Source organism: Pseudomonas weihenstephanensis (assembly GCF_001043055.1).
Taxonomy (GTDB): Bacteria; Pseudomonadota; Gammaproteobacteria; order Pseudomonadales; family Pseudomonadaceae; genus Aquipseudomonas; species Aquipseudomonas weihenstephanensis.
Map to the genome: position 1 here is coordinate 112,998 of NZ_JYLF01000006.1, position 57,671 is coordinate 170,668.

Here is a 57,671-nt window from a genome sequence, read left to right on the forward strand (position 1 = left end):
GGACTTGCACCTCGGCGTCCAGCGCCTTGCCAATCAGTGCGCGGGCCAGAGGTGAGTCGATGCTGATCAGACCTTGTTTGAGGTCCAGCTCATCAGGGCCAACGATGCGGTAACGCGCTTGCTTGCCTTCTTCATCCTCAATCGTTACCCAAGCCCCGAAATAGACCTTGTTGGGGTCGCTGGGTTTTTCGCTGACCACCTTGAGGCTTTCAAGGCGCTTGGTCAGGAATCGCACGCGGCTGTCTATTTCACGCAGCATTTTTTTGCCGTAAGTGTATTCGGCGTTTTCGGAGCGATCACCTTGAGCCGCCGCTTCGCTGACGGACTGTGTCACTTGCGGCCTGCGCACATGCCACAACTCGTGAAGTTCAGCACGCATCCGCGCTTCACCTTGCGGTGTGATCAGCGCGGTGCCAGCAGGGCGAGGAGGGCGATAGCGGCTCATGGGCAATCCATTGGCAGAGAAGGGTGCGAGTCTATCAGCCCTCGCGCAGCACTGTCAGTGGGCTGGTATTGAGCGCCCTTCGGGTGCCGAAAACACCTGCAGCGCCCACCATCAGTGCGCCCACCACGGGCAGCAGCAATAGCCACGGGTGGGGGTGCCACGGCAGGTCGAAGGCAAACCGGTACAGCACCAGGCTGACCAATTCGGTGCCCAAGGCTGCGAGCAGGCCACTGGTGGCGCCGAGCAAGCCGAATTCGATGCGCCGTGCCTTGATCAGCAAGGCGCGTTCGGCACCCAGTGCGCGCAGCAGGGCACCCTGGCGAATACGCTCGTCGAGGGTGGACTGCAAGCCGGAAAACAACACCGCCATGCCTGCCGCCAGTACAAACAGCAGCACGTACTCGACGGCGATGGTCACTTGCGCAAGGATGCTGCGCAGTTGGGCCAACAAGGCTTCGATTGGCAAGATGGTGACCGCCGGGAAGCTGCGCGACAGTTCGATGATCTCCTTGTCGTGCCCCGGTGCCAGGTAAAAGCTGGTGAGGTAGGTGGCAGGCAAATCTTGCAGGGTGCCGGGTTGGAAGATCATGAAGAAGTTGGGCTGGAAGTTGTCCCAGTTGATGCTGCGCAGGCTGGTGACGGTTGCCTCACGGTTGACCCCGGCGACGCTGAAGGTCAGGTGATCGCCCAGTTTCAGCTTCAGGCTTTCGGCCACTTTGGCTTCGACCGACACACCGGGGATGCCGTCGCCGGGCTGTTGAACCCACCAAGTACCTGCGGTCAGTTCATTGCCCGCGGGCAGGTCGGCGGCCCAGGTCAGGCTCAGGTCGCGCTGGATGGCTTTGTCACCGCTGGAGTCTTTGCTGACCAGACCTTGCACGGCTTCACCGTTGATGCTGATCAAGCGCCCCGGAACCACCGGGTAGAGCGGCGCGGCTGTGGCTTGCAGGTCCATCAACCGGGCGCCGAAGGTGTCTTTGTCGGCGGGCAGGATGTTCAGCGCAAAATAGTTGGGTGCGTCTTTGGGGAGCTGGTTTTGCCAGGTGTCGAGCAACTCTCCGCGCAACAGTGCAATCAAGGCCATTGATAACAGGATCAAGCCAAAGGCCAGGGCCTGACCGGCCGCCGCCAGTGGGTGACGCAGCAACTGACCCAGACCCAGCCGCCACGCCAGTGACGCCCCGGCCAGCAGGCGACGCAGGCTTTGCAGGCCCAGCAACAGCAGCCCGCCCAACACCAACGCCGCCAACACGCCGCCGCCGAGCAAGGCGAAGGTCAATACCAGGTCCAGGCTCATGCGCCACATGATCAGCCCGAGTGCGAGCAATGCTGCGCCGTAGACACTCCAGGTGCTGGCGGGAATCGGCAGCATGTCGCGACGCAATACACGCAGCGGCGGCACGCGCCCCAGCGCAGCCAGCGGCGGCAAAGCAAACCCGGCAAGCGCCACCAAGCCGGTGCCCATGCCGGCGATGGCGGGCATCAAACCGCCCGGCGGTACGTCCGAGGGCAGCAAATTGTGTAGCAAGGCAAACAGGCCCAGTTGCGCGAACCAGCCGAGCAGGGCGCCTGCCAGGCTGGCCAGTAGCCCGAGCACAGTCAGTTGCAGGGCAAACAGCCACAAGGTTTCGCGGCGCGACAAGCCCAGGCAGCGCAGCAGTGCGCTGGCATCAAAACGGCGATTGGCGAAGCGGGTGGCCGACAGTGCAACGGCGACACCTGCCAACAACACGGCAACCAGACTGGCCATGTTCAGATAGCGCTCGGCCTTGCCCAGCGCGCCACCTATTTGCGGGTTACCGTCACGGGCGTCCAGCAGGCGCTGATTCGCCTCAAGGCCGGGCTCGATCACTTGGCGGTAGGATTGCAGCGCAGGCCCTTCGCCGCTCCACAGTTCGCGGAAATTGACCCGGCTGCCGGGTTGAATAATGCCGGTGGCCGCCAGATCGTTCAGGTTGATCAATACGCGGGGTGTGAGGCTGTAAAGGTTGCCAGCCCGGTCGGGTTCGTAGGTCAACACGCGGGTGATGCGTACGGTTTTGGAACCCACGTCGATGGTGTCGCCGACGTGCAAGTCCAGCGCGGTGAGCAATCGCGATTCTGCCCACGCTTCGCCGGGCAGGGGGCCGCCGCCTGCTTGTTCATCGGCATAGGGTTGGGCCGCACTTTTCAGTTCGCCCCGCAAAGGGTAGGCGTCATCTGCCGCTTTGATGCTGGACAACTGAATGCCGTTGTCCGTGGCGATCACGCTGGAAAACTCCACCACGCGTGCATGTTTAAGCCCCAGCTCTCTGCCCAGGCGCACTTGCTCGTCACGGGCAGGCGAGGTGCCATCCAGCACCAGGTCGGCCCCCAGAAACTCGGTGGCACGCAGTAACATGGCGCCATTGAGGCGCGCCCCGAAGTAACCAATCGCGGTACTCGCCGCGACGGCCACCAACAGGGCAAAGAACAACACGCGCAACTCGCCTGCGCGTGCATCACGCAGGAGTTGGCGCAGGGCAAGGCTGAACAGGCGCAACAGCGGCAGGCGTGCCATCAAGGCTCCAGAGGGCCGACCATGCGGCCAGCTTCAAGGCGGATCAGACGTCGGCAACGATGTGCCAGGCGTTCGTCATGGGTCACCAGTACCAGCGTGGTGCCGCGCTCTTTGTTTAATTCAAAGAGCAGGTCGGTGATGCGCTCCCCCGTGTGGCTGTCGAGGTTGCCCGTTGGCTCATCGGCAAACAGCACATCCGGGTTGGCGGCGAAGGCGCGAGCGATGGCGACGCGTTGCTGCTCACCGCCGGACAGTTGGCGCGGGGAGTGGCTCAAGCGTTGTCCCAAGCCGACACGCTCCAGCAGATGGCGGGCCTGCTCGCGGGCGTCTTTGCGGCCCTCAAGCTCCATCGGCAACATGACGTTTTCCAGCGCGTTGAGGCTGTCGAGCAGCTGAAAGGACTGAAACACAAAGCCGACATGTTCGGCGCGCACCCTGGCGCGCTGGTCTTCGTCCAGCGTACTCAAGGCACGCCCGGCGAGGGTGACTTCGCCGCTGCTGGGCAAGTCCAGTCCCGCCAGCAGGCCCAGCAAGGTTGACTTGCCAGAGCCGGAAGCCCCGACAATGGCCAGGCTGTCGCCTTTGTTCAATTCAAGGTTCAGCGGGTGAAGGATGATTAACTCGCCTTCCGCGCTGGGAACCACTTTGCTAAGGTTCTGCGCGGTGAGAATACTTTCGCCCATGGAGAATCCAATGCGTGTGTGGTTTTTAAGTGCTGCTCTGGCCCTGATGTGTATGGCGCAGAACGCAGCGGCGGGAACAATCTTGATCGTTGGCGATAGTATCAGCGCGGGTTTCGGCCTGGATACCCGTCTGGGCTGGGTCTCTTTGCTTGAGCAGCGACTGAGCAAGGAAGGTCATGACGATAAAGTGATCAATGCCTCCATCAGTGGCGATACCAGTGCCGGCGGGCTGGCGCGTTTACCGGCGCTGCTTGCAGAGCATAAACCGGATGTGGTGATTGTCGAACTGGGTGGCAATGACGGGTTGCGCGGGCAACTGCCTGCTCAATTGAAACAGAATCTTGCAAGCATGATCGAAGCCTCGCAACAGGCGGGGGCCAAAGTGTTGCTGTTAGGTATGCAGTTACCGCCCAATTATGGTGCGCGTTATACCCAGGCATTTGCGGCGGTTTATGGTGAGTTGGCCAACGAGAAAAAGGTCGCGCTGGTGCCGTTTTTCCTGGAGGGCGTGGGGGGTAAACCCGAGCTGATGCAGGCTGATCGCATTCACCCGGCGGCCGGGGCGCAGGGGCTTTTGCTGGATAATGTGTGGCCAGTGCTAAAACCGCTGCTTTGATGCTTTTCTAGTGGCAGCGTTTCGGCTAAGGTGGCGCCCCCCCGATTTGGAGCCCCTGATGTCGCGTCCTGCCTGGTCTTTATATGCCTATCAACTGATCGAGCCCGATGAACAGCTCGATTTGTTCGCCTGCCAGGAGGTACGGGTGCATTTGGTGACGCGTCAATTGGAGCTGGGAGGCACGATTGACCGCACATTATGTGGCTCGTTACTGCCTGCGCAGCCTCGTTGGTCCGATGTCACGCGCAAGGTTTTTCAAGACCAGCGGCTGTGCCCGCTGTGCCGCGCAATCATTGAATCGCAACGCCGTGGCACCGAGCCGATCTGGCCTGAGTTGCGCTTTGAACTATGATCTACCTCGTCTGAGTGTTTCGGCGTGGTACGCCGCCTCCTGATCCCGGCAGGCTGCGTGTACACTCCCATTTTTGTCCCCCGTTGATTATGCGAAGGATGTTCCGGATGTTGTCGCGCCTACCTGCCGTCACCCGCTATCTGTCAGTTGCCGCCCTCTGTGTTGCGGGCCCTGTGAGTGCACTCGAATTCCCGCTGCCACCGCCTGGCGACGATGTGGTGGGTGAGGTGCAGATCATCCAAGGCAGGTATGAAGACTCCTTTGCAGACCTGGGCAATGAGTACGAACTGGGCTATTCGGAAATGATTGCAGCCAACCCTGGCGTGGATGCCTGGTTGCCGGTCAAAAAGAACCTCGATGGGACAATTGTCGACACCAATATCGTGTTGCCAACGCAGTTCATTCTGCCGCCAGGCAAGCGTGAGGGGATCGTGATCAACCTGGCCGAGTACCGGTTGTACTACTTCCCCAAAGACCAAAACAAGGTCTATACCTTTCCGCTGGGCATTGGCCGTGAAGGCTGGGGATCGCCTTTGGGGCAGACCAAAATCACCGCCAAGACGCCTAATCCGACGTGGACACCGCCGGCCTCGATCAAGGCTGAGCATGCCAAAAATGGCGATCCGCTGCCCAATGTCGTGCCTGCTGGCCCGGACAATCCCCTGGGGCCCTTCAAGTTCACCCTCGGCATGCCCGGTTATTTGATTCATGGCTCCAATGCCAAGTTTGGTATTGGCACGGGCACCAGTCATGGCTGCTTTCGCATGTTGAATAAAAACGTGCTTGAAATGTCGCAGATGGTGCCGGTCGGCACACCGGTGCGCATCATTAACGAGCCTTACAAAATCGGTTTCAACAACGGCAGGGTTTACCTGGAAGTGCATGAACCGCTGAATGTCAAAGATGGCTCTCTCGTCGCCAAGAGCGACAAGTCTCATCTGACACCAGAAGATTTGCAGAACAAATACGCAGGCTTTATCAATTTCCTGCTCAAGCACAAAGAACTGGAAAACAGCATTCAAATCGACAAAGACAAAGCGTTCGCGGTGGTGGGTGCTGAAACCGGAATACCGCAAGAAATTGGCGTTACTACGACCGTTATGCCTTCGGCCGATGAAGGACAGTCGCTCGACTACGTGCAGTAAGCGTTCAACTAATAGCCGCCGCAGTTAACACTTCGGCGGCTTTTTAGTGCCTGTTGATAAAGCATCAGGCAAAAAAAAGCCGACCCATAAAATGGATCGGCTTGGTAACAGCCCCGAAGGACTATTACTTGCGGCTTGCTTTTTCAAGCATGCGCAGAGCACGTTCGTTTGCTTCATCAGCAGTCTGTTGTGCTTTTTGAGCAGCAGCCAGTGCTTCGTCAGCTTTACGGTAGGCTTCGTCAGCACGAGCCTGGGAACGTGCTGCTGCATCTTCAGTTGCAGTCAGACGGGCTTCAGTTTCTTTAGATACGCTGCTGCAACCGGTAGCCAGAACTGCGGCCAATGCCAGAGCAGAGAATTTCAGAACGTTGTTCATCGTGTTCCCCTTCAAGGACTTTCTAATTGAAGCTGCTCCTTCAACATGAGGAAACAGCCGGCGTACATACTACCCATTACTTGTAGTAAGTAAACTGACCTAGCGCAAGAACCAAAAAAAATAATTGGTAATGGCTGGCCATGGGCTAGCTTTAACAGATTGTGCTTGAAAAACAGTCAGTTTGACGCACTAAGCACAGCGCCCTATATGAGGTGGAACCCTAAGGTTTCAAGTGACTTTAGTCCAGGGTTCACGTCATAGCCTCAACGTTCCGTAAAAAGGTTCAGTTGTGCTGCGCCTTAACGAGCGATTCAAGCGTGCGTTTGGTCGTAGCGCATGAGCATTTATTTCGAGGTTGGCTACTCTTTATGCAGGCTTGGCACCTTGGTTTTTGCAGGCGCTATCAGGCTGGGTGCCGGGTGGTTCCCTCGACGGAAAAACATCAGTAAGGTAGGGGTCACGGTTCAAGACCCGCGAGGAATAATGATGAGCGAGGCGCTGTCTATCCACCATGACCAGGCAGGTCACCAGTTTGAGACCACTGTCGACGGTCATCGTGCCTACCTGACCTACATGGATCTGGGTAAGCAGACGCTGGATATCTACCGCACATTTGTACCCAATGCCTTGCGTGGACGCGGGATTGCGGCTGCTTTGACCGAGCAGGCCCTTGAGTATGCAGAACGCATGGGTTACGAAGTCATTCCTTCCTGCTCATATGTTGAGCGCTACATGGAACGCCATAAGCGCGCTCAAGCCAAAACCTGATGTCGCCTGAGCCGTGCCCTCCCATGGCGGTGTTGACCTGTATCAAAGCTGTGTCCTGACCCCTCGCTTAGGCTGTTAGCAAGCGGGGGAGGTTGTCGACAGGCCACTGAACTCGGGTTAATCACTGTAAGGAGAGGCATCGCATATGATCCGTGAAGTCGAAGGTGACATTTTACTGAGTGACGCGAAGGTGATTGCTCACGGTATTGCGCCTCAGGACCCGTTCGATACCGGTTTGGCCCTGGCCTTGCGTGAGCGCTGGCCGTCTTTGGTTGCCGATTATCGACACGCCGCTCATAGCAAAGCACCGCAACCGGGTGAAATCTGGTGCTGGTCCGGTGTAGACGAACAGGGTTCGGTGCGCAGCATTGTTAACCTGATCACCCAGGATTCCCTGCACGCAGGCCATGCGGCCAAACCGGGCAAGGCGACCTTGAAGAACGTGGGTCACGCGTTGCGCGAGCTGGCTAAATACATCACCAGTGAAAACATCCCCAGCGTAGCGCTGCCGCGCTTGGCCACGGGTGTCGGTGGCCTTGAGTGGAGTGATGTCAAACCGTTGGTAGAGAAGTACCTCGGTGAACTCGACAGTCAGGTGCTCGTGTACGAGGTTTTTCGCAAGGGCCTCAAAGCCGATGAGCGCTTGGGCTAGCCCCTTTTTTGATTGGATAAGTGGCTGCATTACCCCCGCGAGAGCCTCTCTCTCGCGGGGTTTTTGTGTGCGCAAAGGTTTGATCAGCCATTTTTTGATCTGTGTCTAAGGTGTGCCTGAGGTGATGCTGTATTTATTTGAACCATCCGCAGTTCATTTAAGGAAATCTCATGACCGATAGGGTCACGCGCACTGACACGGTAAAACCCGCTGCAAAAACTGCCAGACGTACACCGCGCACGCGCCGCGTTACAGCAGGGGATGTTGCTCCCACGCAAAAAGCCGCTCAACTTGAGCGCTATGTCGTTGATGACAGAGTCCAGTCGCGTCAGGCGGCCACCAGCGCTGCGGTAAAGGACATCTTGCAGCAGATCCCTCAAGGCGATACTCAAGCACTGATCAAGACCTTGGGCACGTTGATGACGGGGCTGTCCCCCGACGATGCGGTTGTGCTGCGCAATGCGTTACTCAGCCAGGAAAGCGAATCGGTGTTTCATCAGCGCCCCCTGCACCCTGACGATCAATTGGCGCCGGATTGGCGCAAAGGTAATTACCCGTACAAAAATCTGATGTCGCGCCGCAACTACGAGCGCGAAAAATACCGCCTGCAAGTGGAGTTGCTTAAGTTACAGGCGTGGGTGAAAGAGACAGGCCAGAAGGTGGTCATTCTGTTTGAGGGTCGCGACGCGGCAGGCAAGGGCGGCTCGATCAAGCGTTTCATGGAACACCTCAACCCACGGGGCGCACGGATTGTGGCCCTGGAGAAACCCAGCGAAGTCGAACGCGGACAATGGTATTTCCAGCGTTATGTGCAGCACCTGCCCACGGCCGGTGAAATCGTCATGTTTGACCGCAGTTGGTACAACCGTGCCGGGGTCGAGCGGGTGATGGGGTTTTGCACGGATGATGAATACCTGGAGTTCATGCGTCAGGCGCCTGACTTCGAACGCATGTTGGCGCGTAGCAACGTTCATCTGATCAAGTTCTGGTTCTCGGTCAGCCGTGAAGAGCAACGCCGACGCTTTAAAGAGCGCGAGAAGCACCCGCTCAAACACTGGAAACTCAGCCCGATCGATCTGGCGTCACTGGACAAGTGGGACGATTACACCAAGGCCAAAGAGGGGATGTTCTCGTACACCGACACTGCCGATGCGCCGTGGACGGTGATCAAGTCCAACTGCAAGAAACGCGCGCGCCTGAGCGCCATGCGCTATGTGCTGCACAAGTTGCCGTATGCCGACAAGGATTTAAAAGGCATTGGCGCGCTTGATCCGTTGATCGTTGGCCGCGCTAACGTGGTGTATGAGCGGGGCGAGCGCAGGGCAACCATCCCGTTGTAGGCGCGAGCGTGCTCGCGTCTACAACGGCCCGGAGGAGGGGTTGATCAGGCGCGAGCGCGCTTTGGCAGTACATCCTTGAGCTTGGCATGCATGCTGCGCAAGGTGCTTTCAGTGCTGGCCCAGTCGATACAGGCATCGGTGATCGACACGCCGTACTGCAAATCTTCAAGGTTTTTAGGAATCGCCTGGCAGCCCCAGTTCAGGTGGCTTTCAACCATCAAACCGATGATGGACTGATTGCCTTCGACGATCTGGTTTGCGACGTTTTCCATGACCAGCGGCTGCAGTGCCGGGTCTTTGTTGGAGTTGGCGTGGCTACAGTCGACCATGATGTTCGGGCGAATGTTGGCTTTGTTCAGCGCTTGTTCGCACACGGCGACGCTGACCGAGTCATAGTTGGGCTTGCCATTGCCGCCGCGCAGCACGACGTGGCCATAGGCGTTGCCTTTGGTGGTCACAATCGACACGCCGCCTTCCTGGTTAATGCCCAGGAAGCGATGCGGGCTGGAGACCGACTGCAAGGCGTTGATCGCAACGGTCAGGCCGCCATCGGTGCCGTTCTTGAAGCCAACCGCCGAAGACAGTCCTGAAGCCATCTCACGGTGCGTTTGCGACTCAGTGGTACGCGCGCCAATGGCGGACCAGCTAATCAGGTCTTGCAGGTATTGCGGGGAGATCGGGTCCAGTGCCTCAGTTGCCGTCGGCAGGCCCATTTCGGCCAGGTCCAGCAGCAGCTTGCGGCCAATGTGCAGGCCGTCTTCGATCTTGAACGAGTCATCCAGGTACGGGTCGTTGATCAGGCCTTTCCAGCCCACCGTGGTCCGTGGCTTTTCGAAATATACGCGCATCACCAGATACAGCGTGTCGCTGACTTCAGCGGCCAGTGCCTTGAGACGCTCGGCGTACTCATGGGCAGCCTTGATATCGTGGATCGAGCAAGGCCCGATGACAACGAACAGGCGATGGTCTGTGCCATCCAGGATGTTGCGAATCACCTCACGGCCTTTGGTCACGGTCTGCAACGCGGTTTCGCGCAGAGGCATCTCGCGCTTGAGCTGTTCAGGTGTGATCAGGGTTTCGTTGGAGGCAACGTTTAGGTCGTCGATCGGTAAATCAGCCATCGTGTTACTCGTCAGGTCACGGGTGCCGGCCGCCAGCGATCCCCGTGCGGCGGAGCGCAGCATGATTGAGCGCAACGGGGAGCCGAACCTTAACGCGTTAAGCGGTTATCCGACAATGGGCACACGCAGGTTTAATCCAGCGCGGACTGCGCCAGCGCTCTGTCCAGCGTGGCTTGAGAGAACTCCACCGCGTTCAGGCTGATCCATTCCAGGGCCAGGGCTTCGATGTAGTCCAGCGGCGGGTTTTGTTGCTGTTGCAGCCGGTAATAGTGTTCGATCTGGCAGACCTGTTCGCCCATGCGCGCGCCAAACAACGTCTGGGGATCAGTGAAGGCAATACCGACGCGATAGCCTGGCGCCCGTTTTTCACACCAGGCGACATAGCCCGCGTAGTGAACGTCGCTGCCCAGCGTAGGCATATGCATGTCGACCGCCGCGCCACGCTTCCAGCCTCGATCACTGTTGCATGCAACGCCGCCCAGGCTGATAGAGTGCAGCTTGCGGCGGGAAAGGGCAGGGTGTTTACGGGGCGTTATCTCAGCGGGAATATCATCTGGGTGAGGTAGAAAACGACCCATGAACGCACACTCCAAGTGCCAGCACTTTGATATTGTTTCCCTCAGTATAGTGATTGAAATGGAACTGACTGACTTTGATGCGGACCAGCACCTTTTGAATTTGCCGGGTACATCGCTGGTGGTGTTTACCAGCGCCGGGTGTTCGAGTTGCCGGGCCGCGCGGCGCCTGTTGCCGAGCATGACGTTGCCCCTCGATCGCCTGTGCTGGATCGATGCCGGTGAAAACGGCGGGTTGGTGGCCCGCTACGAAATTTTTCATCTGCCCACGCTGTTGGTGGTGCGCGACGGCGCATTTTATGGCGAGTTGAAGTCGCGCTTGAGTGAAGGCGAGCTGGCACACCACATTCGCCTTGCCTTGATGAGTAAACCTGATGAGCTGCCTTGAAGCGGTGGTTGATCAATCCTGAAAACTGGCGGAGGCGGCATGAGTAAAGGCTTGAAGGGCAAGTTGGTATTGGCCATTTCGTCGCGCGCACTGTTTGACCTGAGCGAAAGCCATCAGGTGTACCTGACCCAAGGCATTGAAGCCTATCGCCAATATCAGATCGAGCATGAAGATGAAGTGCTGGAGCCGGGGGAGGCATTCCCTCTGGTCAAAAAACTGTTGAGCTTCAATGCAAGCCTGGGCCGTGAGCGCGTCGAAGTGGTGCTGGTGTCGCGCAACAGTGCCGATACCGGTTTACGCGTATTCAATTCGATTCAGCACTACGAGCTGGCCATTTCGCGCGCCGCCTTTTCGGGTGGGCGTAACCCGCACCCTTATCTCAACGCCTTTGGCTGTGACCTGTTCCTGTCCACCCACGCGGAGGATGTCCGCAGTGCGCTGGATGCAGGGTTCGCCGCTGCAACGATTTTGTCCGGGGGCATGCGGCGTGCACAAAGCAATGAGCTGCGAATTGCGTTCGACGGTGACGCGGTGCTGTTTTCCGATGAGGCTGAGCGCGTTTATCAGGCGGGCGGCATTGAGGCGTTTCAGGTGCTGGAACGTGAGTCTGCGCGCAGCCCTTTAAGAGGCGGGCCGTTCAAAGGCTTTCTTGAGGCGCTCAACCTGTTGCAGCGTGAATTCCCTGACGATGCCTGCCCTATTCGTACAGCGCTGGTCACAGCGCGCTCAGCGCCCGCGCATGAGCGGGTGATTCGTACCTTGCGCGATTGGGATATCCGGCTGGATGAGTCATTGTTTTTGGGCGGGCTGGACAAGTCGGCGTTTCTGGAGGCCTTTGCCGCCGATGTCTTTTTCGATGATCAGGCGGGGCATTGCGAAAGGGCGCGCCAAGTCGTTGCCACCGGTCACGTGCCCCACGGCATCAGCAACCAATTGCGTGATTTGCCCGCCGACTGAGTGCAGCGATGTTAGCCATCGCACTTGCCATGGCGCTGCTAAGCTCAATCCATCTCGGCCATTCAGGCAGTCGGGGAGGTCGCATGATTCGCTCGATACTGTTTGCCACTGACCTCGGTATTTATGCGCCGGTGGTGATGCAGCACGCCTTGGGCATGGCACGCACATTCGGCGCTGACTTGTATGTCGTACACGCCGTTGAACCGATGGGGTTATTTGCAGAATCAGTGTTGCAAAGTTACCTCGATGAGCAGGCGTTCAATGACCTTCATCAATTGGGCATGAGCACCATGCTCTCGAACATCGAATCACGCGTACTGGACAGCCTTCGCGAAGAGTTGGGTGAAGGCGAGCAAGAGCTTGACCTGATTCGCTCGGTCAAGGTGGTACAAGGCGAGCCAGCGCAGGTGATTTTACAGCAGTCGCAGAGCTTGTCGGTTGACCTGCTGGTTCTGGGCAGTCATGGCCAGCCTGCCGGGGGCATTACGCATTTGGGGCGTACAGCCGCGCGGGTGATCGAGTTGGCTCAAATGCCGGTCTACCTGGTACCGCTTCTTCAGCGTCGACGTCGCACTGATGCATAAAGGGTGGGTGCCGCTAAAACGATAAAAAAGTTCTAGATTTATTCTTCTTACCTTCCATATAGTTATATACCGCCGCCGATACCCTTGGCGTCTATTTGCTTTGAGGGATGCATATGAAGCTTCAACAATTGCGCTACATCTGGGAAGTGGCGCACCACGACCTCAACGTTTCCGCCACTGCGCAGAGCCTTTACACCTCACAGCCGGGTATCAGCAAACAGATTCGCTTGCTTGAAGACGAGTTGGGCGTCGAGGTGTTTGCCCGTAGTGGCAAACACCTGACCCGCGTCACACCGGCCGGTGAACGCATCATCACCACGGCCGGCGAAATTTTGCGCAAGGTTGAAAGCATCAAGCAAATCGCCCAAGAGTTTTCTAACGAGAAAAAGGGCACCCTGTCGATTGCCACGACGCACACCCAGGCGCGTTACGCTTTGCCCCCTGTCATCAGCAATTTCATCAAGCAATACCCGGATGTTTCGCTGCACATGCACCAGGGTTCACCGATGCAAATTGCAGAGATGGCCGCTGATGGCACGGTTGATTTTGCAATTGCCACCGAGGCTCTGGAGTTATTCGGCGATCTGGTGATGATGCCGTGCTACCGCTGGAACCGCTGCGTGGTGGTGCCGCAAGGTCACCCGTTGACCAAATTGCCAAAGCTGACCCTCGAAGCGCTGGCTGAATACCCGATCGTGACCTACGTGTTCGGCTTCACCGGCCGCTCCAAACTGGATGAAGCATTCAGCCATCGCGGCCTCACGCCCAAAGTGGTATTCACTGCCGCCGACGCCGACGTGATCAAGACCTATGTGCGCCTGGGTCTGGGTGTGGGCATCGTGGCCAAGATGGCCGTTGATACCCAGCTTGATAAAGATTTGGTGGTACTGGACGCCAGCGAACTGTTTGAGTCCAGCATCACCAAAATTGGCTTCCGTCGCGGTACTTTCCTGCGCGGATTTATGTGCGACTTTATCGAAAAGTTTGCGCCACACCTGACCCGCGAAGTGATGGCCAAAGCCATCCAGTGTCACAACAAACAAGAGCTTGAAGATTTGTTTGAAGGGGTTGAATTGCCTGTGCACTGAGGTCTGAGCCAGTGCGCTGTACCCGCCCAGGTAATCCCCCGACAGGTGTTATCCCCGTAACGCCCCGGTTGCACAAAGAGCCTTGAAACTGTCGCGTGACTTTGCGTTGTAACCAACCGGTTCAGCGTCACGCGATTTCAGGGAGACGTTTTATGAGTGATTCAAACCTCGACACAACCCGCTTTTTTTCGACCCTTACCCCTACTCTGAGTCCTGCTTTTATCAGTGCAGACGATGCGGCTGTCTATGCCCACGATTTGATTGGTGCCCGCCGTGAGGAAGAATACGGTGGTTTTGTCTTAAGCAAAGACAACCACTACTTCGTCACAATCCCTCAAAGCAGCGCAGGGGCGTTATTTCGTCCGTCAGATGTTTTGTCGACAGGAGAAAATGGCGATATTTTGCCGCCCCAAGGCTATGCCATTGAAGGCATTTATCACTCGCATACGGTATTCCCGCGCACAGCATCACTGAGTGAAGACGAGAATGATTTGCTGGACAACTTCTTCTCGATGATGGATCTGCGTACGGCGGTTTTCTTTCGACACAATTACCCTCGGTTTTACTTGTCTAACCCTGATGGCAGCTTGTTGCGTTACATCTCAACCGATTCTGAGTGGGAACGTGCTTTGATCCCTTTATTCAGAGTGATACACCCGGGGCCTGTCGGGCATCTTGCACAACCAGCCCCGGATAACTCTCTGTTACCCAGTGATCTGCTCGCAATGATTCATCTGGCGGGAGATTTAAGGGTTATATGCCCCGGGGTATTTTGGCGGCGGCGTTCGTCAATTGGAGCGGATTGGCGAACTCGACAAGCGATTGACACAGAGGTTGAGAGCCAGGCTCCGCTTTGCGGCCCCATCCTGATGACAGCCAACGCGGCTGCCAAATGGGCGCAGGTGCAGATACGCAAAAAAGGGCTGGTACAGCAGGTGGGATTCATACTTAAACACGCGCAGAAATCAGAGTTTGCCTGTACCCGGCCTAAAGTCGCCGTGTTTGAATACATTGATCGGGCTTCGGCTTACGCCAGAAGCCCATCAGGCGCGGCGTTGTTGCCAGCGGATTATCACGTATTTGCGGCTTATCATTCTGTAGACAATGTTCAAGTGCCTGTTGCTGCCAGTCAGCGTTTGTTGATGAGTAATTGTTTTACGCCAGATAACTTGCGCATGGGGTTCTGGCTTATTCAAAACGGCATCGCGGGAAGCGTTTTTTTCTCGGCCCCTGAAGGGGCGCTATTGCACTATAGATGGGGTGAACAGGGTAGTGATCGCGAGCTGGTCGCGAGTGTGACCCGGCGTAACGGTCAGGTCAGCGATTTTGAGCACTTGCTAAGTGTGGGTATTCTGAGCGCCCTCGATTATGTCCGTCATGTCGCGCAAGCTTGCGTCTTAGAGGTGTTGGAGGTCGATCCGGTGTGGACGCGCAAAGGACGGGTTACCGAGAGTTGGCAGCCCTTTGCCGTGTTGCCCGACGAGCCCGCAAGCCCGTCTGCATGAGACGGGCTTGTACCTCGCTATTGCTCAGCGTTGCGTGTATGGCGGTATTCACTGACTGAGTCGTACACGGCCTTGCGCAGGCGATTAATGCCGCCAATTGGCCGGTGCGCCTCGATGCCGTGCCACGGGCTGAAGGACAGGTTGTCACATGCCAGGTTTTGACTCGGGGTATCGAAGTCTTGAACCGGCACGTTTACGCGCGCCACGGTTTCGAACGGTGCATCCGATTCACTCCACTCGATGCTGGTGTCCTCTATTGGCATAAAGCGATTGGCGTTTTGCCGCTGAATTTGCAAAACGAAACAGGCCGGTACGCGGTCTGTCGACAATTGTTGAGTGAGCGCACTGCGCAAAAAATTAGGCAAGGCCTGGTTTTGCTCGGGCAGGGCATAGGCCGGGCAACTGTCAGGATCGGGTGCCACGCGGTACTTGGCGTTCACGCTGCCAAATTTGTAAGGCGATACCGAAAAGTAGGTGGTTTGAGTCGGGCTGGCTGGAGCCGGTGCCAGGGTGGCCAAGGCAATGAACAGGTGGCGAACTTGCCATTCCTTCGGGTTCCATGAAGGAAAAAACGCCATGACTTTTTTGCCGTCGGCCTGTGCGCCAATGTTTTGCCGGTACTCGGCCACATCGCTGACAAAGAAGTTGGGGTGGTTGAACATCACAAAATCCTGTTCATTGCGACCTTGCTGGCTTGGCATCAGTTGAGTGCCGGGTACTGCTTGCAACTTGATCGCCATGCCCCGCGCATCGCGAATGCTGTCGAACTGTGGATACGCATTGCCATTGGACAGGCGCATCACTGCTTGCCAGGTTTTGCCTGGTTCGGCAAACACCCCTTGGCGCAACGCCGGATCAAGCTCTGTCAGCACCTGAACCTCGGCTTTGACGCAGCCGTGGGCCTTGGCATGGGCATCGCGCAGGTAGCGGGTGTTTTCACGGTGTTGATCCACGATTTTAATCGCGGTCTGGATCGTGTCTTGAGTCATCGCCGCTTCACCCGCCGGGATTTCCTCTTGGGTAGACACCGGTCCTCGGTGTTGCCACGCGTACCAGCCGGTGGCCATTGCCCAGCCGATCAGCCCTAGCGCGATCAACATCACAATCAACGTACCCAGCCACGTGCCGAGGCGAAGCCAAAGTTTAGTCAGCATGTAAATATCCTTTTAGCCAAAGAGGCGATGCGTGTAAGAGGGCACCTCATGGTGTCGGCAACTGTTGTTCGAGCGGGCTGCCCAATACTTTCAAATATTCCAGCAGCGCCCAACGTTCCTCAGGTTGCAGCAGACGCCCGATGACGCCCTTGCCGCGTGGCCCGGGGCGGAACTCGTGGCCGCTGTTGTGGTTGCCGCTGATACGGGTGTCGAGCACAAACCCACCCTCAAATGCGGTGGTGCGATACCCCAGGTGGCGCGGGTCGTATTCAAACGTACCGCGATAAAAGGTCGGGTCCCGTTCGGACTGAGGTGACAGCAGTTGATAGAGGGTTGGCACCGACCCGTTGTGCAAGTACGGCGCCGTGGCCCATATGCCATCCAGAGGCCGGGCTTTGTACGCGCGTACTTCCTGTACCGCAATCGGCAGGCCAAAACCATTGAGGCGGTCTTGCTCTTGCGCGCTGATACCCGCTACGCCGTACGCATGCTTTTCAACAAACGCGGTGATATAGGCCAGCCCTTTGGCCACGGACAGTGCGTGCAAGTCCAACGGTTCGTCGGTCTCGGGAAACAGTGTCACGTTCATTTTGGCCAATTCGGTCGGGTCCCATTGCAGGGCGCTGACGTCATAGCGGTTATCGGCGATGTTGTTGGCGGTATTGGGGTCTGTCCCGATGAACTCAAGCGGGATGACTTTGAGTTGTTGTACCCGGCGGCCATTCTCATCCTTGACCTGCGGGACGTGGCACCCCGCACAATTTTCAGCAAACAGGGCACGGCCTTTGGCCGCCAGAGGGCGATCTACCTGACCAAAAAGCGCTTCAGGCCATGCCGGTGGTTTGAGCTTTTGCAGGGTTTGTTCGATTACATGCAAGTCATGCACGCGCACGCTCGACGGATAGCGAGCGTCACCTTGCAGCGGCTGGCCGTGGCTGTCGAAGAAGTTCAGCGTTGCACCTACGCCTAGTGCTTCGCCGATGTTGCGCGCCATAGGCTGTTTGGCCGAGGCGTTCCATTGCACCCAGTCGAATGTCCACATATCCCACAGATGCGGGTAATCGACTGGCGCGTTCGCGATGCGGTAGTTGTCCGGGGAAATAGCGTCACCAAAGCTTGCGTTGGCAATGCGCCCGAAAGCATCCGTACGGCCGGGGCCTTCCTGTGTGGGGTACAGGCCGCGATGGGTGTCGTTCCAGGCCACCGCGAGGAAGTTGTCCAGTGAGGCTTTGAACTCGCTGCGCAGTTGAGTGTGCTGCGCCTCATAGTCGTCACCCAACACGGTGCGTGCGAAGCGCTCAAATTTCCACGGATTGTAGTAGGTGGCTGCCAGGCTGGCGACCAGTGCTTGCCCAAAACTGCCGCCGCGCAAGGTGGGTACGCTTGAAGGCAGGACGTGTTGCGCCGGAGCGCCATCAATGCGCAGCGCCTGGCCGTTGTAATGCAGTTCACCGGTGTGGCAGGCCGCGCAGGTGATGTCCAGATACTGGACGTCGCTGCCCGGGTTAGTGTGACGAGTAAAGCCTACGGGCAAATTGCCAGGGTTGGCGACGCTGGCTTTTTGTTGCGGCTCTACCAGAAACCCGAAGCGCGCCAAGTACTCAGGGGCTGCAAACGGTTGCTGGGAAAACGGCAGCTCCAGCGCGCTGAACCAGTTATAGCGCAAACCTTTCACTTGCGTGCCTTGGGGCGTGTAGTAGTAAGTCTGGCGGTCGGCCTGGCTCCATTGATCAAGGTAATGCAGTTGTTGTGGCGCTTGATAGGCCGGTAATTTTGGGTTGGCAGTGAAATACACAATCAGGCCAATCAACCCTCCCAGGGCCGACAGCAATACCAACAAAACACGGTAAAACAGACGCACAGTCATGCTCCTTATAAGATTTTTCACACTCTTATGCCTTAGCTCATGTCTGTCATCAAGTGGCCATAAGTTCCCTCTGAATAATCCGGGCCAGGCTTGACAGGTCCCCAGATGTGTTAGCAAAAGTTACGCTGAATATGAATTGTGTTTTAAGCGTGAACTTCTGTGCCATTTACCGCTCTCATGCCGGTAGCCATTGGTCGCGGCCGCCTGATAAGCTCGCGGCTTTATTCGATTGCCCATTTGGCGCATGAACAAGGAAATAGCATGAAACAGCATCGGTTGGCGGCAGCTGTGGCTCTGGTAAGCCTGGTACTGGCGGGTTGTGATTCGCAGACCAGCGTAGAGCTGAAAACTCCGGCGCAAAAAGCTTCTTATGGCATTGGCCTGAACATGGGCAAGAGCCTGGCTCAAGAGGGCATGGATGACCTGGACTCCAAAGCCGTAGCTTTGGGCATCGAAGATGCCGTGGGTAAAAAAGAGCAAAAACTTAAGGATGACGAGCTGATCGAAGCTTTCTCTGCCCTGCAAAAGCGTGCAGAAGAACGCCTGACCAAGATGAGCGAAGAAGCGTCATCTGCGGGTAAAAAATTCCTCGAAGAAAATGCCAAGAAAGCCGGTGTGACCACCACCGCTTCTGGCTTGCAGTATGAAGTGATCAAAAAAGCCGACGGCCCTCAGCCTAAAGCCACAGACGTGGTGACCGTTCACTACGAAGGCAAGCTGATTGACGGCAAGGTGTTCGACAGCTCCGTTGAACGCGGCAGCCCGATTGATTTGCCAGTGAGCGGCGTGATCCCGGGTTGGGTTGAAGGCTTGCAACTGATGCACGTCGGTGAGAAGTACAAGTTGTACATTCCTAGCGAACTGGCCTACGGCGCACAAAGCCCAAGCCCGGCCATCCCGGCGAACTCGGTGTTGGTATTCGATCTGGAACTGTTGGCCATCAAAGATCCGGCCAAAGCTGAGCAAGAAACTGCACCGGCAGCCCCTGCCAGCAAATAAGCGGTTCTGGCTTCACGTAACGCCCCGTCTCGACGGGGCGTTTTCGTTTCTGTAGTTCTATTCCTACGCACCTGATGAGCCAGATGCAGACCATTACGTCGCCCGTAATCCTCTGTCTCTAGTGGTTGCTGACTGCCAAGTCAATGAATTTATGGGTTTTTTTATGTGTGTAAAAAACGCCCGATCTGAGCGCAGCCCTTATGGCGCGGGGCTTTCAGCGATGAAAATCAGCTCTGTTCACAAGGTTATCCACAATTTGTGTGGATAACATTTGTCATTCTTCGGGCTGTTGATCCTCACTCAATGATTTTTTCCTACGCAAGATCAAAAACCCCAGAGACCTTATCGGCTGTTAGGATTAAGCTTCTAAGGAAAGTTCCGACTCGATTTACTTAAAAGTCTGACGGGGTTTAGTAATGGATCTTCAAATTATCAAGCGCAATGGTGAGCCCGAGTACGCGGTTTTGTCATGGGAAAGCTATCAGGCACTCCTCACAGCCGCAGGTCTTAATCAACCGTCGGCCCCTGTTGAGCCAATACCGGCGCCCGCCACCGACCAGGTGCTACCCGGGCTTGATCAATTGCGCACTCTGCGCGAAGCCAAGGGGCTGGCGCTTGAGGCGTTGGCCCGTACGGTAGGCATCAGCCCGTCTTACCTGAGCATGATTGAAAGCGGAGAGCGAAAGCCTGACAGCGCCATCAGTCGCAGCCTGGGTTGGGAGCTTGGCATTGCCGGGTGGAGGGACGCGTCATGAGCGTACGCATCAGTCGTCAACATTGGGAAGGTTTACTGACTGAGCTTGATCAGGCGCGTCGACAGCGCCACTTGCTGACCTACCGCGCGTTGCTGGAGCGTTTGCAACTGCCCAGTCCAGCCATGTTGACCCTGACCGCTGCGCTTGAGCATCTGGCAGCCCTGGACGCCAAATCTGAACAGCCGCTGCGCAGCTCGCTGGTGATCAGCCAAGGAGCCAGCCGCTTGCCGCGTACTGGTTTTTTTGAATGTGTTGAGCGGTTAGGACGTTTTAGCGGGCCGCCTGATGGTATTGCAGCGGCTTCCTGGCACGCCTCCGAGGTGGTCCGCGTTTTTGAGTACGCTTATGAACACGAGGAGGCTTGAGTGGTGTGGCGTCTTAAGGCGCGCTTAAGCTACTGGGTGGCGCGCAAGTTGTTCCACTGGCCGTGGTGTGTACGCCAGCCACGGCTGTGGCGCTGGATGGAGGGCCAATTCGCGCGCATGGCGAACCTGGGCGATACCGATGCTCAAAGCTTCTATGGGCACATTCTGGCCTTTCGCGGGCAAGGGCTGGCCGCCAAGCAGGAGGGCGTGCGTTTGTTGCGACTGGCAGGTCTGGCGGGCGATGGCAAAGCAGCGTATCAAGTAGGCGCTTTCAGTCTGGCGGGCAGCGTGAATAAAGCCCCGGATGCGGCTGAAGCGGTTCGCTGGTGGACGATGGCCGCCAAGGCGGGTCATCCGCTGGCGTCCATCAAGCTGGTGGAGTTATATCAGCAGGGCGGCCCAGGGTTGATGCCGGATCCCGATCTGGCACGGCGCTACCAACGCGACGCGAATTAAGTCAGCTCAGTGGCCAATAAAAAGGGCGGATCGCATAATGCGACCCGCCCTTTTTACATTGAGTGAACGCCGGTGTAGTCGCTAAGGCGCTTAGCGACGCGACGGGTTCTGTTTTAGCGTTTGGCCACCTGACCATTAAGCTTGAGGTAGTCCAACAGAATCCGCCCGGTTTCACTCAAGTAGGCGTCATCTTCCGGTTTAGTCTTTTCAGGTTCTACCGGCAGGGCGTCTTCGTCTTCTTTCTTCATTTCTTTGAGTGGCGCTTCACCTTTGGCCTTGCGACGGGCGTTTTCCATTGCCAGTTGCTTGGCTTCAATGTCTGCATGTTGCGCGCGGCGCTCAGCTTCATTGAGGCTGACGGTCTTCTCACTCATCAGCTTTTCGGCCAACGCCAGCTTGTCACGGATAAAGATGAACTCGGCATCTTTGGCCGTGCGCGCATCATGATCAGCCTTGAGCTGAGCAATGAATGGCTTGAACGGGTCAGAAGCAGGTTTGATGGCCGGGCGGATGGTGTCCCACGGCATGGCTTCAGGCAGTGCGCTTTCGCCGATTTCCTTGGTGTCGATGATCGACGGGAAGGCGACGTCAGGCAGGACGCCCTGGTGCTGGGTGCTCTGGCCGGAAACCCGGTAGAACTTGGCCAGGGTCAGTTTCAGTTCGCCATGATTGAGCGGCTGAATGGTTTGCACTGTTCCTTTGCCGAAAGTCTGACCGCCGATGATCAGTGCGCGGTGATAGTCCTGCATGGCACCGGCAAAAATTTCAGAAGCAGAGGCTGACAAACGGTTCACCAACAGTGCCATCGGGCCTTTGTAGAACGCGCCCGGGTTTTCATCTTCAAGGACGTCCACCTTGCCGTCTGCATTACGCACCAGCACGGTTGGGCCTTTGTCGATAAACAGGCTGGTCAGTTCTGTCGCTTCCTGCAACGAACCGCCACCGTTGTTGCGCAAGTCGATGATCACACCGTCGACTTTTTCTTTCTGCAATTCGGTCAGCAGTTTTTTAACGTCGCGGGTGGTGCTCTTGTAGTTCGGATCACCGGCACGGAATGCTTTGAAGTCCAGATAGAACGCCGGGATTTCAATCACGCCCAGCTTGTAGTCTTTGCCATCCTGTTTCAGGTTGAGAATCGACTTTTTCGCCGCTTGCTCTTCAAGCTTCACGGCTTCACGGGTGATGGACACGATTTTGCTGGTCTGGTCATTTGGCGCATTGCTGGCCGGAATCACTTCCAGACGCACCACAGAGCCTTTAGGGCCGCGAATCAGCTTGACGACTTCGTCCAGGCGCCAGCCGATCACGTCGACCATCTCTTTGTCGCCTTGGGCAACGCCGACGATTTTGTCCGCCGGGGCCACTTGTTTGGTCTTGTCGGCAGGGCCTGCTGGCACCAGACGCACGACCTTCACCTGATCGTTATCGCTTTGCAACACGGCGCCGATGCCTTCCAGCGACAGGCTCATGTTGATGTCGAAGTTTTCCGCGTTATCGGGTGACAGATAATTGGTGTGCGGGTCGTAAGACATGGCGAAGGTATTGATATACGCCTGGAAGATGTCTTCGCTGCGCGTTTGATCGAGGCGCGACAGTTGATTCTTGTAGCGCTTGGTCAGCAGCTCCTGAATTTTTGCAGGCTCTTTGCCGGCAATTTTCAGGCGCAGGACTTCGTCCTTGATGCGTTTGCGCCACAGGTCATTGAGTTCGGCTTCGGTTTTGAGCCACGGCGCGTCCTTGCGGTCGATCTCCAGCGCTTCTTTTGCGTTGAAGTCGAACGAATCAACGCCCTTGTTCAGTTCGGCAAGGGCAAAGTCCAGACGCGATTTAACGCGGTCCAGATAGCGCTTATAGATCGTGAAGCCAGGGTTGAGGTCGCCGCTTTTGAGGAAGTCGTCAAATTGGGTTTTCCATTTGTCGAATTCGGCAATATCGCTGGCCAGGAAATAACTGCGCGAAGGATCGAGCAGCTTCAGGTAGCTGTCATAAATGATCGCGGAACGCGCGTCATCCAGTGGCGGCTTGCTGTAATGATGGCGCTTGAGCAGCTCAACAACGTTAAGACTGGCAATTACCTCATCACGATCGGGCTGAAGGTTATCCCAACGGTTAGCGGCGAATGTATTGGCCGACAGCGGCAAAACGCCGAGACCAATGAATAGGGCGAGTGCGGTGCTAGGGAATAAATGCTTCATGCTGATTCGACGCGGGGGCAATTGATAACGCATATTAGGCCGTCTTTGAAGTCGCCGGTTCCATCAAGGACCGGTCGCATAATGCAAAAAGCCCGGTGCTTCAGCGCCGGGCTCAGTCCAGACTCACTATGGAGGCACTGTGAAAGCATTGCAAGGCGTTGAAGGTCAGGTGAAGTGGCTAGAAGAGCCAAGTCCTACCTGTGATGCAGGACAAATTCGGATTCGCGTGGCAGCAGCGGGGCTTAATCGCGCCGACCTTTTACAGCGTGCCGGGTTGTATCCGCCACCACCGGGAGCGAGCCAAGTGTTGGGGCTTGAGTGCTCTGGGGTCGTCAGCGAAGTAGGGCCAGGCTCGTCCTGGCAGGTAGGCGACCGTGTGTGCGCGTTGCTGGCCGGGGGCGGCATGGCTGAAGAAGTGGTGGTGGATGCGCGCCATGCGCTGGCGGTGCCAGAAGGTTTGTCTCTGGTTCAAGCGGCAGCTTTGCCAGAGGTGTACAGCACCGCCTGGCTGAATCTGTTCCAGCTCGCGGGCCTGCGCCCCGGTGAAAAAGTGCTGTTGCACGCTGGGGCAAGTGGTGTGGGTTCAGCCGCCATTCAGTTGTGCAAGGCGTTTGGCAGCCCGTGCTGGGTGAGTGTGGGGTCTGAGGAGCGATTGGCGTATTGCCAATCGTTGGGCGCACAAGGCGGTGTGGTGCGCACCGAGGGGATTGAAGCGCTGAGCGCATTTGGCCCCTTCGATGTCATTCTTGATCCGGTGGGCGGCAATTACGCTGCAAACAACCTCAAACTGCTGAATCTGGATGGTCGTTGGGTGCTGATTGGCCTGATGGGCGGGCGCAATGCACAACTGGATTTGGCCCAGGTGCTGGCCAAACGAGTGCAACTGCTGGGTTCGACGTTGCGCAGCCGCGATGATCAGTTCAAGGCGCAACTGTTAAGTGAGTTGAACCAACACGTGTGGCCCTTGTTCGTAGAGGGTCGCTTAAGCCCGCAATTGGCCAAGACCTTCTCGGTAAAGCAGGCAGAAGCCGCGTTCAATGAGCTGGCGGACAATAATGTGTCAGGCAAGTTGGTACTGATGATCGACGAAACACTTGTTTAATCGCCTCTTAGTATATAGCTGCCTGTGATGTAAAGAGAGGGGCGTATTGGCTGCGCCTCTCTAGCACCACGGGATGTGCTTAGCCTCATTCCTCTCGTTGCTTCTAAGTTACCCCCCCCCCGATGTTTAGCAGGTGACCTGTCATTTCTGACAGTAGACAGTGCACGCCAATAAGAGTGCAGTAGCACTGTGCTCGCGGATCATTAAACGTAACGATGCGAGTTCGACGTTGCTCTTGGGAATGGCCGGTAGGCCTACGTTGTCATCACGCGTGTTAACTGTATGTGGGCAAAACATGAATCAAAAAAATAAGTCGTCAGCCAATAATCTGAATGAACATCGCATACCGTTAACTCCACTTCGAGTGCCTGATGTCATAGACCCTACCGACCCTGAGGGTTTACTCCCAAGTGGTTCGGATACGAAAGACCTTCACGCTTACATCGATACCCTGTGGGTCAACCCGGCAGAAGCGCCAGAGTATGACATTATTAAATGGTATTGGGCGCCAAAGAAAATGGACCCCGCCGATGAAATTTATTGCGCAGGCACTGTTGTTTTGTTAGGGGATATTGATCCCGCGTTGTTTCCTTATAAGTTAGTGTATGACAAATCTTTTTTGCAACAGGATGGCGGGTATGACCTGTGGTACACCGTCACCAACTCGGGGACTGGCGTGACCGATACGTCGGTTGAGAAAAAACTGACGGTTGATACTCAAGCGCCCAGTTACGATAAGCAAGCAGGCGCCCTGATACCCCCTGGCGATTTGATGGGTGTGATCACCGATGCTTATTTAGACACGCATGACGATAAAGTTGAATACTCACTTCCATTGCCTCTTTACACGGGGGCTCATGAGCGTGATGTAGTGTCTTTATATTGGTTTGACTCTAATCCAGCGATCGGGCTACCGGTGGCTGAGTTCACTGTCTCTCAAGCGGATATCGACGCGAATGACATTAGGGTTTATTTGACAGGGGATGTCATCCGGGCGGCCCAGAAGAATGGGACTTTTTACGCGGGCTATAAGTTGAGGGATCGCGCGGGCAATGAAACGCTGAACGTCTCTAAAGAAGTCAGCGCCGTGGTAGCGCTGACGCCTTGGCCAAGCATTCTTCCTCCTCCTACAGTGCCCCTGTTTGAAGACGATTCACTGATTCATCGGGCGGATGCGCGCTCAGGCGTATACGCACATATAGACTGGATCGTCGACACTCAGCCTGGGGATTTAATTGCGTTTGAGTGGGATGGCATTGCACTGTCGGCGGTAGCGGCTAAGTTTCCTTTGGCTGTATACGTACCGTGGAGTGTGATGGTTGCTAATGGACTGGGGCCTCGTAGTGTACAGGTCAGTTATAAATTGGTACGTGGCTCAAGTTCAAAACTGTCCCCCAGTCTATCTGTAAATATTAATTTTACCGTGGCCGGACAGGACCACCCGGGCGCGCCAGCTTTGGTAAACCCTTTACTGAATCATGTAGTGGTGAGGGGTAAGTCCGGGGTTCCTAACGTACTTAAAGCCACCGATAAAGATTTCCCCGTGAAGGCGAGTGTGCCTCTTTATCAAAACCCAGTGGTTGGACAAACGCTGGTGCTTTATTGGGGCACTTGGGCCACTGTGGCGGCTACGTATACGATCAAGACGGGTGACAGTGCAGGGCAGGAGATTTTTTTTACAGACATTCCCTGGACCCTTATCGATTCAGAACCCAACAACCTGGCGTTACCGGTGTACTACGCCACGAGCAATGGCGTGAACCAGCAGCACGCGTCTAACACATTGGTCAGCGTTCAAGTTGAAACCATTGATGATTTATCGATGCCTGAATTCCCCGGTGCTGACAAATGGGGCTATATCAATTGCTCCAGCCTAGAGAAACCCTGGGATGGTATTCGGATCAGAATTGTTTTCACGGGAGGTTATTTTGAATACGGCGATGAGCTGCGAGTATTTTGGCAAGGATGCAGTAATTTTAATGGTACGGACCCTATTGCAGGAACTGAAAAGGAAATTGTACTTTCGGTGCTGAATGTTCATGTGACTCAAGGGTATGCAGATGTCACGGTAGCGCCCTATGAACCTCATATAAAACCGATGGTAGAGGGTTCAGGACGGGTGCATTACACACTTACCAAGAAAGATGGTCGTTTTGGAGAGGCGCGTGCAGACTTTGTGAAAATTACAAGGGTGGTTCCTGGAGGTGATCCTTGCGAGCCACCAGTAAATAGATAGACAACCTGTACACGGATGTACTCAACACTCCGTCAGGGCCTAAGGCAGCAAATTAACAGGCCATAATTTATTTAATACGTATGAAGTTTCAATGGGGGGGTGCGCGGATGTAACGCTGTGGGCTGTCAGCATTCGAATGCGCGACATGTTTGAAGCGCACGTCGCAGGGGGCTCTTTGTCTTAGAAGAGGGGAGGTGATTCAGCAGGTTGTGAAAGTGTTGTTTAGGCGAGTGTTGTACCCATCCTATTGTTTACACCCAATGCAGTAATCATTCAGTGACATGGAGATCGATGAAATGAAAGAAAGTCAGAATAAGGTCACTTCCCAGCAAGCGCGGGAGCATTATTCAAAGTGGCTTAGAAATCGACAGGCTCTAGGAACGAGCCGTGCTGATGGAGCCACCCTCCCAAAGGCTGTTTTGCCCGACTACGTTTTTTGGCCTGATGACCCTAGTTTAGATGGGTATTTACCATTAAAAAAACAAGAAACAGATCTGGTAATAGGTATACCTGCCTGGACGAACGGTGCAGAGGCCGGTGGTGAAGATAAAATTATTATTGAGTGGAAGCGCATTGAAGCGGAAAAATATGTGTCCATTTTGACAGTTCCTCAGCCAGGTCCGAATGAGGACACAGACCCCGATGTGCAAATCACTATTCCACAATTTAACTTTGAGGATCATGCAACTTATATTTTTCGATATTGGGTTGTGAATGAGCTAGGGGAGGGGGGGTATTCAATTGCACAAACCATTACGGTAGATAAAATTGCCCCCCATTATGGGCGCGAACCGGATGCACTGTCGTTTACAGAACCTGAAGCTGAAAATGGGGATATAACACAGGACTATCTCGATAATCATGGTGATGTACTGGCCGTCACAATTCCGGCTTATGATCAGCCCAAAGCCGGCGATATTGTTGAAGTTTTTATCGAAGGTAATGTTCCTGACCCGGCTGCGATCCCTGTTTTTACCGGGGATATATTTATTAATCCTCGCGTGGTGAATATCCCCGGTTCACGAATCAGAAGAATTCCAGACGGCCCTCTTTTTGTAACGTATCGATTGATAGAATCGGGAATATAGGGAAAGATTCTAAAAAGAAAAAATCCTATCTGGCTATCAAACCTTTGCCGGTTGCCCCACTTCCAGCGCCGGGCGTTCCACTCGCAGAAGACAACAATACACTCGTCGATATTGCAGATGCTCAAGTGGGGGTCGGTATTACTATCCCGCTCTACACTAATTGGGATCCGTCTGATGAAATTATTGTCAATTGGGCCGGTCATAAGCGTGCCCCTTTCACGGTGGGTACATTTCCCGGTAATCCGATAATTATTGATGTGCCCTATTCACTGTTAAAACTTGCTTATGGCGAGGACAGTATTGGTGACGTACCTGCGACTGTGGAGTACAGCATCATTAGAGGCAGCGCACAAGTGGAGTCTTTGCAGACCACGGTGAATGTGAATCTTTGGGTACCAGGGCCGACTAACCCCAATGAACCTGGGCCCATTAACCCGTTGCTTAATCTTGTGAGGGTTCAGGGCGGAGGGGTCACCCCGCAAGATAACAAGTTACTTGCTTCGGACAAAGGGTTGGATGCACGGGCTTTCCTTACCCTCTACAGTTCACCTGAAGTGGGTCAGCGCTTGGAGCTTTTCTGGGGCAGTCTTACTGAACCTGTGGCGCTCTATGATATTACGGCAGCAAACAATGGGGGCGATGTAGTTACTTTTAATATTCCATGGAGTGAGATTGAAAAGGAGCCTGGCAGTTCATCGATACCGGTGTACTACAAAATTAGACTGATCGCGGGAGGGGGAGGCTCAAACTCACAGCAGTCAGCCAATCAAAGTGTTGATGTTATCGGCGCGCTACCTATTCTGTTAGGTGAGCCTCAATTCCCTGACAAAGTGATGTCTAGTGGCACACCGCCTATAGCCTCACTGAGCTGCAAATCTTATATCAGTGATGGCGGCGGTGATTATTATGTCAGGGTTAAAATCCCGGGTAATCCTACGCTTCTAAAGGCCGGAGACACGGTCAGTATTACCTGGCAGCCGTATACCGATAGAGCAGCGACTCTGCCTGTCACGTCAGGAAAGTGGGAGCTGTCAAATAAAATCCTGACCAAGGATGAGGCGGCCAACGGTTTTGAAATTCAGGTGAAACCTTATTTAGATCATATTGAGGTCGTTGGCTCTAAGGGGGCGGTGAAAGTAAGTTACACCGGTACGCCAGCAGGAGGGACTCCTATTCCAGGGGAAGCAACTATTTATGCCTCGTCTACGCGTCCTGGCGGCGGGTGCATTATCTTTCCTTAGGGGGTGAAAGAGGTGAAGTGATTATGAAAGAGGGCATTACGCCCTCTTTCATAGTTAAGGGCGTTTGGCAGCTTTTGTGGTGTCGGGTTAGTGGCATGTTATGACTTTTTTGTTCCTGTAGAACTCATCTATTAATCATCTCAAAGTATGTGGCCTTTTTTTGTAGAGGGAGAGGGTGACATGTAGGTGTTTTCCTACGTATAAGAAGGGCTTTTACTACATTGCACTGGGAGGTTTGTCAGTAATCTAGCGCCTGGTAGCTGACCTGAACTATTAAGGGTTTGGGGGCGGTTAACCTTCACAGCTTTATACTCACGGAGTATTTGTATGCGCGTTATACGAATGTCACGATGGTTTTCCTCAGAAAGTATGCCACATGCTCTTCTGTTGGGTGCTTTTGTTGTGGCGAGCCCCTCTGCGGGCGCTGTACTCATTGAAAATGGAACCACGATTACTATAAATGCTGGCCATCCTAAAACGGACTATACGCTGCGCACAGGGGCCACACTTAATATTGATGGAGGCACGGCTGACCAGGTGAGTTCAAATGCCTCCAACCTGAACATTAATAAAGGTGATACCGCAGAAATTGTTGGATTAAACGGTTCGGTATTAACGCTCAGCGGCGCTACGGTAACGGGTACTGTGGGCAGTGGTCTAGGCATTGAATTGCACGAGAGTGAGGCAACAATATCAGCAGGCAGTACGGTTATCAGTGACGGTATTGGACTTAATGCAATGCAGAATTTGGGGGCGTTCACGGGGTCTACATTTAATGTGTCTGACAGTACGATTATTGGCACTACAGCCGGTGCCCAAGCGTCAGGGCATAGCGCACTTAATTTCACTAACTCGCATGTTGAAGCGACAGGCGAAGGCAGCGCTGGACTCATTCTGTTCAGTGCGGATGTGACAGCCAAAAATAGCAAAATTATTGGCGAAGCCAATGGCATCAGGGTGTTTAGAAACGGATCTACTAATCCCAAGGAAGGCAATATAGTTCTAGACGGTACATCTGTTCAAGGTGTTACCGGTTCTGCGATTCTTGTGGATGGGGCTGGGCGTAAAATCCCTGACGTCAACCTGGATATTATTAACGGCTCGACACTGCTAGCGGGCAATAACCTCTTGTTGGATGTCACAGGGGGCGCCACGGCCAACGTGAATGTTTTAGACAGTCATCTTGAGGGCAATATCAAAATGTCCGGGGACAGCACGGGCAATCTTGATTTCACTCATGGCTTCCTGACGGGCGATGTCATTGCCGAGGCAGGAAGTACAGCGCGTATTACTTTGGACAAGGCCTCCGTATTTACCGGCAATGTGGACAATATTGAGAGGGTTGTCATCAGCAACGCTTCGCGTTGGAACATGAAGGGTGACAACAGCGTGGGTACGCTGGACTTGCACGACGGCACGGTCGATTTCGGTTCAAGTACCCCCGGCACCTTTTACCAGTTAAATGCTGAGCATCTTTCTGGCCAAGGTACGTTTGTCATGGACGTCGATATGGCTCGCAGCATGGGCGACAAGCTCAATGTGACAGGAGAAGCCACCGGCAGTCATAGTCTGCTGGTCACTGCTACGGGGGCTGATCCAGTCAGCAACCCTGCCGACTTGACTCTGGTGCATATCGCGTCCGGTGATGCGACGTTTGGCCTGGCCAATGCCGCGCCCCGCGTTGATCAAGGTACTTACTCTTATGCGCTTGAGTCCAAGTCTGATGGTGCTGGTGGTACAGAGTGGTTTTTAGGTGCCAACAAGCACATCAGCCCTAGCGCAAGTTCGGTGTTGGCCTTGTTTAACACAGCGCCTACTGTTTGGTACGGAGAGCTGAGTTCTTTACGCAGTCGTATGGGTGAGCTGCGTTTCGATGGTGGCCAGTCAGGTGTCTGGATGCGTTCGTACGGTAACAAGTTCAATGTCTCTGAAAGCACTGGGCTGGCTTATAAACAAACCCAGCATGGTTTCTCGTTGGGCGCCGATGCGCCCCTGCCCATCGGTGATGGACAGTGGTTAGTAGGGGTCCTGGGGGGGACCAGCAAATCGGACCTGGACTTGAGTCGTGGTACTTCGGGCACGGTGAAAAGCTACTACGTAGGTGCCTACACCACCTGGCTTGATCAAAGCAGCGGCTATTACGTCGATGCTGTGCTCAAGTACAACCGTTTTAGCAACCAGGCCAAGGTTTCTATGAGTGATGGCGCACGCGCCAAGGGCGACTACGACAACGCCGGTCTTGGTGCATCTGCCGAGTTCGGGCGTCACATCAAGCTGGACGATGGTTATTTCATCGAACCCTTTGCCCAAGTTGCGGGTGTTGTGATTCAGGCTAAGGATTACGGCTTAAACAACGGGATGGAAGCAGAAGGTGATCGTACACGTTCATTATTGGCCAAAGCGGGCATGACCGCAGGGCGTAACGTGGCATTAAAAAATGGGGCCATAGTTCAGCCTTATATTCGGGCAGCAATGGTTCATGAGTTCGCCAAAAACAATGAAGTTCAGGTGAATAACAACGTGTTTAACAATGACCTGTCGGGTTCACGTGCTGAGTTCGGTGCGGGGCTGGCAGTGTCAGTCACGAGCAACCTGCAAGTGCATGCAGACTTTGACTATGGCAACGGCAAAAATATTGAACAGCCATGGGGGGCTAATGTGGGGTTACGCTACAGTTGGTAAGTAACCCATGCGCGATTTAGCTCAATGGCTAATTGAGAGCGCCTGCGCATAACAGGTAATGTCCTAAACACCTCAATCTCCCTGTTAGAGGACGATTGAGGTTTTTTTTTGCGGGGATTGTGGGTGTTGTCCGTGTTTAAAAAAACGCCTCGGATGAGGCGTTCATGGACGTTGTTTCCGTTACCTTTTTAGGTACAGTGCGTCCCACATAATAAAGTCAAAGAAAGGGAAGGAGGATCCGTTCAGTAGGTTGTACGCCCAATACTTCTTAGGGAAAAAGAACGCTTCATCTGATGTCCAGAGCGGCCCGCCAAAGGGGAAACTACTTCCCCCGAATGTCTGATAAATCCGTGACATGTCACCACGCGACGGTAGAAAGCCTCCTTTTGACTGTGCGAATCGGGTTAATGAGGGCTGTGATCCACTCCCTGCATACAGGATCTGGGTGACACCTGTAACGATCACGCGATAGGTCTGCCGCTGTCCCGCTCTGTCCTGCACAGTAATCGTGGATTGTCCGTTGCCGAATGCACGGACGTACCCGGATCTGGAATCGACTTTTGCAACGTCGGTATTGGACGAGTAATAGGTGTAGGCGGGAACGCCGCTGCTCGGGGTTCGCGTAAGTGAGTTCCCTGAGCCGTGCTGAGATTGAACTTGCCCTTGCGGGAAAATATAAATATGCCCGGATAAACGTGCGTCAGAGGTATCGATGACGAGTGGCGGTGTGGCTACCGTGATAGTAAAAACGCGTGCGGATGAAGTAAGGCCACTCCCGTACAGCGCTTTGGCTGTGATGCTATGAGATCCCGTAGCCAGCCCTGGCAGTGAATAGATCCAGTTTGCGTTTGAGTCTACGTTTGCCACTCCCTTGGACGTGCCGCCATCAAAGATCTCCACTTTCTCACTGGGCATTGCCGTGCCGGTTGCTGTGAAACTGGTAGACGTCGTTGCACCGCCGTTGGGGATTTCCGTTCCTCCCGAATCCTTGAGTGAGCTAATTAGCGGCACTATTTGAACGGTCACAGTGAAGGTCCACGGTGCCGAAGATAATCCATTGCCATACAACGCTTTAGCCGTGAGGCTGTGCACCGTCGAGGCCAATCCGCTGAGTGTGTAAGTCCAAATACCCGCGGCGTTAACGTTTACTTTGCCTTTGCTAGTGCTGCCATCGTAAATTTCGACGCTTTTATTGGCCTCTGCGCTGCCGCTTACTGTCACGCTGGTGTCGCTGGTGCTACCTCCATTGGCAATAGCGGCCCCGCGAGAATCCTTTACTGAAGAGATCTGCGGCACGACTTCGTCCGTGACGGTGAACGACCAGATGGGCGAAGTCGGCTGGTTATCGTAGAGGCCTTTGGCGGTGATAGTGTGCGCTGACAGGGTCAGTCCGCTCAGTGTGTACACCCATTCTCCGGCACTACTTACGAGGGCTTGGCCTAAAGATTTTATGCCATCGAAAATTTCAACTTTTTCACCCGCCAATGCGGTACCAGCCAGTTTTAGTTGAGTTTCAATCGTGACACCACCATTGGGGACCTCAACGTTTTTTGAATCCTTGAGTGAGGTAATGGCAGGAACAACCGGCTCCTCGATGGTCAGCGTCCAGGGGAGGGAGATCAATTGCGCGCCATACAACCCCTTTGCAGTAAAGCTGTGGCTGGCCACGCTTAGCTTGCCTGTTTCCAGGCCCCATTTGCCTGATGGACTAACGGCGGCTTCACCCAGGGAGTTGACTCCGTCGAATACTTCAACTTTGAATCTGGCGCGGCCTGTTCCAATCACTCTTAGGTGTGTATCGCGGGTGGTGCCACCATTGACGATATCTTTGCCGTTAGAGTCCTCGACCGAGGCAATGATCGGCGCTTTGTCTGCTTCCACTCTCAATGACAAAGTGGCGGAATAACGGTATTGCCCGTCTCTGGCTTGCAGCACGGTGTAACGCACCTTAGCACCTACATCTATGCTGGCTTCGATGTAGGAGTAGGGCACGTGAAAGCTGACAGGCTTGCCGGCTGACCCGATCGTGATGGGTAGCCAGTCGTTGACGGTCCCTTCTGGCGAAAAAGAGGTCCAATAGTAGGTCACTACATCGCCCGGCTCGGTGCCCAGGTAGTTGATCCGTACATCCGCACCGTTGGGCACCCACTCAGGCTCTAGTACATCATCTGGCGCCTGTTGAACTTTTGGGGCAGGCAATTCCTTACGTAATTCGCCCACATTTATCAGCAAGTGATCCGATTTGCTGGTACCGAATGTCTGCACGCGATCATCGTTGAACGCTGTGTAGGATAAATCCAGTCTTCCGTTCGCCAAACCTGCGAAGTGTTCAGGTTCCACATACAGGGTGATGACTTTGCCTGCCTCGTTACTGGTCACGGGATGCTGGATTTCATGAACATACGGGTTACCGCTGGCGGTGGTGCCCAGCCAGATGACATCGAGAGTGTCTCCCGCTTTGATCAATTGGGATGCTGGGATTTGCACCGTTGCCCAATTATTGGAGGGTTCCAGAGTGTCTCCGACGACTTCAAGAATAGAGGGCGCTGCCAACGGATTAGCCTCACCGATTACTTTTGCAAAGGCCCTTTTTGAGGAGACGGGCGGGTCGCCATTGCCTCGCATGACAATATAAGAGGCCACTGCGGACCCTTTGATAATGTCTTTGATTTTGGCGTTAGGCACGCTAGCTTCAATGATCGTAGGGATGTTGAAACCATCAAAGCGCTCTTCGTGAGGGACGATGCCACCATTCAAGGACGTCCCTAGCCAGTTCAAGATGATTGAATCGCCGGGGCCGAAATCACTGGTGCGAACAACGATTTGAACAATCACATCCGCACTACCCAGCTGTTCGAAATCAATGATACCGGCTGAGTTGACATTCTTGATGATGGGCGCATCAAGGAGCCAACCGCCGGCCTCGACTGTCACGCTGGTATTTTTTGACCAGTCCTCGGAGAAATTCCACACCTCGTCGAATACTTGATATTCCACGAGCAGTTTGTTGCTGTCGCCTGCGGAGAGAATCGTTTGTTGATCGACCAATACAGTGATTGGATCAGTACCGGAAGCCTCTGCCGGGGTGATAGGCCGGCGCAGAAAGACACTGCCCCACCTCAATTGCACCGTGTCGCGGCGGAACCTGCCCGGATAGTTATCAATCACGACGGGCACACCCTTGCTGGCCCATTCGGCACTGACCCCGTTGTCGATGACGTCTTGGGGCAGACCCGGTTTCTTCAATTTTGAATGGCCGGGAAGATGTGGATCGCCATCCAGGCCGCCGGGCAAATCGAGCTTGACCAGTAAGGTGAGGGGGATGGAGTCTTCGGGAGGTGTTGTGGGGTTAACGCGGTTCAGCGTGTAATACACATCGTCTATCAGGCCGGGTACGATTTTGTCTTCTGGCAGATAGAGAAACAGTCGCGTATCAACTTCGGAGGCACTCACCCGCCGTGTGGCGATCTTGTTACCTGCGCCCCAGTAAATATCAATACTGTCGTTGGTGCTCATCATGTTGTAGGGGTCAATCGCGCAGAGCAGGCCGAACGAACTGCCATAAACCACACTGTGTCCTATCCCGCCATCAGCATCCACGACCGGTGTAGCCAAGCCTGAAATCAGGATCGGGCGTAACGTGAGTGTCGAGTTGTCTTGGTTTACAGGCGGAAACAGGCGAGTTGTAAATCGAGTCATTGTCTTATCCTCGAGGCGATGTTTTTTGTGTTGCGCACTGAAGTGGACTTAGGTTTGATCTAACGCCTGAGCCCTGTTGGCGTTGTTGTGCACCCGGCACAGAAGAAGGGGATTCCAATCATGGTTATGGCTTCCGCTGTAAACGAGAAGTACAGCAGTCGATCGTGATGCCACGGCTTGATCGCGCAATTGAAATATAAAGGGGGTTTCAATCACGCACGCAGGCGTGCATCGTTGACGGCTGCTAACGTGCGTTTTTACGGGAAAAAGGATCCTCGGCATCGCTGATCTCTGGCTTTTTAACGGATCCGGCGGCCCGCAGGCGCGCCGGAATAATTGTTAAATGCAGGTTAATCAGCGGGGCAGAGGTTTGGACGACGTGTGCTTAAGCAACCAGCGGTTTGCCATCAGTCCACGGCCGCGTGTCGCGTTTGTGGCCTTGTAGGTGACTTTATCTTTGAGGAAGTCCTGGACAGCGCTGCTGTTGCCACCACCGGTCGGATCCCCCCATGTCACGACACGGCCGTCGGAGGTCAGGGCTACGAAGGCATTGTTGTTGGCGTATATCGCTTGAACATCGGTCAGGTGCGAGGCCACAGGCGATACATCCCCACCGGTAGACGCCAGCCCCCATGCCACCACTCTGCCGTTTTTACGCAAGGCCGCAAATGCGCTGCCATTACCGGCTAGCTGTACGATATCGTCCAACTGCGCGATGGTTGTCGGGACCGTTCCGCCGGAATTGGCAGCCCCGCCCCAAGCCACAACATGACCGTTTTCCCTGAGCGCTGCGAACGATTGCCAAGTGCTCACGACAGACACGATATCAGTCAAACCGGCGATGTCGGAGGGGACGGTTCCTCCATACGAGGAATGTCCCCATGCCACCACCGATTTAGTCTCAAGCAGCGCGGCAAAGGCATACATATTCCCGCTAGCGATGTAATCGACATTATCGAGGCCAGCAATGTTTGCCGGGACGGCACCACCATAACTGCTATTGCCCCAGGCCACGATGCGTTTGTTTTCACGTACGGCTGCAAACGCATAGTAATTACCAACAACTTGCTTGATGTCCGTCAGTCCAGCGATGTCGGCTGGAACGGTCCCTCCCGAGCCGGCGGCGCCCCAGGCAATCACTGCGCCATTGTTGCGCAGGGCAGTGAACGCGGTCGAGGAGCCGTAAATATGACGAATGTCGTTATACCCCGAGAGTTCGGCGGGGACAGTGCCACCACTAGAGGCTGTGCCCCATGCGGCGATCGTGCCTTCGGTTTTAATCCCGGCAAAAGCAACCGTATTGGGGATGACCTCTATAAAGTCCGACAGCGGTAAATTATAAGAACCGCCCTCGCTGGCAGTACCCCAGACCGCTACACGTCCGTCTACCCGGCGTGCCGCATAAGCACTGCGGGTGCAACTGACTTCAGCGACATCGTCATAGGTGATGATGGTCGCCGGAATCGCGCCTCCACTGGTCGCGTAGCCCCAGCCAGTCATGTCGCCTTTGTTGCGATGAGCGACGAAGGCCGAATAGGTTGAGTTATAGCTCTCATGGCCGGAGCCGATAATATTGGCCGGGTTTAAGTGGACGGCATCATCTGTGGTGCGTACGTGAAGGATCTTCCAGGGTGCTGTATCACGCCACACGGAGGCTGCCACCCAGCCGGTATCGCCCTGATACTGCCATTGAGCCGTAAGGGGTTGGTCAGTATTGGCGTTAAACGCCATCAATATTTGCGACGAGCTATATGCCCGAGAGGTACTGCGGTTGTACCGCGCGCCCAGCACCTTGATCACACCTGAGCCGACCGCGCTCATGACGCTATATTCTGCGCTCGCCGAAGGAGCCTGCGGCGTGCCGTCTGCACGCGCTACGTTATAGAACAGTTCAATATCGAATCCGTCATTAGCGATAACCGTCGCGTACTCGACCGTGATTTCCAGATCTTCACCATCTTGGCTCACGGTTTTATTTTTCGACACCGTGCCACTGCCAGGCTGGCCTTTCCATTCAAGCGTGACCTGATCGTTCTTTTTGAGGCCGGCCTTTTGAATCAAAACCGTAGCACCCTCGCGCACGTCACCAGGATTGAGAGTGTCCCCTTTAGCCTGCTTGATCTGCGGAGCCGGTAACTGGCTCTCAGCAAGGCTGACCACGAATTTCAAGGGAGCCGATGCTCTGTCGTTGGCCTCAGTGTCATACGGGTCCACGCGATAGGTCACGGTTACAGTCGTGTCTAGGAACTTGATGGCGTCGGCATAGGGAACATAGAAAAGCACGGGTTTATTGTCCATGCTCCCGGTAATGGACCGGTAATCAGTGTAGGGAGCGGCTCCATTGTCAGCCGTCCACGTCATAAATACCTGATCCCCTGGATTCATTTCGTTTTTAGGGTCGTCAGGAGAACTGATCCAAGGTTCTATCGTGACAGTGACTTCGCCTTTTTCACCGATCCCTTTCAGGTCCAGAACCCCGCCCTCGACTACCCCTTCTATAGAAGCAGGGGTAAGCAGTTCGTTTTGAGCTTCGCCCACACTGAGTGGCAAAATGTTTGATTGGCTGATGTCACCGTTGGCACGTTCAACCCAGTAAGACGCTTCTATCGTGCCGCCCAGATTGGGCGTGACGTGTTCTTTAGTTATCTGAAAAGGAATTTCGCGCGTAGCCGAACTGCTGTTGAGTTTGATCCAGTCTTGGGTCTTGCCGGTTTGAGAGCCCACCCAGTTGTAATACACAGTGTCGCCGGATTGTATGCCGTTATACATCGGCACAATCAGTGTGACGCCGCGCGGAAACAGCTCAGGATCGATGACGCCCTCCACCTTGTCGACAGAAGGCGCAGGCAACTCTGCCCGGGGTTCACCGACATTCAACCGGGCTGTATGCAGTGATTTACGTTCGGAACTGCTACCCATCAGTATGTAAAAAAGCTCTAGCGTTCCCCCCTCGATAAGCTTTAGGTGCTGCCCATCAATGTACATATTGATGGGTTGTTGGGCAGCCCACTCTGAACCGGTAATCAAGTGCGACCGCAGTTTTGGTAAATAGATGCTGCCGTCCGGCAGTGTGCCGAGCCATTGCAAGTCGATCGAATCACCAGCGTTCATGGAGGCGTCGAATGGAATTTCGATGGTGGTCTCGGTCAGCTCGGGGTCGAGCGCGCCCGCTGAGGCGTCGATAGCTGTTGGGGCTTTAAGCAGGTAAGGCTGTCCTATGACCATGACAAAAATGGCTTTGGACTGGCGTTTTCCGGAACCATTTCCTTTGGTCAGCTCGTAGGAAAACGCTACGGTAGTCTTGGCCAACTTACGCAGCAGGGGAACGGAGACGGGGACTTCATAAACCTTAGGGACTTTGTCAATGTACTGTGAGTAGGTTTCTATCACCGCAACCCCGTCGGTCGTGGTGCCCTTGAGTGTCAGTACAAAGCTGTCCCCAATAGCAAATGAAGGTGCAAAACAGACCACGGCCACGTTCGTGGTCTCGCCCTCAAGCAGGTCTAGATCCAGAGTGTTGCCATCCACCAGTGCATCAGGAATTGGGGCTTCCAGTCGATTGGCCTGGGTATCCACCACAATGCGTTGCTCTGCACTCCAGTCTTCAGATTGGTTGTCAACAAGGTCATAGACCTCGAAGGCCACCGGTAAATCATCCGAGTCCTCGGCAGCGAGGATCGTTTCGTAGTCGATGATTATTTCAATAGGGTTCTGGATCGGGTTTTCAGCTTGTGCTTTGCTCACCTCGTGCTTGATGTGCTGCGAGCCCCAGATCAAGTCGATAATGTCCAGCTCGGTAATGTGCAAATAAGGAAGGATGGTGACTTTGATACCCGCCATTGCCATCTCTTTATCGACGCCGTTCGCGATAACCTCATCGGGTAAGCGAAAGAGCAGTCCCGAATGGCCAGGGGTGTCACCGTTCTGATCCTGGCCGCCTGGCAGTGTCAATTTAATGTAGATGTCCACGGGGACCGAGGGCTCGGGCGTTGAGGCCCCTGTACGCAATACGTTATAACTGACGCTGTAAGAGCCTTCTTTTAAGCGTGCAGATGCAATAAAAGCCGTAACAATCTGATTTTCTTCACCGATATTGATGCTTTTACTGGCCACAATAACCGGACCACTGTTATCCGTCAGGATGACATTCAGCCTGTCTCCAGGTGCCATATTGGTCCACGGATTAATCCGAACTTGCAGACCTCTGTCCGGGAAGTTCTTTTGCGCGGCAGCAAGATTGATACCCAGCTCACCGCTTGCTAAAGCACCGGTTGAGCCAGGGATATCGACTGGTTGAAGGGTGGTCAGTGGCGTATGCATTGTGACGGCTCCATATTGTCGTGATGACTGGAGTCATTTCATACTCAATGCCAAGGCTGCGCTACTGTCAGAAATGACAGGAAGGTCTTCATTGCAATGACTAAAAAGGCCTGTTCGGGGAGGGCTGATCAGGCCTTGGTGAAGAGTGGGAAGTGGTTATATCCAATCATGAATCGGCCATCCGGCCTCTCGCGCGTGTTCCCGTAACACCGGATCAGGATTCACAACATGCGGATGATCGACTTTCTTCAATAGCGGCAAATCATTGCGCGAATCGGAATAAAAACTCGCGCCTTCCAGGTTTTCTTCCTCGGCGTCCAACCACTCCAGCAAACGCGTGATTTTCCCCTCGCGGTAAGTCAGGGTGCCAACGGTGTGACCGGTATACACCCCATGCTTGACCTCAAGTTCGATACCCAGCACTTCATCGATACCCAGACGCTCAGCAATCGGGTTCACCAAGTGCGTACCTGATGCCGAGATCACCAGAACCCGGTCACCGGCTTTGCGATGCTCGGCGATGGTTTTGCAGGCATCGCTGAAAATGATCGGCTCGATATAGTCCTCTACCCACGGCTCGACTAAATGTGCGACCTCCTCAGGTGTACGGCCGATCAACGGCTCCAGGCTGAAGGCCATGAAGTCTTCCATCGCCAGTTCACCCCGGCTGTAAGCTGCCATCAATTCGTTATTGCGCGCCATGAAGGATGTGGGATCGACCCAGCCCAGGCGGCCCATTTGCTCGCTCCACAGGGTGGCGCAGTCGCCATGAATCAGGGTTTCGTCCAGATCAAAAATTGCCAAGGCCATCAGCGCAGCTCTCTTTTTAGTGAATTCAAGAACATCAGGCTACCTCACACAGGGTGCCTGCATCGATGGACAGTGCCACGCGTTGGCCGTCGGGGTACAGATCGGTCGGTGAGCGGTTGAGCACATCGACAATCAACTCCACGCCGCGTACCTCGACGCGATAGCGAATCACATTGCCCAGTAGGCTGTGACTGCGGATCAGCGCATCGGGTTCACCGTGCAGGCTTAAGCCCAACGTTTCCGGGCGAATCGCGATACGGCTGCTGACCGGGCGCTGCAACAGACGGCTGGCCGCCTCGGGGTCGAGCAGGTTGTAATTGCCGATGAAGCCTGCCGCAAACGCATCCACGGGTGCGGCATACAAGGTTTGTGCATTACCGCTTTGTACGATACGTCCCTGATTCATCAGGAAGATGCGGTCACTCATGGTCAGCGCTTCTTCCTGGTCATGGGTGACAAAGATCGTAGTCAGGTTAAGTTCACGCTGAATTTGCCGGATTTGCTCGCGCAAGTGCTTGCGAATACGTGCATCCAGCGCAGACAACGGCTCATCGAGCAGCAACAGGCGCGGGCGGGTGACCAGCGACCGGGCCAGGGCCACACGCTGGCATTGCCCGCCAGACAACTGATGCGGGTAGCGCTTTGCAAAGTCGTTGAGTTCGACCAGTTGCAGGGCCTCGGCCACGCGCTTGTGGCTGTCAGTGGCATTGACCTTTTGCATGCGCAAGCCGAAGGCGACGTTTTGTTCGGCGGTCATGTTGGGGAACAGCGCATAGCTCTGGAACACCATGCCGATGCCTCGCTTTTGCGGACTCAGCGGCACGATGTCTTCGCCATCGAGCAGGATCCTGCCATCATCCACCGGCGTCAGCCCCGCGATGCAGCGCAACAGGGTGGACTTGCCGCAACCCGAAGGGCCGAGCAGGGTGACGAACTCGCCCTGGGCGATGCTGCAATTGATGTCGCTGAACACCGGGGTGGAGGCGTAGCTCTTTTGCAGGTGTTCGACGCTGACGAAGCTCATGGGTTTTTGTCCTTGTTCAGAAAGGTGGCAACCCAGGTCAACACCCATACAAAGAGGAAGTAGGAGATCACCAGCGCGCTGGTGAAATGCCCGCTGCTGTTGCGCATGTTGTTCAGAAACACCTGCAAGGTTTCGTAGCGGGTGCCGACCAAAATATTGGCGAATACAAACTCGCCGAACAGGAAAGAGAACGACAGCAGCAGTGCCACCAGCAAGCCTTTGCGCAGGTTGGGCAGCACCACCAGAAAAGCGGCTTGCCACGTATTGGCACCCAGCAGTTGCGCGGCGTCCATCAGGTCTCGCAGGTTGATCGCTTGCAGGTTGTTGGTGATGGCGCGGTACATGAACGGCAACGCCACCGTGAAGTAACAGCCGATCAAAATCCACGGAGTACCGACCATTTGCAGCGGGCCGGAGCCATACAGTTGCAGTAACCCCACGGATGACACCACCGGCGGCACAGCGAAGGGCAGCAGGATCAGGATATTCATCAGCGCATCGAGTTTGGGGAAGTGGTAATGCACGACAAACAGCAGCGGCAAAATCAGCACCACCGACAGCACCAGTGCGGCCACACACACCAGTAATGACTGACCGAAGGCGGTCAAAAAGCGCGGGTCACCCCAGAGTTGGCTGTACCACTTGAAGGTGACACCGCTGGGTAAAATGGTCGCCGACCAACTGCTGGCAATGGAGTAAACCAGCGTGCCGAGCAGCGGCAGCAGCAGGATGAGAAACAACAGCCACACCACACAGCGGTGGTAGACACTGCCCGACGCAGATTCAACGCGCAACATGGTAGCTCCTCTTTAGCAGCCACTGGTGCACCAGCGTGACCAAGGTCATGAGCCCAACCAGAATTACCGCCAGAGCGCTGGCCATGTTGGGGTCCAGGCTGATGTCGCCCGACACCATTGCGGCTATTCGAATGGGCAGCACGTTGAAGTTGCCCGTGGTCAGTGCGTACACCGTGGCGTAGGCGCCCAGCGCATTGGCCAGCAAAATCACGAAGGTGCCGAGCAGGGCGGGGGTCAGCACAGGCAGCCCGATGAAGCGCCAAAACTGCCAACTGTTGGCGCCCAGCAATGAGGCTGACTCGCGCCAGTCTTCACGCAGCGAGTCGAAGGCGGGATACAGCAGCAACACCCCCAGCGGAATCTGAAAGTAGGTGTACAAAATGATCAGCCCGGTTTTCGAGTAAAGGTTGAAATCCTCGATGATGCCCGCCTGTTTGAGCATGATCGTGATGCTGCCGTTAAACCCCAGCAGGATGATGAACGCAAACGCCAGTGGCACACCCGAGAAGTTGCTGGTCATGTTGGCGAAGGCGTTAACGAAGTTACGCAGGCGCGAATCCACTTTGCGCAATGAATAGCTGCCGAGCACGGCAATCACAATGCCAAACACACTGGACCAAAAACTGATCTCCAGACTGTGCTGGATCGCCTGCAAGTAAAACCTGGAGCTGAAAATCTTGCTGAAATTGGCCAGGCCCCAGCCGCTGTCTTCCGATTGCACGCTGTGGATCAACACCCACACCAGCGGCGCGATCTGGAACACGATAAAAAACACCGCGAAGGGCACCAGACACAACAGCGCGAGCCATTTACCTCGGCTCATACGGCGGGCCTCAACAGGTCGCGGCACAGCGGTTTGTCATGGGCAACGCCCAGCAGTTCGCACACGGTGCCGCACAGTTCGGTTTGTTTGGGCTCAACATCCGGGTTGAAACTGAACGCATCGCCCAGAACAAACAGCGGCACCTGGCGTTCTTCGTCCAACAAGCCATTGTGCGAGCGATCGTTGTTCATGCCGTGGTCGGCGGTGACCAACACCTGGTAACCCGCCTCCAGCCAACCTTGCAGGTAATCGGCCAACATGATGTCGGCCGAGCGCGCACTGTTGCGGTATTGCGCAGAATCGAGCCCATGTTTGTGACCCGCATCGTCGATGTTCATCGGGTGCACCAGTAAAAAATTGGGAGCGTGCTGCGTACGCAGGTGTTCAGCATCCGCGAACAGGTGCGAGTCGGGGTAGTGGTCGCTCCAGTAAAAATGCCCGTATTGAATCGCCAAGTCGGGCGCCTGAGTGTGACGATCACGCGTGATGACAAATGGCGAGCGGTTATACAGCTCGCTCACCCAGTGATAGGCCGCGGCGGCGGTGCTCAGTCCGCCTTCACGCGCGTAATGGAACACGCTGCGTTGGTTGGACAGGCGCGAAACAGCGTTGTGCACGATGCCGCTCTCGATGGGCGGCACGCCCGTGAGGATGCACTCATAGAGCGGGCGCGATAGCGCAGGTAACTCACACGTGAGCGTGTACAAGGCGGCGCGCTCGGCCCCTACATACGCCTGCAGATGGCCCATGGCATGGCGGGCGACCTCGTAATTCAAACCGTCGAGGATCACCAGAATCACGTTGTGTTTCATGTACGACTCCGCAAACAGGGGGACAGGTGCTTCCCGGCCACGTAGGTGCTGGCGAAGGCGGCGATCTTTTGCTCAATAAAAAGATCGCCGCCTCCGTGCCTCGGCAGCTTCTACGGGGTTATTGCATGTTGATGATGACTTCTTCTTGCCACAGCTGCGGCAGAGCCTTGGAGGTTTTCTCCCAGGCAGCGGTATCTTTGATCGGCGTTACGTTCTTGTACTGCTCGTTTGGCAGCAGTTGTTTTTGCACGTCTTCGGGCAGCTTGAGGTGTTCAGCGCGAATCGGCCGCGCATTGCCTCGCGCCAGGTTGGTCTGGCCCGCATCACTGAAGATGAACTCGCGGGTCAGCTTGGCCGCATTCGGGTGCTTGGCGTATTTATTGATGAGGGTGGTGTAACCCGAAATCACCGAGCCATCGGAGGGGATCAGCACCACGTAATCATCGGGGTTAGCCATTTTTGCCTTGTAGCTCAAGCCGTTGAAATCCCAGACCACGCCCACTTCCACTTCACCTTTTTCCATCGTGGCGATGGTCGGATTGGCCAGTGACAAGCGACCTTGTTTGGCGATGTCGGCAAACATCAACAACGCGGGCTGGATGTTGGTCTCATTACCTTTATTGGCGATCGCGGCAGCCAATACGCCGTTGGTGGCTTGCGCCGCTGTGCTGACATCCCCGATGGACACTTTGTACTTGCCGGTTTTGAGGTCGGACCACGTGGTCGGCACTTCGGAGCCGTGCAAGAGTTTCTTGTTGACGATGAACGCAATGGTGCCGGTGTAGGCCAATGCCCAGTTGCCGTCTTTGTCTTTCGCCCAATCCGGGATTTGCTCCCACGTTGTCGGTTTGTACGGCTGGGTGACGCCTTTGGCCACGGCGATCGGGCCAAAGGCTGCACCCACGTCCCCGATATCAGCACTGGCGTTGTCTTTTTCGGCCTCGAACTTAGCCACTTCTTGTGCCGAACTCATGTCTGTGTCGATGTGTTTGAGGCCGTAAAGCTTATTCAGGTCTGCCCACGTGCCTTTCCAGTTGGCCCAGTCATCGGGCATGCCCACGCTGTTGACAGTGCCTTCGGCACGGGCTGCTGCTTCGAGGGTTTTCAAGTCGACGTCAGCGGCCATGGCCGTGGTGCACAGGGCAATGCTTGAACCTAACAGTGATGCCAGAAAAAACTGTTTCATCCGTAGCTCCTGGGGCGTTTTCAACGCTGGGTTTTATGGGTGTTTGCAGTGGGTTGGTCTAGGTCAGCAATACCCGAGCCAATTTAAGGGGCACGTATGACACTTTAATGTCGGCATCCACCAGGCACGGCCTCGTTGAAGTTTGAGCACTCGTTGCCGGTAAGCGTAGACCATGCCAAAGCCCCGGAGTCAGGGCGTTTGGCGGGATTGATCGGGGCATTATGGCGGGGTTTGTCATCGAACAGTCATGTGATCTGCCTAGGCTTGGCAGTCTCACGGCGCGGCTATTGAACACCGCGCTGGCCCGTGTTTGGTGCTGGACTAGTCCAGATAGGTAACGTTGATGCAAACAGGTGCACCCAAAGCGGTGACAGCGATCAGCCGCGCGCTGCAAGAACAAATTGAATGTGGCCTGTTGGCCTGCGGCAGTCAGTTGCCGGCCGAGCGCAAACTCAGCGAACTGTTCTCCACGACCCGCGTGACGCTGCGCGAGGCGTTGTTGCAGTTAGAAGCGCAAGGGTTGGTGTATCGCGAGGAGCGCCGAGGCTGGTTTATATCGCCGCCGCGCCTGGCCTACAACTTGATGCAGCGCAGTCACTTTCACGCGATGGTCAGCGCTCAAGGCCGGGTGGCCACCACGCAGGTGCTTTCGGCGCGCCTGCAACCTGCGTCAGCCGCGGTGTGTGAGCGCTTGAAGTTGCCCGCACTGTCGAGCGTGATTCAGATCTGTCGCGGGCGGTGCATCGATGGGCGACGGGTGTTGTATGTCGAGCACTACCTGAACCCGCAATATTTCCCACAGATTCTTGAGTTCGACCTCACGCAGTCAATCACCGAGCTGTATGCCCGGCACTACGATTTGCACTATGGGCGGGTACAGTTTGAAATCGTGCCCACGGCATTGCCTGTGCAAGCGGCGGCCACCTTGAAGGTGTCAACGGGCAGCCCCGGCCTGCGCATAGCGCGGGTTAACTACGATCAGCACGAGCGGCTGATTGATTGCGACCTGGAGTATTGGCGACATGACGCGATCCACGTCGGGGTCGACGTACTGGCGCAATAATCTGATCGGCGTAGGCTTTAATCCTTTTGCAAAATGCCACTCCCCGCGGTGACGACTTGCACGCTCAAGCGCGGGGTTGCCAAGTCCAATCCCGCCTCATCCAGATGCCGTTTGAGCGACAGGTTAAACGCGCGGGACACTTCCCATTGCTTGATCGGCGCGGTCTTGAAGCGAGCACGCAAAATCGCGCTGCCGGACTCGAAGCTTTCCACGCCCTGAATCTCCAGGGGCGACCAAATGTTGCGACGCTGAAGCGGATCGGTGCGCATTTTTTGCCCGACGTCACGCATCAGTTTGATCGCATCGTCGATTTCCATGTTGTACGGGATCGCCACGCGAAAGATCGCGTAGCCGAACTCGCGGGAATAGTTCTTGATGCTTTTGATTTCGCTGAACGGGATGGTGTGCACAATGCCGTCGATATCGCGCAGACGCACGGTGCGAATCGTCAGCCCTTCAACGGTGCCGAGGTGGCCGCCGACGTCCACGTAATCGTCGATTGCCAGCGAGTCTTCAATGATGATGAACAGGCCGGTAATCAAGTCCGCAACCAGCGATTGCGCACCGAAACCAATGGCCAGACCGATCACACCGGCACCGGCCAGCAGCGGCGTTACGTTCATGCCCATGTTGGCCAGGGCGACGATCAGGGCAATGATAAAAATGGCCGCGAACAGCACGTTGCGAATCAGCGGCATCATGGTTTGTGCGCGTGCATTCGCCAGCCCTTTGCGCGAGCGGGTCAGGGCGTGGTGAATGGCGGTGTCGGCAAGAATCCAGATCAGCCAGGCAAATAACAGCGTGCCGCCCAGGCCAAACAGTTTGACGGTGATTTCATGGCCATCACCTTCGGTGAAGCGGATCAGCGACAAGCCCCACACCCGCAGCCCCAATTCAATGAACACCAGCCACACCACCAGATGCGCCAGAGTGTAGACAAAGTTCTTGAGGCGCTCCGAATACAGCGCGTGACGTTTGTGCCCGCGTTGAGGCTTGTGCGCATGTCGGCGCACCAGCCCGTTGATCACCATGCACAGCACCACCAGCACGGTGCAGATCAGCGATTGGCGCAAGGCGGTGCTGGTGTCGCCAGCAGAAATGAAGGTGGCGGCCAACGAAATGCCCACCAGAATCAGTGCTGCGATCCACCAGTAAGTACCGAGTAACTCGATGGTGTCGCTCAAGGCGCGGCGGGTCAGGCGTCGCGATAACGGCTGGTTACGGATCAGGTGCGCAATCGGTCGACGGAAGCGGATGATAAACAGCCCGGTGGACAGCGCCGCCATCACATTGGCGAACGTCGCGGCGGTATGGGCTAAATGCACGCCCAGCGTGGCCACCAGTCGCGGGTCGCTGAGGGCTTCGCCGAACGCTGCAAAACTGCCGATCCACCACAACGGGCGGAAAGCCTGATGACGCAGAATGTGCAGCGCGCGATGACGGTGCGGGCCATCGAGCAGCGAGAACGCGATCACACAAATCGCTGAGAAGCAGGTGCCAATAACCAGCGCGTAGGCCAGCACCATCGCCAGATCTTTGCCTAGCGAGGACGGCAACGAGTAACTCATGTACACGGTGATCATCAAGGCCACCAGCCACGGCCCCAGTTTGCGCAAGGCAAAGCGCAGCATGTCCACCGCCTTGGGGTGCTGCGGCAGCTCTTCACTCAAGCCAAAACGCAAGCGCACCCGATGGCTGACCCAAATCAGCAGGGCGGCCAGCAGGCTCCACAGCATGATGATCAGGGCAAAGGCAAAGATGATCGGCAGCCATTGACTGGCGGGCAGCATCAGGGCTTTGAGTTCGTCCTGAGCTTGTTCAATTTCCCGTGCCCAACGATAAGACGGGCTGTCAGTGCCGGTGAATTGTTTTTCAAGATCACCCAGCGTGCTGCCAATCAACCCGAGCACTCCCAGCTCGGCCTCGGGTTGGGCTTTTTTGGTCGCATCGCGCAGCTTTTTCAGGTCGGCCAGCAGTTTGCTGCGTTGCTGGTCGCTCTCAAGGTTTTTGATCACCTCGTCCAGCGATTGAGCCAGCGGCTCGGCGGGTTGGGCCTGGGACTTATCCGAACTGCCCAGCAAACCGGGCAAGCCAACGGCCTGGGCTGAGGCCAGGGGGAGCAGCGTCAGCACGCAAGCGAGCAGGAAATAGGGCAGGGCGAGCAGACGAAGAAACAAGGGCGATCAACCTCAAGGGAAGCGGGTTGAGCGAGTGTACGCTAGGGCCCGCGATGATTCATTTCTTGTCACGCCTGAAATCAATCATCGCTGGATTTTACGAAAAGAAACGAAACGTTTATGAGTTCAGCTTGGCAAGTATCTTGAACACGATGGTGCCGAAAATCAGCAGCATGCCGCACCAGATCATCAGGACGCCGATGCCGCTGGTTCGCTCGCGCAGGGTGAAACCGATGGTCAGCAGCAGCATGCCGCACACAATGGGAATCATCATGGAGTGGAACGCAGACATCTCAATCATTGTTATGGACCTGAAGGAATGAATGCGCTCAAGTCTAGGCGTCTTTACAAAATTTTGCGGTGACGTGTATCAAATTTGAGCCTTTCGCCTGGAGCACCGCTGCGGTGCTCCAGAGCATGCGCAGTGAAATGCTTTTTAAGGCAGTTGCTGGCTGGCGTAGAACGCACTTAACACTTTGACCAGATGCGCCAGGTCATGGCTGCCCGCCAGTTCGCGAATGGAGTGCATGGCAAATGTCGGCAGGCCGATATCCACTGTGCGCACACCCAGGTGGCTGGCGGTAATCGGGCCGATGGTGGATCCACATCCCATGTCGCTGCGCACCACAAAGCTTTGCACGGGCACTTCTTCGGCCATGCACAAGTGACGGAAGAAACCGGCTGTTTCGCTGTTGGTGGCGTAACGCTGGTTGCTGTTGACCTTGATCACCGGGCCTGCGTTGAGCTTTGGGCCGTGGTTGGCGTCGTGCTTGTCGGCGTAGTTGGGGTGTACGCCGTGAGCGTTGTCAGCCGACACCAGCAGCGATTTTTGAATGGTGCGTACGAACTCATCACCTTCAGGCAGCAGGCGTTGCAGGATTTGCTCCAGCATCGGGCCGTCGGCGCCGCAGGCTGAGCAGGAGCCGACTTCTTCGTGGTCGTTGGCCACAAACAGGCAGGTTTCATCGGTCTCGGTGTTGAGCAGCGCTTGCAAACCGGCGTAGCACGACAGCAAATTGTCCAGACGTGCCCCGGCAATGAAGTCGCTGTTCAGACCAATCACCGCGGCACTTTGGGTGTCGTAGAAGCTCAGCTCGAAATCGAGCACCACGTCGGCATTCAGGCCGTGCTCGCGCGCCAGTTGGTCGGTCAGCAAGGCGCGGAAGTCTACCCGCTCATCGCCCGCCACCTGCGCCAGAATCGGTGGCAGCTCGGTTTGCGGGTTGATCGCCCAGCCTTCGTTGGCGGCGCGATTGAGGTGAATCGCCAGGTTGGGAATGGTGGCGATAGGCGTTCTGAAGTCAATCAGTTGGCTTTCGACCATGCCGTCGCGGCGGAAGGTGACACGCCCGGCCAGCGACAGGTCGCGGTCAAACCAGGGGGCGAGCAACGCGCCGCCATACACCTCAACGCCCAATTGCCAAAAGCCCTGACGTTGCAGTTCGGGCTGAGGCTTGACTCGCAGGCAGGGGCTGTCTGTGTGTGCGCCGACCATGCGAATACCACCGTGCAAAGGTGAGTGGCGGCCCAGCTTGAAGGCAACGATAGAGGAGTCGTTGCGAGTGACGTAATAGCGCCCGTTGGCTTCAGTGAACCAGGTTTCGCGTTCGTCGAGGCGCTGATAACCGGCGGCCTCCAGACGCTGAACCAGACTGGCGGTGGCATGAAAGGGGGTAGGGGAGGCCTTGAGAAAGTCGATCAGGCCTTGGTTCAACTCTTCGCGCATAAGTTACTCCAGACAGCAAGGCCGCGAGTTTAGCGCATTGGTCGCAAGAATTGACCTCAAATGAACGTGAGACCTGTAGTCGCTGCCCAGGTACGCAGGCTGCGATCGGGCGCGAAGCGGCCGTAAATCCCAATCACTGCGGTACAGCTGACACACCGGATTTAACGGTTTCACGACGGCTTTGGCGCCGATTACAGCCTCGTATGACTCGTCAGTGCCTACAGGTCTTATCCGTCCACGCGTTTACAGGCAGGGCCGTGTTTAAAACGGAGCGGGGCACTCGAAGCGCAAGCGTTCACCGGTTTGCGGGTGGGTGAAACTCAGCATGCTGGCGTGCAGGCACAGGCGCGGGTAAGCCGCGAGCGCTTGCTCATGGGCATACAGACCGTCACCCAACAGCGGATGGCCGATAGACAGCATGTGGACGCGCAGTTGGTGCGAGCGCCCGGTAATGGGCGTCAGTTCAACCCGGCAATAATCCCCGCAGCGCTCCAGCACTTTCCAGAACGTCAGTGCATTTTTGCCGAACTCGTGATCCACCACATGCCGGGGCTTGGTCGGCGGGTCGTAGCGCAGTGGCAAATCAATGCTGCCGCTGTCCAGTTCTGGCTGGCCCCATGCCAAGGCGGTGTAGGCTTTTTCGGTTTCGCGGTCATGAAATTGGCGAGACAGTTCGCGGTGGGTGTCGGCATCACGCGCCAGCAGAATGATCCCGGAGGTTTCCCAGTCCAGCCGATGCACGATCCGCGCTTCGGGGTAGCCGTTTTCTTGCAGGCGGGTGATCAGGCAATCCTTGTTGTCATCTGCACGGCCGGGCACGGACAGTAGCAACGTCGGTTTGTTGACCACAAGAACACCAGCGTCCTCGTGGATGATATGGATGTTCGACAACGGCATTAAAACAGCCTCATGAGAAACGCCAACGGCGACGTGGGAGCCTTCTTGCAACAGAAGGCGCCCAGGTCGCCGTGGTGTCAGCCGGATTGATTAACGATCTGGCAGGGTAATATTGAGTTCCAGGATCGAGCAGCTGCCTTCGTTTTCAAGGGCAATTTGAACTTGATCAGACTCGATGTTGACGTACTTGCGGATCACTTCGACCAGTTCTTTTTGCAGAGCTGGCAGGTAATCCGGCGTACTGCGCTGGCCGCGTTCATGCGCCACGATGATCTGTAGACGCTCTTTCGCCACCGACGCCGTGGTGGGTGATTTCCTTGTACGAAAGAAGTCAAAAATATTCATTGCTTAGTTGCCTCCAAACAGGCGCTCGAAGAATCCCTTCTTCTGTGCATCGAGGAAACGATGCTCAACGGTTTTGCCCAGCAAGCGATCAACCGCATCGCTGTAGGCCTGACCGGCGTCGCTTTGATCATCAAGGATCACGGGCACGCCCTGGTTGGAAGCCTTGAGCACGGCCTGAGATTCCGGAATCACGCCCAGCAGGGCCACGGCCAGAATCTCTTTGACGTCTTCAACGCCCAGCATCTCGCCTTTGCTCACGCGCTCAGGGTTGTAGCGGGTCAGCAGCAGGTGTTCTTTGATCGGGTCTTCACCCAGCTCGGCGCGACGCGACTTGCTCGCTAGAAGGCCCAGCATCCGGTCGGAGTCACGTACCGAGGACACTTCCGGGTTGGTCACGACAATCGCTTCATCGGCGAAGTACATGGCCAGGTGAGCACCGGTTTCGATGCCGGCCGGGGAGTCGCAGACCACGAAGTCGAAGGTTTCTTTAAGTTCCATCAGAACTTTTTCGACGCCTTCTTTGGTCAGCGCGTCTTTGTCACGGGTCTGGCTGGCGGCCAGCACGTACAGGTTTTCCAGGCGCTTGTCTTTGATCAGTGCCTGTTGCAGGTTGGCTTCGCCATTGACCACGTTAACGAAGTCATACACCACGCGGCGCTCGCAGCCCATGATCAAGTCCAGGTTACGCAGGCCAACGTCGAAGTCGACGATGACTGTTTTGTGACCGCGCAGTGCGAGGCCGGTACCGATAGCGGCGCTGGTGGTGGTCTTACCCACACCACCCTTGCCGGATGTAACCACGAGAATCTTGGCCAAGGTGTTTCACCCCTAAGGAAAAAGGACTTTTTAGCCCCTGAATAACATCTCTATTAACGACGGCAGGTGAACAGGCCTGGCGGGTTGTCGTTCGGGCTAACACTGACGTGCAGTCAATACCGCCTGATTACGTACTTCCTACAAGATTTAAACTGTTTTCTCTGCGCTTTTGAGACGGTTGGAAAATGGCGAGAGTATCCGTTAAAGACGGGTGATGTTCAACATGTCACTTGACAGACTGATTTGAACCCCTGCGCCCCACAGTGGGTCGCGGCGCAGGTCTTCGGATACGTTGTACTTGCCGGCAATCGACACCAGCTCGGCGCTCAGCTGCTGACAGAAAATCCGCGCCTTGGTGTTGCCTTTATGTCCGGCCAGTGCGCGACCGCGCATAGGCCCGTACACATGGATGTTGCCATCGGCCATAAGTTCCGCACCGGGGCTGACAGCCGCCATCACAACAAGGTCGCCGCCTTCGGCGTACACCGTCTGGCCACCGCGTACCGGGGTGGTAATGATTTTGGTCGGCTTGATCACGGGCTCGGGCGGTTTTTCGGGCTTTTTCTTGACCTGGGCTTCAACCGGTTCAATCGGCCGTTCACGTGCACCGGAGGGCGGCAGCACTGGCAAGTCGATAGCGATGGCAGCGGCAATGTCTTCAATGCGGCTGGCACGGATCGCCAGGGTGCGCAGGCCATGTTGGCGGCACACGCGCATCAGGCCGGGCAAATCAATGGCGCCTTCGCCTGCGGGCATTTTGTCCAGAGCCAGCACGAGCGGTGTGTTGCTGAAAAAGTTGGGTGCTTGAGCCACCTTGGCGGCCAATTGGCGATCAAGGGCTTCAAGGTTGTTTTTGGCCAGTTCCAGCACCGTGATGGCGAGCATACTGCCCTTAAGCTGGAACACGGGGGCTTGGTCTAGCGATTCGGTTTGGCTCATGGTCGGCTTAATGCGGCTTGTCACTTAAAGTGCTGAGACTTATAACGAGAACGCCCGCCAGCCGCAAGCGGGGTCTAACGATGTAGAATGCCCGGCCCTTGTGTCTGTCCGGAATCATTAATGGATCGCCCGCGTTTTCGTGCCACTTTTTTTCACCCGCGTTTTTGGCTGCTTTGGCTCGGCCTGGGCGTGCTCTGGCTGGTGGTTCAACTGCCCTACCGGTTGCAACTGTGTATCGGTCGCGCGCTGGGTGCGCTCATGTACCGTGTGGCCGGTGACCGTCGACGTATTGCCGCGCGTAACCTCGAACTGTGTTTTCCCGACAAGTGCGCGGCCGAGCGCAAACACCTGTTGAAAGAAAACTTCGCCTCCACCGGCATCGCCTTTTTTGAAATGGCCATGAGCTGGTGGTGGTCCAAACCACGTTTGGCCAAGCTCGCCCATGTAGAAGGGCTGGAGCACCTCAAGCAGGCGCAACTGGAAGGCCGGGGCGTGATCTTGATGGCGTTCCACTTCACCACGCTGGAAATCGGCGCCGCCTTGCTCGGCCAGAAGCACACCATCGACGGCATGTACCGCGAGCATGGCAACCCGCTGTTCGACTTTATTCAGCGTCGCGGCCGTGAGCGGCACAATCTGGATTCATTGGCCGTGGAGCGCGACGACGTGCGCGGCATGCTCAAATTGCTGCGCTCCGGGCGGGCGATCTGGTACGCACCCGATCAGGACTACGGCGCCAAGCAAAGTATTTTCGTACCGCTGTTCGGTATTCAGGCGGCGACCGTCACGGCGACCAGCAAGTTTGCCAAGTTGGGCAAAGCGCTGGTTGTGCCCTTTACTCAACAACGACTGGCGGATGGCAGTGGTTACAGGTTGGTGATTCATCCGCCGATGAAGGATTTTCCTGGAGAAAGCGATGAGGTGGACTGCTTGCGCATCAATCAGTGGGTCGAGCGGGCTATCCGCGAGTGCCCCGAGCAGTACCTGTGGGCGCATCGTCGGTTCAAAACACGTCCACCGGGCGAGCCAAAGTTGTACGACAAACGCCGCTGAGGGTAATCGACTCTTCGGAGTGCTGCGTTGAGTGCCACACAGGCAGTCACAGGTCTGATTCTTTCCGGGGGTGGTGCGCGTGCGGCCTACCAGGTGGGCGTGCTGGCCGCGATTGCCGAGTTGCTGCCTGAGGGCGCGCCTAATCCATTTCCGGTGATTGTCGGCACCTCCGCCGGTGCTATCAATGCGGTCAGCCTGGCCAGCGGTGCAATGAACTTTACCCGTGCGGTGGAGCATTTGACCGCGTTCTGGCAGGCGTTTGAAAGCCGTCGCGTGCTGCGCAGCGACTGGCCGGGGGTGATGCACCAGGCCAGCCGTTTTGTGGGTCATAGCCTGCTGGGGCTTGGCTCACATGTACCGGTGGCGCTGCTCAACAGTTCACCGTTGCGCGAGTTGCTCAGCGACAAAATCAACTTTTCGGGCATCAATCAAGCGATTGAGGCGCAGCAACTGCGTGCGGTTGCGGTCACCGCGTTCGGCTACTCATCGGGCCAGGCGGTGACGTTCTACGAGGGTAAGGGCGCGATCGACGGCTGGTTACGCCACCGCAGGATCGGAATGCCGACGCCCTTGACGATTGAGCATTTACTGGCCAGTTCAGCCATCCCCTTGTTGTTTGCCCCGGTCAAAATTGGCGAAGAGTATTTCGGTGATGGCGCGGTCCGTCAGTCCGCCCCCATCAGTCCTGCGCTGCATCTTGGCGCCAACCGCGTGTTGGTGGTCGGGGTCAGTGGCAACCCGCGCGGGCCAGATGCGCAAGACAGCCCGCTACGTCAGTTCAGTGCGCAGCAACCGACGTTGGCACAGATTGGCGGTCACCTGCTCAACAGCACGTTTATCGACAGCCTTGAGAGTGATATCGAACTGCTGGAGCGCTTGAATCATTACAGTCGCGTGCTGCCTCGGCAAACCGACAACCTGGGTTTGTCGCCGGTGGAGGTACTGGTGATTGCGCCGAGCCAGCCCATTGACGAAATTGCTGCGCGTCACCGGCATGAGTTGCCTGCGGCGCTACGCCTGTTTTTGCGTGGGCCGGGAGCGACTAAAACCAGTGGCGCGGGGGTGTTAAGTTATTTGTTGTTCGAAGCGGGATATTGCCGCGAGTTGATCGCGCTGGGGCGCATGGATGCTTTGGCCAAACGCAAACAGCTGTGCACGTTTCTGCGGATTTAGCCGTCGGGCTGCGCGCAGGCAGCGCAGCCCGGAGGGGGGAGGTTTACTCGGCGATTTGCAGTTTTCGCGCTTCTGTATAGATGTAGCGCAGCTTGTCGTATTCAAACGGCGAGTCGAACTGGCCATAACGGAAGCTGGTGTTGTAGCGCTTGTCGACTGCGCCCAGCACCCAGATTTCCGGGTGGCGGGTGCTTTCGTGGGGCACGTTGAGGAAGTTGATTTCCTGGTTCGCGCCGTAGTCGACCACCAGGCCGGTGGTGTCGCGCAGGTTGGATGGCCCCAGAATCGGCAGCATCAAGTACGCGCCGCCGGGCACGCCATAGAAGCCCAGGGTTTGCCCGAAGTCTTCGCTCTGGCGTGGCAGCCCCATGGCTGTGGCCGGGTCCCACAAACCGGCTACGCCCAGTGTGGTGTTCAGCAGCAGGCGCCCGGTGGTTTCCAGTGAACGATGGCCCTTGAGTTGCAGCAGGCTATTGAACAGGTTGGGTACATCACCCAGGTTGTTGAAAAAGTTGCTGACGCCGGTGCGCAGGAAGCTGGGGGTCACGTAGCGGTAGCCGTTGACCACCGGCAGGAACACCCACTGATCGAACCGGTAGTTGAAGTGGTAGATGCGGCGGTTGACCGACTCCAGCGGGTCGTAAACGCTCAAGGCGTTCATGGTGGCGCGTTCGAACTCACGCTGATCCAGTCCCGGGTTGAATTTGAGCAGCTTCAATGGCTCAGTGAAGCCATCGGTATCTACTGTGCGTTCGGTCTGTGCTTTGCTGTTGTCCGCTTGGGCGACGCCGGCGCTCAGTAAAGCGGCAGCCAGTAATAGATGTTTAGCCACGGAAGAACTCCAGCATAGCGTCAGCGTTGACACGGTAGTTGAGGTTGCCGCAATGGCCACCATACGGGTACACCGTCAGGCGATTGCCGAACGTTTCACGCAAAAAGCCCAAATCGCCAGGGCCGAGGATGATGTCGTCGGCATTGTGCATGACCGCGATCTTCGGGCTGTTTTTCAGGTAGTCCTTGAGGGCGTACAGGCTGACCTGATCGATCAGTTGCAACAGGCTGCCGCCATCGGTGCGGGCGCGCCACATCGGGATGACCTGCTCGGTCAGGTAACAGTCAAAGTCGCACTGCAACGAGCGCTTGAGGAAAGGCGTCAGGCTGGTGCCTTCGGTGATCGGGTAGTTGGGCGGGGTAATCAGGCCGCGGCGGTTGATCAAGTCCGAGGTAAACACGATGTCGGCCGACGAGAAACGGAACATAGTGCCGATCAGCATCGCCATTTGTTCGTTGGTCAGTCGTTCTTTGGAGTTCTGGATGTCGTACACCAGCGCTGCGTTGAGGTCGACATAGCCTTTTTGCTTGAAGTACTCGGTCAGTTTGTTCAACACCAGCTCGTAGAACGTGGTGCTGTTGTTGATGCCTTTAACTTCTGTTTGCACCAGTTTGTCGAGGTTGCTGATGGAGGTGTACAGGTTGACTGGCGGGTTGAGCATCAGCACTTTTTTGAAGTTGAAGCTTTTACGGGTTTCATCCAAGTGGCTGACAAAGGCGGCATTCAGCGCGCCAAGGCTATACCCGCTGAGGTAATAGTCGGTGACGGGCACGTCGGCCTGTTGCGCGCGAATGGCCTGCATCACGCGATACAAATCTTCGGCGTCGTATTGGCTGATGCCGGGGGTGGCATAGCGTGAGGCTGCGCTCATAAAGTCATAGCTGGTGGGCGATGACAGTTGCACAACGTGATAACCGGCCTGGTAAAACAGCTTTTTCAGGAATTCGTTGAGGCTGCTGTCGTAGGGCGCACCGGTGCCTGCAATCAAGAACATCAGCGGGGCGGGATGATCTTGTTTGGCCATACGGTAGGTGAGTTTTTTAACCGCCCAAAAGTTGGCCGGCAGCGTGAACTCCCGTTCAGGGCGCATCGTCAGGCTGTAGTCCGATTGACGGATGTCATCTTCGCTCGGCAGATACGGGCGCATCTGCGGTGGAGTCGTCGCGATAGTGGCTTCAAATGGATTGGTAATCGGGTAGCCATACGTGGCGGGGTCGACATCGACCGCCTGCGCGGACGCACTCAGTAAAAGGCCGCCCAAGAGGGCGGCGAGGGGCAGAGAACGAAGCATGAAGACTATCCCAAGAGAAGGTGCGGAGAAGATTCGCAGGCTATGACCACAGGGCTGACGTCGAAGTGCCGTGGTGCACCCCTAAATAAATTCCCAAGTTGTCGCAGGCAGGCAATTAGCTATCGCAAGATACACGTTGAATGACTTTAGTGAACAGATATCTGATTGCAAGGCTTGCATAGCCCATAAGTGCGTTTAAGCTGGGCGCCGCTTTTGCTTATCGGAGTTGTTATGTGTCCTCGTTTGCCGTTTATATTGCTTCTAATTGCTTTGCCTGTATGGCTGGCGGCCGGCTATGGCCTGCGTTATGGCCTGATGGAAGATGCGCAGTGGGTCGGCACGTGTGTGGCAGAAGCGACGCGTTGGGAGTGTCAGTTGCGCGCCAACCTGGGGTGGCTGATCCACTTCAGGGCGATAGGTTGGGTTGCCGTGGCAGTCGCAGCGGTTGCGTTTTTTGTACGCGGGCGCGTTGGCAATGCATTGGCGCTTGTGGCGTTGGCATTCGGGTTGCCTGCACTGGCGTTGTATAACGCCAGTCTGGCCGTGTTTGCAGTGGTGATTGCGGGGCTGCGGCTGGTAAGAGCGCGCACAATTTGAGGGGGCCTGTTGCAGTG

At 55.9% G+C, this 57,671-nt stretch carries 50 protein-coding genes (1 of these 50 only partly in view); 24 read left to right on the forward strand and 26 right to left on the reverse strand.

Annotated features, from left to right (window positions below; all coding sequences use genetic code 11):
• The 3 genes in view from greB to TU86_RS15560 are tightly spaced (at most 34 nt apart) and all read right to left on the reverse strand, a layout consistent with a single transcriptional unit that may run on beyond the window.
• On the reverse strand, positions 1 to 445 hold the 5' portion of the coding sequence (greB, locus tag TU86_RS15550; protein ID WP_048365220.1) for a transcription elongation factor GreB. It extends 53 nt beyond the left edge of the window; only the first 445 of its 498 coding nucleotides appear in the window; it begins with the start codon at positions 443 to 445; its stop codon lies off the left edge, out of view.
• A gap of 34 nt (positions 446 to 479) precedes the next feature.
• On the reverse strand, positions 480 to 2,984 hold the full coding sequence (locus TU86_RS15555) for an ABC transporter permease (RefSeq protein WP_048365221.1): 2,505 nt from the start codon (positions 2,982 to 2,984) through the stop codon (positions 480 to 482).
• A complete protein-coding gene (locus TU86_RS15560; protein ID WP_048365222.1) occupies positions 2,984 to 3,667 on the reverse strand; it encodes an ABC transporter ATP-binding protein in 684 nt (227 codons plus the stop codon). The genes TU86_RS15555 and TU86_RS15560 overlap by 1 nt, the downstream gene beginning before the upstream one ends.
• A 10-nt stretch (positions 3,668 to 3,677) precedes the next feature.
• Between TU86_RS15560 and TU86_RS15565 the strand changes: the two genes are divergently transcribed.
• The 3 genes from TU86_RS15565 to TU86_RS15575 all read left to right on the forward strand — a co-directional run bounded on the left by TU86_RS15565 (position 3,678) and on the right by TU86_RS15575 (position 5,780).
• A complete protein-coding gene (locus TU86_RS15565; protein WP_048365223.1) occupies positions 3,678 to 4,283 on the forward strand; it encodes an arylesterase in 606 nt (201 codons plus the stop codon).
• 58 nt (positions 4,284 to 4,341) lie between these two features.
• On the forward strand, positions 4,342 to 4,635 hold the full coding sequence (locus TU86_RS15570; RefSeq protein WP_048365224.1) for a hypothetical protein: 294 nt from the start codon (positions 4,342 to 4,344) through the stop codon (positions 4,633 to 4,635).
• A 107-nt stretch (positions 4,636 to 4,742) separates the two neighbouring features.
• A complete protein-coding gene (locus tag TU86_RS15575; protein ID WP_048365225.1) occupies positions 4,743 to 5,780 on the forward strand; it encodes a L,D-transpeptidase family protein in 1,038 nt (345 codons plus the stop codon).
• A gap of 124 nt (positions 5,781 to 5,904) precedes the next feature.
• Here the strand turns inward: TU86_RS15575 and oprI are convergent, their stop codons facing one another.
• Positions 5,905 to 6,156: an outer membrane lipoprotei OprI gene (oprI, locus tag TU86_RS15580; protein WP_003172710.1), complete on the reverse strand. Its 252-nt coding sequence runs from the start codon at positions 6,154 to 6,156 to the stop codon at positions 5,905 to 5,907.
• A 486-nt stretch (positions 6,157 to 6,642) separates the two neighbouring features.
• Between oprI and TU86_RS15585 the strand changes: the two genes are divergently transcribed.
• The 3 genes from TU86_RS15585 to ppk2 all read left to right on the forward strand — a co-directional run bounded on the left by TU86_RS15585 (position 6,643) and on the right by ppk2 (position 8,916).
• Positions 6,643 to 6,924: a GNAT family N-acetyltransferase gene (locus TU86_RS15585; RefSeq protein ID WP_048365226.1), complete on the forward strand. Its 282-nt coding sequence runs from the start codon at positions 6,643 to 6,645 to the stop codon at positions 6,922 to 6,924.
• 145 nt (positions 6,925 to 7,069) lie between these two features.
• Positions 7,070 to 7,576: a macro domain-containing protein gene (locus TU86_RS15590; RefSeq protein WP_048365227.1), complete on the forward strand. Its 507-nt coding sequence runs from the start codon at positions 7,070 to 7,072 to the stop codon at positions 7,574 to 7,576.
• A gap of 170 nt (positions 7,577 to 7,746) precedes the next feature.
• Positions 7,747 to 8,916, forward strand: coding sequence for a polyphosphate kinase 2 (gene ppk2, locus TU86_RS15595; protein WP_048365228.1), 1,170 nt, complete (start codon positions 7,747 to 7,749; stop codon positions 8,914 to 8,916).
• 44 nt (positions 8,917 to 8,960) lie between these two features.
• On the opposite strand, the gene TU86_RS15600 is transcribed toward ppk2, so the two are convergent.
• On the reverse strand, positions 8,961 to 10,037 hold the full coding sequence (locus tag TU86_RS15600) for a 3-deoxy-7-phosphoheptulonate synthase (protein ID WP_048365342.1): 1,077 nt from the start codon (positions 10,035 to 10,037) through the stop codon (positions 8,961 to 8,963).
• A gap of 131 nt (positions 10,038 to 10,168) precedes the next feature.
• On the reverse strand, positions 10,169 to 10,615 hold the full coding sequence (locus TU86_RS15605; RefSeq protein WP_048365229.1) for a PilZ domain-containing protein: 447 nt from the start codon (positions 10,613 to 10,615) through the stop codon (positions 10,169 to 10,171).
• Here TU86_RS15605 and TU86_RS15610 point away from each other — a divergent pair.
• The 5 genes from TU86_RS15610 (at position 10,614) to TU86_RS15630 (ending at position 15,134) form a co-directional block, all read left to right on the forward strand.
• On the forward strand, positions 10,614 to 11,000 hold the full coding sequence (locus tag TU86_RS15610) for a thioredoxin family protein (protein WP_048365230.1): 387 nt from the start codon (positions 10,614 to 10,616) through the stop codon (positions 10,998 to 11,000). The genes TU86_RS15605 and TU86_RS15610 overlap by 2 nt on opposite strands.
• 39 nt (positions 11,001 to 11,039) lie before the next feature.
• On the forward strand, positions 11,040 to 11,957 hold the full coding sequence (locus TU86_RS15615; RefSeq protein WP_048365231.1) for a 5'-nucleotidase: 918 nt from the start codon (positions 11,040 to 11,042) through the stop codon (positions 11,955 to 11,957).
• 83 nt (positions 11,958 to 12,040) lie between these two features.
• On the forward strand, positions 12,041 to 12,541 hold the full coding sequence (locus TU86_RS15620; RefSeq protein ID WP_048365232.1) for a universal stress protein: 501 nt from the start codon (positions 12,041 to 12,043) through the stop codon (positions 12,539 to 12,541).
• A 113-nt stretch (positions 12,542 to 12,654) separates the two neighbouring features.
• On the forward strand, positions 12,655 to 13,629 hold the full coding sequence (gene cysB, locus TU86_RS15625; protein ID WP_048365233.1) for an HTH-type transcriptional regulator CysB: 975 nt from the start codon (positions 12,655 to 12,657) through the stop codon (positions 13,627 to 13,629).
• Between the two features lie 152 nt (positions 13,630 to 13,781).
• On the forward strand, positions 13,782 to 15,134 hold the full coding sequence (locus tag TU86_RS15630; protein ID WP_048365234.1) for a DUF4329 domain-containing protein: 1,353 nt from the start codon (positions 13,782 to 13,784) through the stop codon (positions 15,132 to 15,134).
• A gap of 17 nt (positions 15,135 to 15,151) precedes the next feature.
• Here TU86_RS15630 and TU86_RS15635 read toward each other — a convergent pair whose 3' ends face one another.
• The gene (locus TU86_RS15635; protein WP_048365235.1) at positions 15,152 to 16,288 is read right to left on the reverse strand and encodes a catalase family protein; all 1,137 of its coding nucleotides are present in this window, start codon (positions 16,286 to 16,288) and stop codon (positions 15,152 to 15,154) included.
• 46 nt (positions 16,289 to 16,334) lie between these two features.
• Complete coding sequence (locus TU86_RS15640; protein ID WP_048365343.1) at positions 16,335 to 18,149, reverse strand: di-heme-cytochrome C peroxidase; 1,815 nt, start codon at positions 18,147 to 18,149, stop codon at positions 16,335 to 16,337.
• A 267-nt stretch (positions 18,150 to 18,416) separates the two neighbouring features.
• Between TU86_RS15640 and TU86_RS15645 the strand changes: the two genes are divergently transcribed.
• From TU86_RS15645 to TU86_RS15660, 4 genes are all read left to right on the forward strand, one after another.
• Complete coding sequence (locus tag TU86_RS15645; RefSeq protein ID WP_048365236.1) at positions 18,417 to 19,154, forward strand: BamJ family beta-barrel-assembly machinery protein; 738 nt, start codon at positions 18,417 to 18,419, stop codon at positions 19,152 to 19,154.
• A gap of 416 nt (positions 19,155 to 19,570) precedes the next feature.
• On the forward strand, positions 19,571 to 19,909 hold the full coding sequence (locus TU86_RS15650; protein WP_048365237.1) for a helix-turn-helix domain-containing protein: 339 nt from the start codon (positions 19,571 to 19,573) through the stop codon (positions 19,907 to 19,909).
• Complete coding sequence (locus TU86_RS15655; RefSeq protein WP_048365238.1) at positions 19,906 to 20,274, forward strand: hypothetical protein; 369 nt, start codon at positions 19,906 to 19,908, stop codon at positions 20,272 to 20,274. The genes TU86_RS15650 and TU86_RS15655 overlap by 4 nt, the downstream gene beginning before the upstream one ends.
• Complete coding sequence (locus tag TU86_RS15660) at positions 20,275 to 20,730, forward strand: SEL1-like repeat protein (RefSeq protein ID WP_048365239.1); 456 nt, start codon at positions 20,275 to 20,277, stop codon at positions 20,728 to 20,730.
• Positions 20,731 to 20,843: 113 nt separating this feature from the next.
• Here TU86_RS15660 and TU86_RS15665 read toward each other — a convergent pair whose 3' ends face one another.
• On the reverse strand, positions 20,844 to 22,925 hold the full coding sequence (locus TU86_RS15665) for a carboxy terminal-processing peptidase (protein WP_167337971.1): 2,082 nt from the start codon (positions 22,923 to 22,925) through the stop codon (positions 20,844 to 20,846).
• Between the two features lie 139 nt (positions 22,926 to 23,064).
• Here TU86_RS15665 and TU86_RS15670 point away from each other — a divergent pair, with 139 nt between their 5' ends.
• The 5 genes from TU86_RS15670 (at position 23,065) to TU86_RS15690 (ending at position 31,274) form a co-directional block, all read left to right on the forward strand.
• Positions 23,065 to 24,027, forward strand: a complete 963-nt coding sequence (locus TU86_RS15670) for a zinc-binding dehydrogenase (RefSeq protein WP_048365241.1) — start codon at positions 23,065 to 23,067, stop codon at positions 24,025 to 24,027.
• A 295-nt stretch (positions 24,028 to 24,322) separates the two neighbouring features.
• Positions 24,323 to 26,263, forward strand: a complete 1,941-nt coding sequence (locus tag TU86_RS15675; RefSeq protein ID WP_157395912.1) for a hypothetical protein — start codon at positions 24,323 to 24,325, stop codon at positions 26,261 to 26,263.
• 296 nt (positions 26,264 to 26,559) lie between these two features.
• On the forward strand, positions 26,560 to 27,351 hold the full coding sequence (locus tag TU86_RS15680) for a hypothetical protein (RefSeq protein ID WP_048365243.1): 792 nt from the start codon (positions 26,560 to 26,562) through the stop codon (positions 27,349 to 27,351).
• A 44-nt stretch (positions 27,352 to 27,395) separates the two neighbouring features.
• On the forward strand, positions 27,396 to 28,592 hold the full coding sequence (locus tag TU86_RS15685) for a hypothetical protein (RefSeq protein WP_048365244.1): 1,197 nt from the start codon (positions 27,396 to 27,398) through the stop codon (positions 28,590 to 28,592).
• A 327-nt stretch (positions 28,593 to 28,919) separates the two neighbouring features.
• Positions 28,920 to 31,274 (forward strand): autotransporter outer membrane beta-barrel domain-containing protein, encoded by a 2,355-nt coding sequence (locus TU86_RS15690; protein ID WP_239658794.1) that lies wholly within the window; start codon positions 28,920 to 28,922, stop codon positions 31,272 to 31,274.
• Positions 31,275 to 31,454: 180 nt separating this feature from the next.
• Here the strand turns inward: TU86_RS15690 and TU86_RS15695 are convergent, their stop codons facing one another.
• The 8 genes from TU86_RS15695 to TU86_RS15730 form a co-directional block, all read right to left on the reverse strand.
• The gene (locus TU86_RS15695) at positions 31,455 to 34,973 is read right to left on the reverse strand and encodes an Ig-like domain-containing protein (protein WP_048365246.1); all 3,519 of its coding nucleotides are present in this window, start codon (positions 34,971 to 34,973) and stop codon (positions 31,455 to 31,457) included.
• Positions 34,974 to 35,327: 354 nt separating this feature from the next.
• Positions 35,328 to 39,293, reverse strand: a complete 3,966-nt coding sequence (locus TU86_RS15700; protein WP_048365247.1) for an RCC1 domain-containing protein — start codon at positions 39,291 to 39,293, stop codon at positions 35,328 to 35,330.
• Between the two features lie 156 nt (positions 39,294 to 39,449).
• Positions 39,450 to 40,103, reverse strand: coding sequence for an HAD family hydrolase (locus TU86_RS15705; protein WP_048365248.1), 654 nt, complete (start codon positions 40,101 to 40,103; stop codon positions 39,450 to 39,452).
• Positions 40,104 to 40,137: 34 nt separating this feature from the next.
• Complete coding sequence (locus tag TU86_RS15710; RefSeq protein ID WP_048365249.1) at positions 40,138 to 41,127, reverse strand: ABC transporter ATP-binding protein; 990 nt, start codon at positions 41,125 to 41,127, stop codon at positions 40,138 to 40,140.
• Entirely contained in the window at positions 41,124 to 41,924 is an 801-nt protein-coding gene (locus tag TU86_RS15715; protein ID WP_048365250.1) for an ABC transporter permease, read from the reverse strand. The genes TU86_RS15710 and TU86_RS15715 overlap by 4 nt, the downstream gene beginning before the upstream one ends.
• On the reverse strand, positions 41,911 to 42,747 hold the full coding sequence (locus TU86_RS15720; protein WP_048365251.1) for an ABC transporter permease: 837 nt from the start codon (positions 42,745 to 42,747) through the stop codon (positions 41,911 to 41,913). The genes TU86_RS15715 and TU86_RS15720 overlap by 14 nt, the downstream gene beginning before the upstream one ends.
• Positions 42,744 to 43,559, reverse strand: coding sequence for an alkaline phosphatase family protein (locus tag TU86_RS15725; RefSeq protein ID WP_048365252.1), 816 nt, complete (start codon positions 43,557 to 43,559; stop codon positions 42,744 to 42,746). Before TU86_RS15725 ends, TU86_RS15720 begins: the two co-directional genes overlap by 4 nt.
• Before the next feature lie 118 nt (positions 43,560 to 43,677).
• On the reverse strand, positions 43,678 to 44,745 hold the full coding sequence (locus TU86_RS15730) for an ABC transporter substrate-binding protein (protein WP_048365253.1): 1,068 nt from the start codon (positions 44,743 to 44,745) through the stop codon (positions 43,678 to 43,680).
• 343 nt (positions 44,746 to 45,088) lie between these two features.
• Between TU86_RS15730 and TU86_RS15735 the strand changes: the two genes are divergently transcribed.
• Complete coding sequence (locus TU86_RS15735; protein ID WP_048365254.1) at positions 45,089 to 45,808, forward strand: UTRA domain-containing protein; 720 nt, start codon at positions 45,089 to 45,091, stop codon at positions 45,806 to 45,808.
• A gap of 17 nt (positions 45,809 to 45,825) precedes the next feature.
• On the opposite strand, the gene TU86_RS15740 is transcribed toward TU86_RS15735, so the two are convergent.
• The 7 genes from TU86_RS15740 to minC form a co-directional block, all read right to left on the reverse strand.
• Positions 45,826 to 47,985, reverse strand: a complete 2,160-nt coding sequence (locus TU86_RS15740) for a mechanosensitive ion channel family protein (protein ID WP_048365255.1) — start codon at positions 47,983 to 47,985, stop codon at positions 45,826 to 45,828.
• Between the two features lie 118 nt (positions 47,986 to 48,103).
• On the reverse strand, positions 48,104 to 48,286 hold the full coding sequence (locus TU86_RS15745; RefSeq protein ID WP_048365256.1) for a hypothetical protein: 183 nt from the start codon (positions 48,284 to 48,286) through the stop codon (positions 48,104 to 48,106).
• Positions 48,287 to 48,421: 135 nt separating this feature from the next.
• Positions 48,422 to 49,711: a M18 family aminopeptidase gene (locus tag TU86_RS15750; RefSeq protein ID WP_048365257.1), complete on the reverse strand. Its 1,290-nt coding sequence runs from the start codon at positions 49,709 to 49,711 to the stop codon at positions 48,422 to 48,424.
• A gap of 261 nt (positions 49,712 to 49,972) precedes the next feature.
• Positions 49,973 to 50,659: an RluA family pseudouridine synthase gene (locus tag TU86_RS15755; RefSeq protein WP_125828512.1), complete on the reverse strand. Its 687-nt coding sequence runs from the start codon at positions 50,657 to 50,659 to the stop codon at positions 49,973 to 49,975.
• 39 nt (positions 50,660 to 50,698) lie between these two features.
• On the reverse strand, positions 50,699 to 50,953 hold the full coding sequence (minE, locus tag TU86_RS15760) for a cell division topological specificity factor MinE (protein ID WP_048365259.1): 255 nt from the start codon (positions 50,951 to 50,953) through the stop codon (positions 50,699 to 50,701).
• Positions 50,954 to 50,956: 3 nt separating this feature from the next.
• On the reverse strand, positions 50,957 to 51,769 hold the full coding sequence (gene minD, locus TU86_RS15765) for a septum site-determining protein MinD (RefSeq protein ID WP_048365260.1): 813 nt from the start codon (positions 51,767 to 51,769) through the stop codon (positions 50,957 to 50,959).
• 201 nt (positions 51,770 to 51,970) lie between these two features.
• The gene (minC, locus tag TU86_RS15770) at positions 51,971 to 52,708 is read right to left on the reverse strand and encodes a septum site-determining protein MinC (RefSeq protein WP_048365261.1); all 738 of its coding nucleotides are present in this window, start codon (positions 52,706 to 52,708) and stop codon (positions 51,971 to 51,973) included.
• Between the two features lie 120 nt (positions 52,709 to 52,828).
• Between minC and TU86_RS15775 the strand changes: the two genes are divergently transcribed.
• Positions 52,829 to 53,761: a lipid A biosynthesis lauroyl acyltransferase gene (locus tag TU86_RS15775; RefSeq protein ID WP_048365262.1), complete on the forward strand. Its 933-nt coding sequence runs from the start codon at positions 52,829 to 52,831 to the stop codon at positions 53,759 to 53,761.
• Positions 53,762 to 53,788: 27 nt separating this feature from the next.
• On the forward strand, positions 53,789 to 54,934 hold the full coding sequence (locus tag TU86_RS15780) for a patatin-like phospholipase family protein (protein WP_048365263.1): 1,146 nt from the start codon (positions 53,789 to 53,791) through the stop codon (positions 54,932 to 54,934).
• A 43-nt stretch (positions 54,935 to 54,977) separates the two neighbouring features.
• On the opposite strand, the gene TU86_RS15785 is transcribed toward TU86_RS15780, so the two are convergent.
• Both TU86_RS15785 and TU86_RS15790 read right to left on the reverse strand, forming a co-directional pair.
• On the reverse strand, positions 54,978 to 55,766 hold the full coding sequence (locus tag TU86_RS15785; RefSeq protein ID WP_048365264.1) for an MlaA family lipoprotein: 789 nt from the start codon (positions 55,764 to 55,766) through the stop codon (positions 54,978 to 54,980).
• Positions 55,759 to 57,057 (reverse strand): serine/threonine protein kinase, encoded by a 1,299-nt coding sequence (locus tag TU86_RS15790; RefSeq protein ID WP_048365265.1) that lies wholly within the window; start codon positions 57,055 to 57,057, stop codon positions 55,759 to 55,761. The genes TU86_RS15785 and TU86_RS15790 overlap by 8 nt, the downstream gene beginning before the upstream one ends.
• A gap of 231 nt (positions 57,058 to 57,288) precedes the next feature.
• Between TU86_RS15790 and TU86_RS15795 the strand changes: the two genes are divergently transcribed.
• Entirely contained in the window at positions 57,289 to 57,654 is a 366-nt protein-coding gene (locus TU86_RS15795) for a hypothetical protein (protein WP_048365266.1), read from the forward strand.
• The last annotated feature ends 17 nt before the right edge of the window (positions 57,655 to 57,671 follow it).

Coding starts and splice junctions, on each gene's coding strand:
- TU86_RS15725 (WP_048365252.1), bottom strand. CDS start 43,559: ATGAAACACAACGTGATTCTGGTGATCCTCGACGGTTTGAATTACGAG.
- oprI (WP_003172710.1), bottom strand. CDS start 6,156: ATGAACAACGTTCTGAAATTCTCTGCTCTGGCATTGGCCGCAGTTCTG.
- TU86_RS15605 (WP_048365229.1), bottom strand. CDS start 10,615: ATGGGTCGTTTTCTACCTCACCCAGATGATATTCCCGCTGAGATAACG.
- minE (WP_048365259.1), bottom strand. CDS start 50,953: ATGAATATTTTTGACTTCTTTCGTACAAGGAAATCACCCACCACGGCG.
- TU86_RS15745 (WP_048365256.1), bottom strand. CDS start 48,286: ATGATTGAGATGTCTGCGTTCCACTCCATGATGATTCCCATTGTGTGC.
- TU86_RS15730 (WP_048365253.1), bottom strand. CDS start 44,745: ATGAAACAGTTTTTTCTGGCATCACTGTTAGGTTCAAGCATTGCCCTG.
- ppk2 (WP_048365228.1), top strand. CDS start 7,747: ATGACCGATAGGGTCACGCGCACTGACACGGTAAAACCCGCTGCAAAA.
- TU86_RS15775 (WP_048365262.1), top strand. CDS start 52,829: ATGGATCGCCCGCGTTTTCGTGCCACTTTTTTTCACCCGCGTTTTTGG.
- TU86_RS15555 (WP_048365221.1), bottom strand. CDS start 2,984: ATGGCACGCCTGCCGCTGTTGCGCCTGTTCAGCCTTGCCCTGCGCCAA.
- TU86_RS15635 (WP_048365235.1), bottom strand. CDS start 16,288: ATGCTGACTAAACTTTGGCTTCGCCTCGGCACGTGGCTGGGTACGTTG.
- TU86_RS15795 (WP_048365266.1), top strand. CDS start 57,289: ATGTGTCCTCGTTTGCCGTTTATATTGCTTCTAATTGCTTTGCCTGTA.
- TU86_RS15560 (WP_048365222.1), bottom strand. CDS start 3,667: ATGGGCGAAAGTATTCTCACCGCGCAGAACCTTAGCAAAGTGGTTCCC.
- TU86_RS15710 (WP_048365249.1), bottom strand. CDS start 41,127: ATGAGCTTCGTCAGCGTCGAACACCTGCAAAAGAGCTACGCCTCCACC.
- TU86_RS15575 (WP_048365225.1), top strand. CDS start 4,743: ATGTTGTCGCGCCTACCTGCCGTCACCCGCTATCTGTCAGTTGCCGCC.
- TU86_RS15600 (WP_048365342.1), bottom strand. CDS start 10,037: ATGGCTGATTTACCGATCGACGACCTAAACGTTGCCTCCAACGAAACC.
- TU86_RS15700 (WP_048365247.1), bottom strand. CDS start 39,293: ATGCATACGCCACTGACCACCCTTCAACCAGTCGATATCCCTGGCTCA.
- TU86_RS15620 (WP_048365232.1), top strand. CDS start 12,041: ATGATTCGCTCGATACTGTTTGCCACTGACCTCGGTATTTATGCGCCG.
- TU86_RS15790 (WP_048365265.1), bottom strand. CDS start 57,057: ATGCTTCGTTCTCTGCCCCTCGCCGCCCTCTTGGGCGGCCTTTTACTG.
- TU86_RS15615 (WP_048365231.1), top strand. CDS start 11,040: ATGAGTAAAGGCTTGAAGGGCAAGTTGGTATTGGCCATTTCGTCGCGC.
- TU86_RS15680 (WP_048365243.1), top strand. CDS start 26,560: ATGAAAGAAAGTCAGAATAAGGTCACTTCCCAGCAAGCGCGGGAGCAT.
- TU86_RS15675 (WP_157395912.1), top strand. CDS start 24,323: ATGAATCAAAAAAATAAGTCGTCAGCCAATAATCTGAATGAACATCGC.
- TU86_RS15715 (WP_048365250.1), bottom strand. CDS start 41,924: ATGTTGCGCGTTGAATCTGCGTCGGGCAGTGTCTACCACCGCTGTGTG.
- TU86_RS15665 (WP_167337971.1), bottom strand. CDS start 22,925: ATGAAGCATTTATTCCCTAGCACCGCACTCGCCCTATTCATTGGTCTC.
- TU86_RS15650 (WP_048365237.1), top strand. CDS start 19,571: ATGGATCTTCAAATTATCAAGCGCAATGGTGAGCCCGAGTACGCGGTT.
- TU86_RS15565 (WP_048365223.1), top strand. CDS start 3,678: ATGCGTGTGTGGTTTTTAAGTGCTGCTCTGGCCCTGATGTGTATGGCG.
- TU86_RS15590 (WP_048365227.1), top strand. CDS start 7,070: ATGATCCGTGAAGTCGAAGGTGACATTTTACTGAGTGACGCGAAGGTG.
- TU86_RS15720 (WP_048365251.1), bottom strand. CDS start 42,747: ATGAGCCGAGGTAAATGGCTCGCGCTGTTGTGTCTGGTGCCCTTCGCG.
- cysB (WP_048365233.1), top strand. CDS start 12,655: ATGAAGCTTCAACAATTGCGCTACATCTGGGAAGTGGCGCACCACGAC.
- TU86_RS15695 (WP_048365246.1), bottom strand. CDS start 34,973: ATGACTCGATTTACAACTCGCCTGTTTCCGCCTGTAAACCAAGACAAC.
- TU86_RS15735 (WP_048365254.1), top strand. CDS start 45,089: ATGCAAACAGGTGCACCCAAAGCGGTGACAGCGATCAGCCGCGCGCTG.
- TU86_RS15705 (WP_048365248.1), bottom strand. CDS start 40,103: ATGGCCTTGGCAATTTTTGATCTGGACGAAACCCTGATTCATGGCGAC.
- TU86_RS15750 (WP_048365257.1), bottom strand. CDS start 49,711: ATGCGCGAAGAGTTGAACCAAGGCCTGATCGACTTTCTCAAGGCCTCC.
- minC (WP_048365261.1), bottom strand. CDS start 52,708: ATGAGCCAAACCGAATCGCTAGACCAAGCCCCCGTGTTCCAGCTTAAG.
- TU86_RS15585 (WP_048365226.1), top strand. CDS start 6,643: ATGAGCGAGGCGCTGTCTATCCACCATGACCAGGCAGGTCACCAGTTT.
- TU86_RS15630 (WP_048365234.1), top strand. CDS start 13,782: ATGAGTGATTCAAACCTCGACACAACCCGCTTTTTTTCGACCCTTACC.
- TU86_RS15610 (WP_048365230.1), top strand. CDS start 10,614: ATGAACGCACACTCCAAGTGCCAGCACTTTGATATTGTTTCCCTCAGT.
- TU86_RS15655 (WP_048365238.1), top strand. CDS start 19,906: ATGAGCGTACGCATCAGTCGTCAACATTGGGAAGGTTTACTGACTGAG.
- TU86_RS15690 (WP_239658794.1), top strand. CDS start 28,920: ATGCGCGTTATACGAATGTCACGATGGTTTTCCTCAGAAAGTATGCCA.
- TU86_RS15570 (WP_048365224.1), top strand. CDS start 4,342: ATGTCGCGTCCTGCCTGGTCTTTATATGCCTATCAACTGATCGAGCCC.
- TU86_RS15645 (WP_048365236.1), top strand. CDS start 18,417: ATGAAACAGCATCGGTTGGCGGCAGCTGTGGCTCTGGTAAGCCTGGTA.